The 57671-nt window shown below is 44.0% G+C and carries 42 protein-coding genes (2 of these 42 cut by a window edge); 16 read left to right on the forward strand and 26 right to left on the reverse strand.

The features are described 5' to 3' along the window. The 7 genes from zapD to JKP82_RS13305 form a co-directional block, all read right to left on the reverse strand. Nucleotides 1–564: the 5' portion of a cell division protein ZapD gene (gene zapD, locus JKP82_RS13275; RefSeq protein WP_159532747.1), read on the reverse strand. 189 nt of this gene lie to the left of the window's left edge; 564 of the gene's 753 nt are visible here — the first part of the coding sequence; its start codon is at nt 562–564; the stop codon falls past the left edge of the window. A 128-nt stretch (nt 565–692) separates the two neighbouring features. Further along, complete coding sequence (gene coaE, locus JKP82_RS13280) at nt 693–1364, reverse strand: dephospho-CoA kinase (protein WP_159532745.1); 672 nt, start codon at nt 1362–1364, stop codon at nt 693–695. After that, on the reverse strand, nt 1364–2269 hold the full coding sequence (locus JKP82_RS13285) for a prepilin peptidase (protein WP_218397372.1): 906 nt from the start codon (nt 2267–2269) through the stop codon (nt 1364–1366). The genes coaE and JKP82_RS13285 overlap by 1 nt, the downstream gene beginning before the upstream one ends. A gap of 109 nt (nt 2270–2378) precedes the next feature. Then, nucleotides 2379–3587 carry a type II secretion system F family protein gene (locus tag JKP82_RS13290; RefSeq protein WP_218397374.1) on the reverse strand — a complete coding sequence of 403 codons (1209 nt, stop codon included), beginning with the start codon at nt 3585–3587 and terminating at the stop codon, nt 2379–2381. Between the two features lie 66 nt (nt 3588–3653). After that, on the reverse strand, nt 3654–4070 hold the full coding sequence (locus tag JKP82_RS13295) for a pilin (RefSeq protein ID WP_201299312.1): 417 nt from the start codon (nt 4068–4070) through the stop codon (nt 3654–3656). A gap of 373 nt (nt 4071–4443) precedes the next feature. Beyond that, on the reverse strand, nt 4444–5298 hold the full coding sequence (nadC, locus tag JKP82_RS13300) for a carboxylating nicotinate-nucleotide diphosphorylase (protein ID WP_159532737.1): 855 nt from the start codon (nt 5296–5298) through the stop codon (nt 4444–4446). A gap of 18 nt (nt 5299–5316) precedes the next feature. After that, nucleotides 5317–5847 (reverse strand): retropepsin-like aspartic protease family protein, encoded by a 531-nt coding sequence (locus JKP82_RS13305; protein WP_126873769.1) that lies wholly within the window; start codon nt 5845–5847, stop codon nt 5317–5319. Nucleotides 5848–6455: 608 nt separating this feature from the next. Here JKP82_RS13305 and ampD point away from each other — a divergent pair. From ampD to JKP82_RS20890, 7 genes are all read left to right on the forward strand, one after another. Next, the gene (ampD, locus tag JKP82_RS13310) at nt 6456–7016 is read left to right on the forward strand and encodes a 1,6-anhydro-N-acetylmuramyl-L-alanine amidase AmpD (RefSeq protein WP_159532735.1); all 561 of its coding nucleotides are present in this window, start codon (nt 6456–6458) and stop codon (nt 7014–7016) included. 69 nt (nt 7017–7085) lie between these two features. Next, complete coding sequence (gene ampE / locus JKP82_RS13315) at nt 7086–7955, forward strand: beta-lactamase regulator AmpE (protein ID WP_218397376.1); 870 nt, start codon at nt 7086–7088, stop codon at nt 7953–7955. Nucleotides 7956–8274: 319 nt separating this feature from the next. Further along, nucleotides 8275–9021: a GntR family transcriptional regulator gene (locus JKP82_RS13320; RefSeq protein ID WP_159532731.1), complete on the forward strand. Its 747-nt coding sequence runs from the start codon at nt 8275–8277 to the stop codon at nt 9019–9021. 202 nt (nt 9022–9223) lie between these two features. Further along, nucleotides 9224–11899 (forward strand): pyruvate dehydrogenase (acetyl-transferring), homodimeric type, encoded by a 2676-nt coding sequence (gene aceE, locus JKP82_RS13325; RefSeq protein WP_159532729.1) that lies wholly within the window; start codon nt 9224–9226, stop codon nt 11897–11899. A 26-nt stretch (nt 11900–11925) separates the two neighbouring features. Further along, on the forward strand, nt 11926–13929 hold the full coding sequence (aceF, locus tag JKP82_RS13330) for a pyruvate dehydrogenase complex dihydrolipoyllysine-residue acetyltransferase (RefSeq protein WP_159532727.1): 2004 nt from the start codon (nt 11926–11928) through the stop codon (nt 13927–13929). Between the two features lie 128 nt (nt 13930–14057). After that, complete coding sequence (lpdA, locus tag JKP82_RS13335) at nt 14058–15479, forward strand: dihydrolipoyl dehydrogenase (protein WP_159532726.1); 1422 nt, start codon at nt 14058–14060, stop codon at nt 15477–15479. Between the two features lie 181 nt (nt 15480–15660). Beyond that, nucleotides 15661–16104 (forward strand): hypothetical protein, encoded by a 444-nt coding sequence (locus JKP82_RS20890; RefSeq protein ID WP_232370674.1) that lies wholly within the window; start codon nt 15661–15663, stop codon nt 16102–16104. Nucleotides 16105–16151: 47 nt separating this feature from the next. Here JKP82_RS20890 and JKP82_RS13345 read toward each other — a convergent pair whose 3' ends face one another. The 3 genes from JKP82_RS13345 to JKP82_RS13355 all read right to left on the reverse strand — a co-directional run bounded on the left by JKP82_RS13345 (nt 16152) and on the right by JKP82_RS13355 (nt 20316). Next, on the reverse strand, nt 16152–17816 hold the full coding sequence (locus tag JKP82_RS13345) for a glycoside hydrolase family 28 protein (protein ID WP_159532724.1): 1665 nt from the start codon (nt 17814–17816) through the stop codon (nt 16152–16154). Between the two features lie 62 nt (nt 17817–17878). Beyond that, nucleotides 17879–19105: a sugar MFS transporter gene (locus JKP82_RS13350; protein ID WP_052364424.1), complete on the reverse strand. Its 1227-nt coding sequence runs from the start codon at nt 19103–19105 to the stop codon at nt 17879–17881. A gap of 2 nt (nt 19106–19107) precedes the next feature. Beyond that, nucleotides 19108–20316 (reverse strand): AGE family epimerase/isomerase, encoded by a 1209-nt coding sequence (locus tag JKP82_RS13355; RefSeq protein ID WP_159532722.1) that lies wholly within the window; start codon nt 20314–20316, stop codon nt 19108–19110. A gap of 442 nt (nt 20317–20758) precedes the next feature. On the opposite strand from JKP82_RS13355, the gene JKP82_RS13360 reads away from it, so the two are divergent. Then, nucleotides 20759–23044 (forward strand): GH92 family glycosyl hydrolase, encoded by a 2286-nt coding sequence (locus tag JKP82_RS13360; protein ID WP_258544395.1) that lies wholly within the window; start codon nt 20759–20761, stop codon nt 23042–23044. Between the two features lie 51 nt (nt 23045–23095). On the opposite strand, the gene JKP82_RS13365 is transcribed toward JKP82_RS13360, so the two are convergent. The 6 genes from JKP82_RS13365 to JKP82_RS13390 all read right to left on the reverse strand — a co-directional run bounded on the left by JKP82_RS13365 (nt 23096) and on the right by JKP82_RS13390 (nt 31797). Continuing rightward, nucleotides 23096–24547: a CehA/McbA family metallohydrolase domain-containing protein gene (locus tag JKP82_RS13365; RefSeq protein WP_159532718.1), complete on the reverse strand. Its 1452-nt coding sequence runs from the start codon at nt 24545–24547 to the stop codon at nt 23096–23098. A 107-nt stretch (nt 24548–24654) separates the two neighbouring features. Beyond that, entirely contained in the window at nt 24655–27360 is a 2706-nt protein-coding gene (locus tag JKP82_RS13370; protein ID WP_159532716.1) for a TonB-dependent receptor, read from the reverse strand. Nucleotides 27361–27731: 371 nt separating this feature from the next. Beyond that, the gene (locus JKP82_RS13375; RefSeq protein WP_159532714.1) at nt 27732–28820 is read right to left on the reverse strand and encodes an ABC transporter ATP-binding protein; all 1089 of its coding nucleotides are present in this window, start codon (nt 28818–28820) and stop codon (nt 27732–27734) included. A gap of 13 nt (nt 28821–28833) precedes the next feature. Further along, nucleotides 28834–29742, reverse strand: coding sequence for a carbohydrate ABC transporter permease (locus tag JKP82_RS13380; protein ID WP_197035934.1), 909 nt, complete (start codon nt 29740–29742; stop codon nt 28834–28836). A 22-nt stretch (nt 29743–29764) separates the two neighbouring features. After that, nucleotides 29765–30643 (reverse strand): carbohydrate ABC transporter permease, encoded by an 879-nt coding sequence (locus JKP82_RS13385; RefSeq protein ID WP_201299277.1) that lies wholly within the window; start codon nt 30641–30643, stop codon nt 29765–29767. A gap of 8 nt (nt 30644–30651) precedes the next feature. Further along, nucleotides 30652–31797 carry an ABC transporter substrate-binding protein gene (locus tag JKP82_RS13390; protein WP_218397380.1) on the reverse strand — a complete coding sequence of 382 codons (1146 nt, stop codon included), beginning with the start codon at nt 31795–31797 and terminating at the stop codon, nt 30652–30654. Nucleotides 31798–32248: 451 nt separating this feature from the next. On the opposite strand from JKP82_RS13390, the gene JKP82_RS13395 reads away from it, so the two are divergent. Beyond that, nucleotides 32249–33241 carry a Gfo/Idh/MocA family protein gene (locus tag JKP82_RS13395; protein WP_218397382.1) on the forward strand — a complete coding sequence of 331 codons (993 nt, stop codon included), beginning with the start codon at nt 32249–32251 and terminating at the stop codon, nt 33239–33241. A 22-nt stretch (nt 33242–33263) separates the two neighbouring features. On the opposite strand, the gene JKP82_RS13400 is transcribed toward JKP82_RS13395, so the two are convergent. Genes JKP82_RS13400 through uxaC form a run of 3 tightly spaced genes read right to left on the reverse strand, consistent with a single transcriptional unit; the run spans nt 33264 to nt 36999 of the window. Beyond that, nucleotides 33264–34070, reverse strand: a complete 807-nt coding sequence (locus tag JKP82_RS13400) for a ThuA domain-containing protein (protein WP_201299276.1) — start codon at nt 34068–34070, stop codon at nt 33264–33266. Then, on the reverse strand, nt 34067–35578 hold the full coding sequence (locus JKP82_RS13405) for a mannitol dehydrogenase family protein (RefSeq protein ID WP_218397384.1): 1512 nt from the start codon (nt 35576–35578) through the stop codon (nt 34067–34069). The genes JKP82_RS13400 and JKP82_RS13405 overlap by 4 nt, the downstream gene beginning before the upstream one ends. 8 nt (nt 35579–35586) lie before the next feature. Continuing rightward, a complete protein-coding gene (gene uxaC / locus JKP82_RS13410) occupies nt 35587–36999 on the reverse strand; it encodes a glucuronate isomerase (protein WP_218397386.1) in 1413 nt (470 codons plus the stop codon). Nucleotides 37000–37465: 466 nt separating this feature from the next. Between uxaC and JKP82_RS13415 the strand changes: the two genes are divergently transcribed. Then, complete coding sequence (locus JKP82_RS13415; protein ID WP_159532706.1) at nt 37466–38503, forward strand: LacI family DNA-binding transcriptional regulator; 1038 nt, start codon at nt 37466–37468, stop codon at nt 38501–38503. On the opposite strand, the gene iolB is transcribed toward JKP82_RS13415, so the two are convergent. Both iolB and JKP82_RS13425 read right to left on the reverse strand, forming a co-directional pair. Next, nucleotides 38493–39296, reverse strand: a complete 804-nt coding sequence (gene iolB / locus JKP82_RS13420) for a 5-deoxy-glucuronate isomerase (RefSeq protein WP_218397388.1) — start codon at nt 39294–39296, stop codon at nt 38493–38495. The genes JKP82_RS13415 and iolB overlap by 11 nt on opposite strands. 11 nt (nt 39297–39307) lie before the next feature. Beyond that, entirely contained in the window at nt 39308–40129 is an 822-nt protein-coding gene (locus JKP82_RS13425) for a MurR/RpiR family transcriptional regulator (RefSeq protein ID WP_159532702.1), read from the reverse strand. Nucleotides 40130–40277: 148 nt separating this feature from the next. Between JKP82_RS13425 and JKP82_RS13430 the strand changes: the two genes are divergently transcribed. Genes JKP82_RS13430 through JKP82_RS13440 form a run of 3 tightly spaced genes read left to right on the forward strand, consistent with a single transcriptional unit; the run spans nt 40278 to nt 45562 of the window. Beyond that, nucleotides 40278–42188: a bifunctional 5-dehydro-2-deoxygluconokinase/5-dehydro-2-deoxyphosphogluconate aldolase gene (locus JKP82_RS13430; protein WP_159532700.1), complete on the forward strand. Its 1911-nt coding sequence runs from the start codon at nt 40278–40280 to the stop codon at nt 42186–42188. Then, nucleotides 42189–44027 (forward strand): 3D-(3,5/4)-trihydroxycyclohexane-1,2-dione acylhydrolase (decyclizing), encoded by a 1839-nt coding sequence (gene iolD / locus JKP82_RS13435; protein WP_159532698.1) that lies wholly within the window; start codon nt 42189–42191, stop codon nt 44025–44027. Between the two features lie 32 nt (nt 44028–44059). After that, on the forward strand, nt 44060–45562 hold the full coding sequence (locus tag JKP82_RS13440) for a CoA-acylating methylmalonate-semialdehyde dehydrogenase (protein WP_159532696.1): 1503 nt from the start codon (nt 44060–44062) through the stop codon (nt 45560–45562). 88 nt (nt 45563–45650) lie between these two features. Here JKP82_RS13440 and JKP82_RS13445 read toward each other — a convergent pair whose 3' ends face one another. The 3 genes from JKP82_RS13445 to JKP82_RS13455 form a co-directional block, all read right to left on the reverse strand. After that, a complete protein-coding gene (locus tag JKP82_RS13445) occupies nt 45651–46289 on the reverse strand; it encodes an HAD-IA family hydrolase (protein ID WP_218397390.1) in 639 nt (212 codons plus the stop codon). After that, nucleotides 46290–48632 carry a GH92 family glycosyl hydrolase gene (locus JKP82_RS13450; protein ID WP_218397392.1) on the reverse strand — a complete coding sequence of 781 codons (2343 nt, stop codon included), beginning with the start codon at nt 48630–48632 and terminating at the stop codon, nt 46290–46292. A 79-nt stretch (nt 48633–48711) separates the two neighbouring features. Beyond that, on the reverse strand, nt 48712–49440 hold the full coding sequence (locus JKP82_RS13455; RefSeq protein WP_218397394.1) for a FadR/GntR family transcriptional regulator: 729 nt from the start codon (nt 49438–49440) through the stop codon (nt 48712–48714). 109 nt (nt 49441–49549) lie between these two features. Between JKP82_RS13455 and manD the strand changes: the two genes are divergently transcribed. After that, nucleotides 49550–50758 (forward strand): D-mannonate dehydratase ManD, encoded by a 1209-nt coding sequence (gene manD, locus JKP82_RS13460; RefSeq protein ID WP_159532688.1) that lies wholly within the window; start codon nt 49550–49552, stop codon nt 50756–50758. A 46-nt stretch (nt 50759–50804) separates the two neighbouring features. Here the strand turns inward: manD and JKP82_RS13465 are convergent, their stop codons facing one another. Continuing rightward, nucleotides 50805–51884 carry a LysR family transcriptional regulator gene (locus JKP82_RS13465; RefSeq protein WP_258544396.1) on the reverse strand — a complete coding sequence of 360 codons (1080 nt, stop codon included), beginning with the start codon at nt 51882–51884 and terminating at the stop codon, nt 50805–50807. A gap of 326 nt (nt 51885–52210) precedes the next feature. On the opposite strand from JKP82_RS13465, the gene JKP82_RS13470 reads away from it, so the two are divergent. After that, on the forward strand, nt 52211–53452 hold the full coding sequence (locus JKP82_RS13470) for an efflux RND transporter periplasmic adaptor subunit (RefSeq protein ID WP_218397396.1): 1242 nt from the start codon (nt 52211–52213) through the stop codon (nt 53450–53452). Beyond that, the gene (locus JKP82_RS13475) at nt 53452–56574 is read left to right on the forward strand and encodes an efflux RND transporter permease subunit (protein ID WP_218397399.1); all 3123 of its coding nucleotides are present in this window, start codon (nt 53452–53454) and stop codon (nt 56572–56574) included. Before JKP82_RS13470 ends, JKP82_RS13475 begins: the two co-directional genes overlap by 1 nt. A 232-nt stretch (nt 56575–56806) precedes the next feature. Here JKP82_RS13475 and JKP82_RS13480 read toward each other — a convergent pair whose 3' ends face one another. Continuing rightward, nucleotides 56807–57671: the 3' portion of a DMT family transporter gene (locus JKP82_RS13480; protein ID WP_218397401.1), read on the reverse strand. Its footprint extends 5 nt past the window's final position; the window shows 865 of its 870 coding nt (coding positions 6–870); its start codon lies beyond the right edge, outside the window; the stop codon is at nt 56807–56809.

The following is a 57671-nucleotide window of genomic DNA, read 5'->3' on the forward strand; positions in this document are numbered from 1 at the left end:
CCCGTTATCTGCGGTAACCGATTTAAATTGTCCGCGTTCACGAATAAAAGACAGGCTTACCGCAATGGTGTCGTCTAGCAAACTTAAGGTGTCGAGCCATTGGCCGATTTCTTGTTGGCGAACCTCGGCGGGTTGCTGTAGCCAAAAGTGAAGGTTGGGTAGGTCAAAGCTACATGAGCCACCTGGAATAGCGAACCGTTGTCTAATCGCACTTAGCAGCTTATCTTCTTTAAGTGCGCTGCCAAAGCGACGGTCGGTTTTAAGCTTTTGCTTTAGGTTTACAATGGTTTTGAGTGCTTGATCTAGTGCGGCACTGTCTATCTTGGGGTGTTGCGACCAGTAAACGAGGTTTTTTTCGTGGGCATCTAAATCTTTGCTCATGTCTGAGCGTAGATCTAGTCTCTCAATTAAGTCGAGTAACTCAAATAACTGCTCAAAGAAAACCATTTGCAGTGGCACACTGTCAGATTTCGCGGTGCTTTTTAACTGCCCAAGAAGCTGCTCTACGCGCAGATAGTTACGCACTTTTTCCTTTAGGGGAAATTCGAATACAGCTTCGCTCATGGATATCCTTAAAACACATAGACTTAACCCTAAAGCCTAATGCATGAACTGCCCTAAGCCAAGCCTACTTTCATAATCAATTAAGTATTTGACGGGTTTTAAGGAAAAAAGTTGCAGGAAAACCGTATTTACGAAGTTTTTTCGCTATTTGCATTATATTTACGGGTGTATTTACCGTGCAACGCGAGCACCTGCTCGTTGAGGAACTCAAAGGTTTTACTATTATCGATAACATCATCAGCAGCGGCTAATCGCTCTTTTCTCGTCGCTTGCGAAGCCATAATACTTTCAATAATTTTCTTGGTACTGCCATCACGCTGCATGGCTCGTTCAAGCTGCATTGATTCGGGGCAATCTACCACAACGATTAGGTCGCATAATTCACTAAGGTTGCCCTCGACCAATAAGGGTACTGATAAAATACAATAGTGGCTCGTCGAGTCAGCTATCTGTTGCAGCATAGTTTTGCGAATAAGCGGATGTAACAATTGATTGAGCCATTGCTTTTCTTCGCTATTATTAAAAACACGTTCTCGTAACGCTGCTCTGTTTAGGGTGCCATCTTCTAACAAAATATTGCGTCCGAAGTGCTCGGTTATTCTAGCCAACCCTTCACTGCCAGGAGTAACGACTTCCCGGGCCACTTCATCGGCGTCGATAATATCAATACCTAACGCCGAAAATTTATTCGTGGCGGCAGACTTTCCGCTTCCAATTCCGCCAGTAAGGCCAATCACGATTTTATCGCTTTTATTCGATGGCCCCTTTGTGTGTGCTTGTGCTGTTTTCGTTGCTGCCATTACTGCAGTGCCCATTTTAAATAGTGGGTAATAATCGTGTCTTTATAAAATAAGGTTATCCAACCTGCAACGGCCAAATAAGGCCCGAAGGGGATAGCCAATGATTTTCCTTTGTTTTGGAACATCATAATGGCAATCCCAGCGATTGCGCCGACTATTGAAGACAATAAAATAATGATGGGTAAACCTTGCCAGCCAGTGAAGGCGCCAAGGGCTGCTAATATTTTGAAGTCGCCATATCCCATACCTTCTTTGCCTGTGACTATTTTAAACAACCAAAATACAGACCATAAACTTAAATATCCGGCGGCTGCACCAATAATGGCGTCAACAGGCCCAACAAATACCGATTGAGTACTAAGCACCAAGCCTAGCCAAAGCAAGGGCAGGGTGAGTTGGTCCGGAAGTAGCATTTTATCTAAATCGATAAAAATTAGGGCAATAAGGATATAAGTAAATATCACCGCCCATATTGCTTGAGGGGTGGGGCCAAAATAGTAGGCGGCGAAGGTACAAGTAAGCGCTGTAAATAACTCTACTAATGGGTAGCGAATAGAAATAGGGGTTTTACAGTTAGCGCATTTACCGCGAAGAAATAGATAACTAATGATGGGAATATTTTCCCATGCTCGAATTTTGTGTCCACAACTAGGGCAGGTACTATCTGGCTTGGCTAAATTAAACGTTTCAGGAAGAGTTTGCTCGCTAGCAACTTGAGTATCTTCATTTTCGCTGTCTGTTTCACTAAAGTAACTGGCGTATTCTTGCTTCCAACTGTTTTCCATCATAATGGGCATGCGATGAATAACCACATTTAAAAAACTTCCTACCATTAAGCTAACTAGAAAAACAAATAGGTAGAATATCCACGGGTACAATTGGCTGGTAAGCAATATCGCTTCCATAAAATAGCGTTCTCTTTTTTATTTGGGTTAATAATGCAAAAAAGGCCTGCGGGAGGCAAGCCTAATTCTATGTAAAGCACGAACAAATATGTTTTGTGTGGCGTAAAGGTTATACCACATTACCCATTTCAAATATGGGAAGGTACATGGCGATGATAAGACCGCCAATCACCACACCTAGCACAGCCATAATCATTGGCTCTAATAAGCTGGTTAAGCCATCGACCATATCATCCACTTCAGCTTCATATATGGTGGCAATTTTACTGAGCATGGCATCAACCGAGCCAGACTCTTCACCAATGGCGACCATTTGCGTCACCATATCGGGAAATACATTGGTGGTTCGCATTGATGTATGCATGGGCATTCCGCCAGCCACTTCTTTTCGTATATATAAGATAGCGTCTCTAAATACCGCATTGCCCGAGGCGCCAGCAGCCGATTCAAGAGCGCCGATTAAAGGTACACCTGCAGCAAAGGTGGTTGCGAGGGTGCGAGTGAATCGCGCGATACTGGCTTTTTTGAGTATTTCCCCAATGATGGGAATTTTGAGAACCGCTTTATCAACCCTATCGCGAAATTTTTGACTTTTCTTATGGGCACGCATAAACAAGTAGCCAGCTATACCAATGCCAATGCCTATGAATATCCCGTAACTTTGCACAAAATTTGAGATAGCGAGTACGAAAAGTGTAAATGCAGGAAGCTCCGCCCCAAAACTACTAAAAATTTCTTCGAATTGTGGTACCACGAAAACCAGCAAGATAGTGGTTACAATGAATGCCACCACGACAACCGCAATTGGGTAGAACATCGCTTTCTTAATTTTTGATTTAAGTGCTTCCGCTTTTTCTTTATAAGTAGCGATTCGGTCGTAAATTGTTTCAAGCGCACCAGATTGCTCTCCGGTGTAAACCAAGTCGCAATATAAATCGTCAAAATATTCAGGATATTTACGCAGTGAATTTGATAACGGGTTTCCTGAGCGGACTTCGTTAGTGATATCGCCGAGCAATTTACGCATTGATGCTTTGGCATGACCTTGAGATATCATGTCTAAAGATTGGATAAGGGTAACACCTGCGGCCAACATAGTGGCAATTTGGCGAGAAAATACTGAAATGTCTGCAGCGGTGATTTTTTGGCCGCCACGACTAAATAGGGATTTCTGCTGTTTTTTTACTTTTCTGACTGAAACGCCTTGTTTACGAAGTTGCATTTTGGCTTCTTTAAGGTTGGCAGCCGATATCTCACCTTTGCGGCTGTTACCTCGCCCATCTTTACCTTGCCATTCGTAAACTATTGCGGCTTTCACAAATATTCTTCCTTTAATAAAAAAGGGAAGTGCAATTGCACTTCCCTTAAATTATACGATAACTCGTTAACAGACTCCTTCAGCTACACATGTTCCTGTCTTAGCCCATTGAATCGGAGCTGTAACGCCATTAGGAGTCAGAATGTAAGTGTAACTGCCTACTTCAGATGTTCCAGTTGCCGTGATAACGCCATCTTTGATAGTTACGGAGGCAACGCGTCCAGTTGCAGTCGTAAGATCTTTAGGAAGGCCGTTAGTTCCGGCATCAGCATCGGCTAATCCGTTCGCAGAAAACTCGCCCGTTTGAGCAGAAACTTCAAAAGCTGTTTTAAATGCAGTAGTAGCCATTACTACTTCTGTAAACTTAGATTTTTGAGTATAAGTTTGATAAGCAGGTAAAGCGATTGCCGCCAAAATACCGATAATGGCAACAACGATCATTAATTCGATTAGGGTGAAACCCTTTTGGTTTTTAGTATTCATGTTCATCATGGTTTTCTCCGGGACGTGTATAGCACGTTAAGTTTAAATGTAATTCAAATTGACGTTTATACCTGAGTCGTCCTTCAACGTCCCTGGTACTTGAATCTAAGTATATAAATTAATAGGTCAGTGACAAGTATGCAGAAAAATACCTATGTCTGACTTTTTCAGTATGACACGTTCAAAAAGGGCTTTTCAGACCTATGTTGTTGAAATTTGGTGTAAATTTACAACTTTCGTACGTATAGATAACTATACTGCTTAGAACGAAACCGATGAAACGTGCCTACTAAGGTCGTAGAGTGACTTTATACCTAAGCACGTCATGTGAACTGTTACATGTAATGTTAACGCAAGCTATCAGCAATCTTTATTACGTTAAATTCACTCTTAGCGACAAATCAATTGCCTTCACATTCTTGGTTAAGGCACCTGATGATATATAGTCTACACCCAGTGTTGCTAGCGACGATAACCGTTCATCGGTAATGTTACCTGACACTTCCAGTTTACATTGCCCTTGGGTTAGCGCTACTGCCTTTTGGATCTGTTCGTTGGTAAAGTTATCCAACATAACAATGTCAGCCTCTGCAAGAAGTGCTTGTTGCAATTCATCTAAGCTTTCTACTTCTACTTCAACAGGCTTACCAGGTTTCATTTCTTTAGCACGGCTGATTGCTTTCGCTATAGAGCCGCAGGAAAAAATGTGGTTTTCTTTAATTAAAAACGCATCAAACAAACCAATACGATGATTTTGTCCGCCGCCACAATGCACAGCGTACTTCTGTGCCATACGAAGACCTGGCAAGGTTTTGCGAGTATCAAGAATTTTGGTGTTGCTTCCTGCTAGCAACTTAGCGTAGCTTGCCGTCACTGTTGCCGTCGCTGAAAGGGTTTGCAGAAAATTAAGCGCTACACGCTCGGCAGTAAGAATGGCACGAGCCGACCCTGTTAAGGTAAGCAGGGTAGTGTTTGCCTCAACCATATCGCCATCGTTTACATTCCATACTAATTCTAGGTGCTCATCAACTAACGCAAACGCTTGCTCAACCCAAGTGACCCCGCAAATTACACAATGCTCACGGGTAATAATAGTGGCAGTCGCGTTTTCGCTTTCATCTATTAAGTTCGCAGTAATGTCGTTATGCGCGTTTAGCTCGCCACCTAAATCTTCAATAAGTGCGAGAGAAACTTGTTCGCGGATGGCGTTAATGTCGGGTGAAATCATGAGGTTCGCTGTTTAGAGTTATAGGGTACGCAATATTAACCAATCTCCGCGCTGAGTAAACTCTAATTGCCGTAAAACACTCATTCCTAGCAAGATATGCTCACTTTGCATACCGGGGTTTAGGTTTGCGCTAACATTGTTTAACACAATGTCACCAATTCGAAGGGTATCAATACGTGATTCAGCAACGGTAACCGTTCCATTCGCCGTATTGGCTAAGCCTTTTCGTCCAGCTTGTAGTTGAAGTCGCTGGGCTAAATGCGCAGGAATAGACACATCGGTAGCGCCTGTATCCACCAGAAACACCACTTCTTCGCCATTAATAAAGCCAGAAGTCACATAATGCCCTGCACGGTTTTGTTTCAAGCGCACTTCGGTTTGTGACCCAATACGCTGTGATTGGGGTTCGCTATTAGGGTTAACTTGCTTATCGAGCAAGCCAGAAAAGACATAGACCAGCAGGCCAAACCCACAAATCCACGCCAGCACTACCATATACTTTGCCGCAGAATTCTCACCTACAGAATCATCTTCACTCATATAAAACATCTCACTTCTTTTTATACGTTCTATTTATACCGCCTTTCTACGTATATATAAATGTATCGGCCTAACTAAAGGAGTTCGTACCCAGTGAAACTTTATGCAGTAAGGGGTAGCACTTTTTTCTTTTTCAAGAAACGCTAGCGATTATTAAGTGTAAGGTGAGTTTGAGAGTAAAGCCGTCTGGGCAATTTATCTTGAAACATTATTAACGCTCAACTCTAGTGGCCACTCGTCAAAGCAGTAAGGCAGCATCCATTTAAAACCTTATGCAGCAAGGAGCTGCATTCTTCTCTTTTTTCAATATGTAACTTGCCTATTTAAGTGCAAGGTGAATTTGAGAGTAAAGCCATCTGCGCAATTTTTCTTGAAACATTATTAACGTTCAAATCAAGTGGTCATTCGTCAAAGCAGTAAGGCAGCATCCATTTAAAACCTTATGCAGCAGGGAGCTGCATAGAGCCCCCATGGATGGGTTTACGGCGTGTTTTAAATGGATGCTGACTTACTGCTATACCTCTTGAAGCTGAATCCTACGCTTGCGAGCTTGTGCCCTTGGGCAGCTGGTGTCACACTGTTATTAATGAAAACAAGGTAACGAATTTTGAAAATTTATGGTGTTATACGAGCCCGCGACGCAAATTGATTGCCCCCATTATGATGAACGGCCCGACGAAAATGATGTGAGCGTGTTGGTCATTCATAATATATCGTTGCCACCGTCACAGTTTGGTACCTCAGGTATCCGTGAATTGTTTACCGGTACGTTAAATCCCGACGAGCACCCGTTTTATAAAGAAATAGCAGGGATTAGGGTGTCTGCCCATTGCGTTATTTACCGTACCGGCGAGATAGAGCAGTTTGTGCCCTTTAATAAGCGGGCATGGCATGCAGGGTTATCGACGTTTCAAGGGCGTTCTCGTTGCAACGACTTCACCATTGGTATCGAATTAGAAGGCACCGACACACTGCCTTATACCGATGCCCAATATGAACAACTTACGAAATTGAGTGGGTTTATATTGCAACAGTATCCGCGAATAACGTTAGGACGAATTATAGGCCATAATGATATTTCTCCAGGGCGAAAGACCGACCCAGGTGTTACGTTCGATTGGCCACGCTACAGACAGTCACTCGATTTAACTAACATCACTAGCAAGACCAGAAGATAAAAAGGTAAGCAAGCGGTTAAACGCCGGTTAATTACCCACAATTCAGCATTTTTATGGTAGGGAATAAACATGATACTAATGAGTTTACTGCTGGTATTAAGTCTTGAAAGGCTCATTACTAAAACACCGGTATGGCACATCGAGCGTTATGCAGCCGCCTATCAAAATTGGCTAAACGAACGCAAATGGCTAGAGGAAGACACGCCATCCGTTGCCTTTTACCTCTATATGTTGCTGCCTGCGCTTGCTATCGGGTTAATAGAATATTGGCTGTTTGGTGCTTTCCTTACTTTCATTGAACAAAGTGTGGTTTTGTTTTTATGTATTGGTTGTCCGGTGTTACGCGCCACTTATAAATGCTTTTTGAATGCCGCAGACCGAGGCGATTTACAGGCTTGCAGTATGTACACCGACCAATTAGGGCATTGCGGTAGCAAGCGTGCCAGCGACGGAACGGCCATGGCTGAAGGAAAAAGCTTCGGCCAACACCTTACTTGGCTGAACTACCAGCACTACGCTGCGGTGATGTTGTGGTTCATTGCATTTGGTGCACCAGGCGCCGTGTTTTACTGTTTAAGCAGAAGTGCCACTGAGCGCTTCTGCGCTTCTCAACACCCGTTGTCCATGGCGGCGGGCAAGTTAATGTTCGCACTTGACTTCATACCAGTACGCGTCACCGCTTTTGGCATGCTCATGATGGGGCACTTTTCACGTGCACTTCCTGAATGGCTTAAAGACGTTCTTTCTTTGAATATCTCTGCCTATGACTTACTGACACGAGTATCGTCAAAAGCCGAAATGTTAACGGCTGAAGAATATAAAGCTCAGACAGAAAATGCAGCTGTAGAGCCTAAAGTGCTGGTCAAGTTAGCAAAACGTAATGTTATTTTTCTGCTTGTTATCACGTCTGCGCTAACCGTTATTGGCACCCTTGCTTAACTATTTCAGTTAACAAACGTATTACCATTCTATCCTGGTCTATAAATTTTTCATTTATAGATCAGGCATTTCACGTCTTATATGCTGGTTGCTTCACCTCATCAGACCAGTGCGAGTTTGCTAAATTTTTGCAACAAATTCAACAATAAAGCTTAACAACAAGCAACTCCTTGCAAGTTTGCTATGCTTGAGAGTATTTACCTCACTTTCGATCTATCTTAAACTATATAGGTAAAATGGTATTACCAATTGTGGCTGTAGACCTTACTTGTTTACAAAATAGTCGCATACTCAAGTAGATGAAGGAAGACAGTCACGCATGCGTCAGCAGCGAAAAAAACTTGCCGATGTTATCACCGAGCAGCTTGAATCCATGATTTTGGATGGGAGCTTATTGGCAGGTCAGAAATTGCCACCAGAGCGTGAACTTGCGATTCAGTTTGAGGTATCGCGGCCTTCCTTACGAGAAGCCATAGGTAATCTTCAAGCGCGTGGATTGGTTGAGCGCAAGCAGGGGGGCGGCACGTTTGTAAACCGCAACCTTAACTCAGCCATGAAAGACCCACTGATGGCACTTGTCAGTAAACGGCCTGAGACTCAGTTCGATTTACTCGAGTTCCGTCATGCCCTAGAAGGAATGGCAGCATATTACGCAGCGCTTCGTGGGCAACCCGAAGATTATGAAGCGCTGAAAAATGCGCTTAATGAACTACCCACGCCAGCACCCGAAGAAAGTAAGCGGGACCAAGCTGAAGCGCTGGGGAAGTTCTACATCATTATGGCAAGAGCATCGCATAACATGGTGCTTTTACATGTGATGAGCACCATGCAGAGTATGCTGGTGGAAAACATTGAACGTAACTTTGATATGTTAGCGACTCACCCCGATGCAGTGGCCGATATTGCTCGTCAAAGACGAGAAATTGTTGAAGCTATCGCCGCTCGGGATCCAGAAGCGGCACGTCAGGCGTGTAATACGCACCTAGCGTTCATTGAAAAGACATTATTAACCATTAATCAGCGTGACACTCGTGTACAGCGCGCGTTACGTCGATTAGAAATTTAACATGCCTTCTTGTATACCCAGATTTATTAGGCGTGATTACATAAGCAGAAGCGTAAAGAGAATTTTAGCGACTGCGATATGCAAAAAGCACAGGTGAGCCATTAAGGTTCACAGCGAGTACAACGTAATTTGGTCATTCTTCTTTCGATAATTAGGTCGAAGGAAGAATTCTCTATATATAAAGCAAAAATAGGATGGCACCATGACTGATATGATGCACCAAGATGTGGATCCTCAAGAAACTAAAGAGTGGATTGATGCTCTTGAATCTGTTTTGGAAGAGGAAGGTGTAGAACGCGCCCATTATCTACTCGAGAAACTTATTGATAAGGCTCGTCGTAGCGGAGCGCACTTACCGTACGACGCCACCACAGCGTACATCAATACAATTCCTTCAGCGCAAGAGCCAAAAATGCCTGGCGACCTAACGATTGAAGCACGCATTCGTGCCGCCATTCGTTGGAATGCATTGATGATTGTATTACGTGCTTCTAAGAAAGACTTAGAGCTTGGTGGTCACATTGGTAGTTTTGCGTCATCTGCCATGCTATATGATGTTGGTTTTAACCACTTCTTTAAAGCGCCGACAGAAAACGCTGGTGGCGACTTTATCTTTGCACAAGGTCATATCTCTCCAGGAATTTATGCCCGTTCTTTCATTGAAGGTAACCTTTCTGAAGAACAGCTAAATAACTTCCGTCAAGAATGCGCTGGTGAAGGTCTATCTTCATACCCGCACCCTCATTTGATGAAAGATTACTGGCAGTTCCCAACAGTATCGATGGGCTTAGGTCCACTTCAAGCCATTTATACTGCACGTTTCCTTAAGTACCTCACTAACCGTGGTATTAAAGACTGTTCTGAACAGCGCGTATACTGCTACATGGGAGACGGCGAGTGTGATGAGCCAGAATCATTGGGTGCTATTGGTCTTGCTTCACGTGAAGGCCTAGATAACCTAACTTTCGTTATCAACTGTAACCTACAGCGCCTAGACGGCCCAGTTCGTGGTAACGGCAAAATTATCCAAGAACTTGAAGGCACATTCCGCGGCGCAGGCTGGGAAGTGGTTAAAGTTATTTGGGGCAGTTACTGGGATGAGCTTCTTGCCCGTGATAAATCAGGCAAACTTATTCAGTTAATGGGCGAAACCGTAGACGGTGAGTACCAGAACTGTAAAGCGAAGGGTGGTAAATACACTCGCGAAAACTTCTTCAACAAGTACCCAGAAACGGCTGCACTTGTCGCGAATATGTCTGATGATGACATCTGGCGCTTGAACCGTGGTGGACACGATCCAGTAAAAGTCTTTGCGGCTTATCAAAAAGCGAAAGAAACCAAAGGTCGTCCAACGGTGATTCTTGCTAAAACCGTTAAAGGCTTTGGGTTAGGTGCTTCAGGTGAAGCCTTGAACATTGCGCATAACGTGAAGAAGATGGACGTAGATTCACTTAAAGTATTCCGCGATCGTTTCAACATTCCAATCGCTGATGAGAAGATTGAAGAACTTCCTTACTTCAAGTTCCCTGAAGACAGTGAAGAAATGAAGTACTTGCGCGAGCGTCGTGAGTCTTTAGGCGGTTACTTACCTTCTCGTAGAGAACAAGCTGACGAGCAACTTGAAGTACCTGAGCTAAAAGCATTTGATGCAATTTTAAAAGGCTCTGGCGATCGTTCAGTTTCGTCTACTATGACTTTCGTGCGAGTACTTAACGCATTATTGAAAGACAAGAAGATTGGTAAGCGTATTGTGCCAATTATTCCTGATGAAGCACGTACATTCGGTATGGAAGGGCTGTTCCGCCAAGTGGGCATTTATGCTAACGAAGGCCAAAAGTACGTTCCACAAGATGCTGACCAAGTGGCTTACTATCGTGAAGATAAAAAAGGCCAGGTATTGCAGGAAGGTATTAACGAATTAGGTGCAATGGCATCGTGGGTAGCGGCAGGTACGTCTTACTCAACCTGTAACGCCACTACTATTCCGTTCTACATTTACTACTCAATGTTTGGTTTCCAACGTGTTGGCGACTTGGCGTGGGCAGCTGGCGATAGCCAAGCAAGAGGTTTCTTGTTAGGTGCTACCGCAGGTAGAACCACATTGAACGGTGAAGGTCTACAGCACCAAGATGGACATTCACATGTTCAAGCGAACCTTATCCCGAACTGTGTAACTTACGATCCAACTTACGGATACGAAGTGGCTGTTATTGTACAAGACGGTTTACGCCGTATGTATGGCAACAACGAAAACGTATTCTATTACCTAACATTGATGAACGAGAACTACCAACACCCAGCTATGCCTGAAGGTGATGACGTCGCTGATCAAATCATTAAAGGTATTTATAAGCTTGAACGAGTTGAAAACAAGAAGACCAAGACCAATGTACAGTTAATGGGCTCGGGTACTATCTTGAATGAAGTACGCAAAGCGGCACAAATTCTTTGTGACGATTACAACGTTTCTTCAGACGTTTACTCGGTAACCTCGTTCAACGAATTGGCTCGTGAAGGTCAAGAAGTGGCGCGCTGGAACATGTTGAATCCAGAATCAGATCAGAAAACAGCTTACATTGGTCAAGTTATTACGAAAGATGCAGGTCCTGCTATTTCTGCAACTGATTACGTTAAGAACTACTCTGATCAGGTTCGCGCATTTATCGATACAGATTATCGCTGCCTAGGTACTGATGGTTTTGGTAGAAGTGACAGCCGTGAAAACTTGCGTACTCACTTTGAAGTGAACGCTGCATACATTGTAGTGGCTTCATTGTACGAGTTAGCGCAGCGCGGTGATTTCGATAAGAAAGATGTTGCTGAAGCGATAAAACGTTTTGATATTAACGTTGAAAAACTAAACCCACTTTACGCGTAGTCACAGGCAGATAAGGTATTTTACATATGTCAGATATTCAAAAGATTATCGTACCGGATGTAGGCGGTGACGAAGTTGAAGTTATCGAGCTATGTGTTGCCGTAGGCGACACCATTGATGCAGATGAAGGCGTTGTTACTGTAGAAAGTGACAAAGCCTCTATGGACATTCCTGCACCATTTGAAGGTGAAATCGTTAGCTTATCTGTTGCCGTTGGCGACAAGATTAAAGAAGGCGATGTTATCGGCGAAATGAAAAAAGCAGGTGGCGAAGAAGCCTCTTCTGAAGAGAAAGAAGAGCCAGCTGAAGCACCAAAAGAAGAAAGCAAATCAGAAGCAGCGCCAGCAGCATCAGGTGGCGGTGAAGTGATAGAAGTTGCGGTTCCTGATATTGGTGACGACGGTGAAGTAGATGTTATTGATGTACTGGTTTCTGTAGGCGATACCATTGAGAAAGAAGATGGGCTTATTACGCTAGAAACCGATAAAGCGACTATGGATGTGCCTTCTACTCACGCAGGTACGGTGAAAGAAGTATTCATCAGTACTGGCGACAAAGTAAAAGAAGGTACGCTAGTTATTAAACTAGAAACCGCTGGAAGTGGTGAAGCAGCTAGCAGCGATGCGCCTGCTCAGTCAAGTTCTGAAAAAGCGGCACCTGCGGCTGAATCATCTTCTGACGACGCGGCTTCATCTGCCCCGTCTTCAGCATCTGCTGGCGGCGTAGTAGAGGTTGAAGTACCTGATATTGGTGAAGACGGCGAAGTAGACGTTATCGATGTATTAGTTTCTGTGGGCGACACCATTGAGAAAGAAGATGGTCTTATTACCCTTGAAACTGATAAAGCGACAATGGATGTGCCTTCTACCCATGCAGGTACAGTAAAAGAAGTCTTCATTAAAGCCGGTGACAAAGTTAAGCAAGGTACGCTAGTTATTAAGCTGGAAACTGCCGGAAGTGACGGTTCAGCTAGTAGCGAAGCACCTGCACCGAAGAAAGCGGAATCTGCGCCTGAGAAGCCGAAAGCGGCTGAAAAACCAGCTGCGCAAAATAAGCCTCCTGTACCAGCACAAGAAGCTTCAGCGCCTAAAGGCAACGGTAAAGCTCATGCTTCTCCTTCTGTACGTCGTGTAGCAAGAGAGTTTGGTGTAGACCTTACCCTTGTTAATGGAACAGGCCCTAAGAGCCGTATTCTAAAAGAAGACGTTCAGGCTTACGTGAAAGCTGAACTTGCTAAGCCTAAAGGCAGTACTGCAAGTGCAGCTGCACCAGCAGGCGATAACGTACTTCAAATTGTGCCGGTTAAACCTGTTGATCACAGCAAGTTTGGTGAAGTTGAAGAAGTTAAGCTGTCGCGTATTCAAAAGATTTCTGGTCCGTTCTTACACCGTAACTGGGCGACTATCCCTCATGTAACACAGTTTGATGAGGCTGATATCACCGACGTAGAAGCGTTCCGTAAAGAACAAAACGCGTATCATGCGAAAATTAAGTCTGGCTTGAAGATCACGCCACTTGTTTTCATCATGAAAGCAGTCGCGAAAGCACTAGAGAAATACGAAGTATTTAACTCTTCGCTTTCTGATGATGGTGAAAGCTTGATTATCAAGAAATTCATCAACATTGGTATTGCGGTAGAAACGCCAGGTGGCTTGGTAGTGCCGGTAATCAAAGACGTGAACAAGAAAGGTATTGAGCAGTTGTCTCAAGAGCTTATTGAAACGTCGAAGAAAGCACGCGACGGCAAGCTGAAGTCTTCAGATATGCAAGGCGGTACGTTCACCATTTCAAGTTTAGGCGGAATTGGCGGAACAGCGTTCACACCAATTGTGAATGCCCCTGAAGTTGCTATCCTTGGTGTTTCTAAGTCTGATATGAAACCGAAGTGGAATGGTAGCGAGTTTGAACCTCGTCTAATGGTTCCATTAAGCTTATCTTACGACCACCGTGTTATCGATGGCGCAGTAGGTGCAAGGTTCTCTACTGAAGTGGCTGCAAACTTAACTGATTTGCGCAGAATTATACTTTAAATAAAAAAACGAGAATGTTTGTTATATCATGAACATTCTCGGTGATTTTATAAGCCCTTGGGGCAGTATTTAGGTTATGCTATTACACACAAGGTGATAGATAACAAAAAATAGGATTGAGGTTCACAATGAGCGAAATTAAAACGCAATTAGTGGTACTGGGCGGCGGCCCTGGCGGTTACTCTGCAGCATTCCGTGCTGCCGACTTAGGCATAGAAACCGTTATTGTTGATTCACGCGAAGTGCTAGGCGGCGTATGTCTTAACGTTGGTTGTATTCCTTCAAAAGCATTACTTCACGTAGCGAAAGTAATGAAAGAAGCGAAGCACTTGGCAAGCCATGGTGTGACTTTTGGCGAACCTAAAATCGATTTAGACAAAATTCGCGAATATAAAGACAGCGTTGTAAAACAGCTGACTAACGGTCTTGGCGGCATGTCTAAAATGCGTAAAACCAAGCACGTAAAAGGTTACGGTAAATTTACCGGTGCTAATACCCTTGAAGTGAAAAATGGTGACGACGTTACTACTATTACTTTTGAAAAAGCAATTATTGCTGCGGGTTCTGAGCCTGTAAGCCTTCCGTTTATTCCAGAAGACGATCGTATTATCGACTCAACTGGCGCTTTGGAAATGAAAGATATTCCAGAGAAAATGCTAGTACTTGGTGGCGGTATTATTGGTCTAGAAATGGGTACAGTATACGAAGCACTAGGTTCAAAAATTGATGTTGTTGAATTCTTAGACCAGCTTATTCCAGCCGCTGATAAAGACATCATGAAAGTCTTCATGAAAGATTATAAAGAAAAATTCAACATCATGCTTGAAACCAAAGTGACTGCGGTTGAAGCAAAAGATGACGGCTTATACGTAACGTTTGAAGGCAAAAATGCACCTTCAGAGCAAGTACGCTACGACAAAGTATTAGTGGCTGTTGGACGTCGTCCAAACGGTAAAATGGTTGGCGCAGACACTGCTGGTGTTAACGTTGACGACCGTGGCTTTATCAACGTTGATAAGCAAATGCGTACTAACGTTGAACATATCTTCGCTATCGGTGACTTAGTTGGCCAACCTATGCTTGCGCATAAAGCGGTTCACGAAGGTCATGTTGCAGCTGAAGTTATTGCTGGGCAAAAACACTACTTTGACCCCCGTGGTATTCCTTCAGTAGCGTATACTGAGCCAGAAGTTGCCTGGGTTGGTGTTACCGAGAAAGAAGCGAAAGAGCAAGGTTTAAGCTACGAAACAGCGGTATTCCCATGGGCTGCTTCTGGTCGTGCCATTGCGTCTGACGCAACAAACGGTATGACTAAAATGATTTTTGAAAAAGACACTGGTCGTGTACTAGGTGGGGCAATGGTAGGTACTAATGCGGGCGAAATGCTTGGCGAAATTGGTCTTGCTGTTGAAATGGGGGCAGATGCAGAAGATGTTGCATTAACAATTCATGCTCACCCAACACTTAACGAGTCTATCGGCTTAGCGTCTGAAATCTTTGAAGGTAGTATTACCGATTTGCCAAATGCAAAGGCAAAGAAAAAGAAGTAAGTTATCCATAGTTTATGGATAACATTAAAACCCGCCAATTGGCGGGTTTTTTGTTTTTGGTCATAATTGAAAACGATTGTAATTACTTAATTCTTTTTTTAGGTATTCTTAGGTGGCGTAACTCAGAACTATTGCCTATTCTTAAAAGAGGAAGTTAGAAGTTAGTTTTAAACGAGATAACATGGTTCCAAGTAACTCTCGCATTACCACAAAGAACACTTCACACGTAGAAACCAAACACGCCGAGTATGATATTGAGCTTATAGGTAGCGTGCTTCGCGTCGACGGGCGGGGCGTGGTAAATGAAGCGATTTTGAAACAATATCACGACGATGTTAAAGAGATTGTGTTGAGCCTTAGAGGGCAAAAATGGGGCTTTTTAGGATTTGTTCAAGGTACGGGTATTTTAACCCCAGCGGCAGAAGCTACCCTAATAGACTCAATTAAACTTCGCAAAATCTATGGTATGTCAGCTTGTGCTTTAGTGGTGACAAACGCTGATATTCCAGCGCTGGTTCGCAGCCAGTTTGAACGGGTTTATATAGCTGCGGAAATCGATTACTTCTTTTGTGCTGATGAAAAAGAGGGGTTACAGTGGTTAGCCTCAAAGGGAGCTAAGCGGTAGGAACTGCTCAACCAAATGGTCAAGCAGTTAGGCGTTAATTTTAGGCGCTAGTCTTTTGATTGATGCCATGCAGAACGCGAAATAGGTGCTAGCTTCTGGTTGTTGTTTGGCGCGGCCAAGGCATCGACGTTAACATTTTTAGTATTGTGCAATACTAAGTGCGTATCGTTAACAGCGTGTAACGTTACGTCTGAAAGAATAATGCCGTTTACATCATCAAATACCAAAGCAGGTCTAAAATCGTGCTCTCGTGCGGTTAATGAAACATCGTTAAGCGTAATGCCCTTCACATGCCTGACAAAAAATCCCCAGCTTGGTAGTTCTCCAAACATGGTGTATTCCGGATAGGCATCGCGTTCTTGGGGAACCAAAAATAATTGATCGTATGGCCGATATGCCAAGCCCTTGTTAGCTCTTCCCGGATAGCTAATAGAAATGTGCTCAAGCGTAACATTTTCCACCAATGCATCGGGAAGGCCTGTTATTGAGGCTGGGATAGGGTTGAAGAACGTGTTTAGACCAGGACCACGCAAGTCATAATTAATATCTGCGCGCCCAAAGCTAATATGCGCATTTACATTAGTGATGCTGATATTTTTAATGCTACCAAGAGGTGTGTTTGTAGGTACATCCCGGTTACGTTGTCCTAAGCGAATGAAAATAGCACAACCTACGTTCTGGGCATTAATATTATTAATTGTGACGTTTTCCAGTTTTGCTCCGTCCACCGTTTCCAATGCAATTGCACTTCGGTACGTATCGAATACAGTAATATTTTCTATTTCTACATTGGTAAAACCGTTCTGGCTTTCGGTACCGAACTTAATCCCGTTGGAACTGGATCGTAGCACGCATTTGCCAATATATATGTTGTCATTATGTATATCGCCTTTGGTCGTAGATTTTAGGCAAATAGCATCATCGGCAGCGTTTACAAAGCAGCCAGTAATACGAACATTTTCACAATCGTTTATATCAATGCCGTCATTGTTCCAAAATGCATCGCTTTGTACCACGATATTGTCGATATGCAGGTTTTGGCAAGCTGCATAATGTTGAACCCAAAATGCGCCATTCTCAATAGTGATGTCGTAAACTTTGACAGTATTGCAGTGATGAACCGCTAGCACGCTGGGGCGATGGCGAGAACGGTTTCTTCTTTCATTAAAATCGCTTTCAATACGCTCTTTAGCATGATGCAAGCGGTTTATATTGAGCCCTAGTTGACGCCCCTGGCCATTAATAGTGCCCTTTCCAAAAATCGCAATATTGTGACAGTCATTAGCTTCTATTAACGCGTGAACTTTGCCGTTCGCATCTTCGTAGTCACGTATATTCGTACTGCCAAGCAATATGGCATTTTCGTCAATTTCTAGGTTAACATTGCTCGCTAGGTGAAGGGTGCCGCTTAAATATACTCCAGCAGGAAGCCAAACTGTGCCTATATCGCCACTTTCGCTGATAGCGTCGATAGTAGATTGAATAGCCTTAGTGTCGAGTGATTTGCCATTGCCCGTAGCGCCGTATTTTTTTACGCTTATTCGCTTGCCTATACTCGGTGAAACCCGGTTGCTCGGTTGTCGCGAAGTGCTAAATTGTTCGTAGTAACGTTCAAGCATTTTCGCCTGCAGAGTTCCTGAGAATAACGAAGCAGCAATCACACCCGATAGGGTGGTTTTCATAAAATGTCGTCGAGATGCAGGGGTAACCATGGTTAGAATCCTCTTTCGGCGTTTTTGACTAAGATTTAAAGAGTAATGTGGATTGACCTAAGCTAATTAATTTTGCTTCCTTTTACTGCATACCAAGCAATATATAGGTAGCTAATAGCCGGAATTAAAAAGCTCATCTGTAACCCCATGGCATCTGCTGCAAAACCTTGCAACAAAGGCAAAATTGCACCGCCGACAATACCTTGGCATAAATAACCAGAACCTCGCCCGGTATATTCTCCTAGGCCCCGAATTGCCAATGTGAAAATGGTGGGAAACATAATTGAATTGAAAAAGCCCACTGCTAATATAGACCACATAGCAAGACTTCCTTCCATATTTACCGCGATAACTATCATGCTAATAGCAAGTACAGCGTTAATGGCCAAGAGGGTTGTCGCTTTGATGAAGTTGAGGATGGCTGCTCCTATGAACCGTCCTACCATGGCGGCGCCCCAATAATACGAGACCATCTTACCTGCGGTGACTTCATTCATGTTGTCGATACCGAGCTGCATAAATAGGTTTACCAAATAACTGCCGATGGACACCTCTGCACCTACGTAAAGGAAAATCGCCAATACACCTAAATACAGATGTTTGTGCGCAAACAACGAGAAAGGGGGGGATGCCTGATCTTTTTCAACATGTTCACTAATGTTTGGGAGCTTCATTTTTAGAAACAATAACGCAACTATCACTAACGCCCCTGCAATAATAAGGTAGGGTGTTTGTACTGATTTTGCCGAACCTGCCTCACTGGTTGCAGCCAAAATAAGCAATGCACCAAACATGGGGCCTGCAGTATGTCCAACTGAATTAATAGCTTGCGCTAAGTTGAGTCGACTCGCTGCTGTGCTTTCTGGGCCGAGAACAGCAACATAAGGGTTAGCAGAAACCTGTAGCATGGTTACCCCTGATGCCAGAACAAATAAGGCAAATAGAAAGAGTGGGTACATGGATATCTCGGCAGCGGGATAAAATAGAACACATCCGCTAGCAATAGTTAATAAGCCCACCACTATGCCTTTTTTATAACCAATTTTTTCGAGGAAGCGGCCTGCAAATGGAGACACAATGAAATAAGCGCCAAAGAAGCAAAATTGAACTAATCCAGCCTGAAAATACGTTAACGAAAATGCATTTTTTAAGTAAGGTAGCAAAATATCATTTAGTGCAGTAATAAAGCCCCATATGAAAAAGAGTGATGTCATTACCATTAATGCAAATCGGGCATTAAAGGCCGCGGGGGAGGGTTGGCGTTCAGTACCAGAAGTCGAAATATGCATATTTATAGCCCTTCTGTAGTAGGTGGCATATGAGCGAGTACGTCGAAACAGGCACCCAATGTATGATAATCGCACTTGGCGCCAGCACTACTTTTTTCGTTTGAATAGGCGCTATTTTCACGGGTGAGAACCCTAAACCACGCACCATACTTATGGTCGACCATGTTCGTCCAACTGTATTGCCATAGTTGTTGGTACGCACTTAAAAATTCGTGGTTATCGGTTTCACTAAATAAGATAGCGGCAGCCGCAAAGCTTTCTGCTTGCACCCAAAAATATTTATCATCGTCACACCATTTACCGTCAGAATCGAACCCGTAGACTAGTCCTCCATATTGGTGGTCCCAAGATAAAGAGAAAGCTCGCTCAAATAGGGTTTTGGCACGTTTAAGTAGTTCCGGCTCTTCTATATGTTGGTGTAAGGCTAGCAGCAACTTACTCCACTCAGTTTGGTGGCCTGGTTGAAATCCCCAAGGTCGATAAAGGTTTTTGGGGTCGTGTTTATTGTATTCCCAATCTATATCGAAGTGTGTTGTGTAATGTTCCCATATCAGCCCATCAGACAGCGCAGCTTGGCGCTGCGTAATGTTCTGAGCAATTAGATAAGCCCGATTGAGATACTTTTCGTCATTAGTCGCTTCATAAGCCGAAATCATGGCTTCACAGATATGCATATTCGCGTTTTGTCCGCGATAGTCACTTAATAGGTCATCGACACTGAGCTCATCGGCGTATAAACCATAATCTTGTTGCCAAAAGCGACGTTCAAGTAATTGGAAAACAGCATCAATGTTTGACGTCACTTCTTTAAGACCCGCTTTTTGAATAGCGGCATAAGCTAACAAAACAAATGCGTATCCATAAGCTTGTTGGGTCATGTCTTCGGCTTGTTGATTGCGAATGGTCCACGCATACGACTGTGTCTCTTCATGCCAATGCGCTTGCTCTAAAAAATGTAATCCGTGCAGTGCAATGTCGGCATAATTGGGTTTATTAAAGACTTGGCTCGCCCTTGCAAAATTGACAATAATTCGTGTACTACTAACCAGCTGTTTGTATGTAGGGTCGAATATTTCTCCATCATCAAAATAATTTTGAAAATATCCTCCTTGAGGGTCAATCACCCGAGGCGTGTAAAAATCCAGTATTTTTTCACTGTGGTTGAGTAAGAACGCGCGCGAGTAAAAATTGTCTATGTGTTGAGGGGTCATATTATTACCTATAAACCGTGTCTAAAATAACAGCACAACAGGATGATGTTGGCGTTATTGCTAAAGCATGGCTGAAAATAGTTGTTAGTGCTATTTTATTGGTCAAGCCGATTTGTGAAAGGTAACATTTGCTCGTACAGAAACGCAATGTTTACTTTCATATAACATTCTTTTCACCAGTATAAGTCTATTTATTATGGCTTTATCGTTGAGTGGTAAACATTTTCGGGTTTACAAAAGCTATAGGAATTCAGGTTTTATTGGTTTGTCCAATTAAAGTACCTAGTCGAGCGTTAACAAATTTACTGAGGCCAACGTGTCGACTGTTTACTACTATATGCGAGGTTTGACACCGGTGTCAAAGGCGTGGTAAAAAATACTAGTTAAAATTTCGTTAATAGCGGCTAGTTCCACAATTAGTTTGCGCTTAAAGGTCACATTAATGCTCAATTTGCTGAAATCTACTTTATTTCTTTCAATATTGCTTTGTTGTTCGATGAGTTTCGCTAAGAACAACTACCATGAATATATCGACCCCTTCATTGGTTCAGAAGGTTTGGGGAACGTGTTCGTTGGCCCCAGTAACCCATTTGGCATGGTGAAGCCAGGGCCAGATATTGGCACTCACAGTAATAGTGGTTACGACCCAGATTTAACCAAACCCCTCGTTGGCTTTAGTCAAATACACGTCAGCGGTACAGGTGGCGGACCTAAGTACGGTAATATTTCTATTATGCCGTATTCAGGAGATTTCGAGTCGGTTGCGCAAACGAGTTTGCGTGCCAATGAGCATACCAGCGTAGGTTACTATGCGACTGATTTGGTTAAGTGGGGAATAAAAGCAGAGCTAGCCACCGCCGATAGAGCCGCATTTCATCAATATACGTTTCGTGATAATCGCAACAATGCGATTAAAATAGACGGTGGATTTTTTCTAGGTGAAAAAGCCGTTCCTGATGCAAGGGAAGCACAGCAATTTGTTGGTTCTCAGGTAGAAGTCATTTCGCCAACTGAAATTCGAGGCTATAGTCGAATTCGCGGCGGTTGGAATAATGGTAATGCATACACGGTGTATTATCATGCCCAGCTTAATCAACCCTGTGATAGTTTTAGCACGTTCAAGGGTGACACCCTTTATCCGTCTATAAAGAGTCAATATGACTCGGGTGATAAAACGGGCGTAGTTTGCCAGTTTAGCGACCATAAAAGTAAAACAGTTAAGCTGAAAATAGGCATTTCATTTATTAGCGAAGCCAAGGCAGCTGAGAACCTTCGAGATCAAATACCGCATTGGAACTTTAATCTGGTACGAGAGCAAAGTGAACAAAAGTGGGAACGGTTAATTGCGCAAATCGAATTAGATAAATCAGCAAGCCGAGAACAGCGCGTCATGTTCTATACAGGGTTATATCATACGATGTTGATGCCGGTAGATCGTTCCGGTGAAAACCCGCTTTGGACGGCAAGACCTTACTATGACGACTTCTACGCCATTTGGGATACCTTTCGTACATCTTCACCTCTCATCACCTTAATTGCTCCAGAGCGCCAAGCTGACATTATCAATGGCATGTTAAATATCTATCGCTACGATGGTTATCTACCTGAAGGGCGCAGCGGTAATACAAATGGTCGCACTCAAGGCGGTTCAAATGCTGATGTGGTCATTGCAGATGCTTACGCTAAAAATTTAAGCGGCGTTAATTACCACCAAGCCCTTAAAGCGATGATAAAAAATGCCACAGTTTCTCCTGGTGGAAATAGCGAGAAAGAAGGGCGAGGGGGCTTAGAGGATTACAACCATTTAGGTTATGTATCCACCGATTACGTGCGCGCGGGAAATCGCACCCTAGAATACGCATACAACGACTTTGCGTTAGCCACCGTTGCAAAAGGTTTGCATCGCATGGGGGAATATTACCGGTTTATTGATCAATCAAATAATTGGCAAAACTTATGGCGTGATACCGAGCACGACGGCGCTCGTGGTTTCATTATGCCCAAAGATGCTGATGGAAAGTGGGTAGATGAAGTTCCTTGTACTATCAAAGATGGTATAGCGCAGAACATTGAGTACACGCCGCTTGCGCAAGACTGGCCAAATTGTGTGTGCTGGTGGTGTGGTTTTTTCTACGAAGCTAGTTCATGGGAATACTCATTCTATGTACCTCATGATATTGCACAAGTGATAGAGAAGAGTGGCGGTAGCGATGCATTTGAAGCTCGCTTAAACACATTCTTTGAACACAACTATTACAATGTAGCCAATGAACCTTCGTTTTTAACACCAACGCTTTATCATTGGTTAGGGAAGCCACATTTAAGCTCTGACAGAATTAATAAAATCATCCAAGAACATTACACCAGCGCGCGAGACGGTTTGCCGGGTAACGACGACTCGGGCGCCATGTCATCTTGGCTGGCCTTTCACATGATTGGCCTATTTCCCAATGCGGGACAGCCATATTATTTGATTAACACGCCACAAGTGAAGTCGGCTACCTTGCATATTGAAGGGGGGAACACCTTTAAAGTGGTCGCCGATAAGCTTAGTAAAAAGAATCGGTACATTGTTTCTGCCAGCTTGAACGGCAAACCATTTAATAACACTTGGATAGCGCATGAAGATGTAATAAAAGGAGGAGAGCTGAAATTAAAAATGGCATCTAAGCCATCTGACTGGGGAAAGGGTAAGTTACCCCCTTCGTTGTCGACCATGCAAAAATAATAAGTGGCTCTGCCAACATACGATAGTGAGTATGTTGGCAGGCCGATAGGGCTAATTTAAAGTAATAAATACAGGGTTACTGTAAAACCATAAGTCAGACCAAGGATCTTCACCTGGCGGGTCTATTTCAGGTTCAAGTTCATCTGCATTGTTGGTGCCTCTAACACGAATGTAATGCCCTTGTTGAATATCGTTAAGTGACATTTCGATAACCCCATATTGTCCATCTACCCTCCACTTATCGGGTGTAAAACGATGAACCACTGGCGCTACATCAGGTTCATCGCCACTCGTTACGTTTCCAATAATCACATCCACACGTTCGACCTTTGGGTTCTGACGGCCAAAATTGTGATTGTCAGGGTCATGAAATCGTATTCTCACTGTGGCATCGCCACCCGACGCAATGGCGATTGTCTCACCTATATTGGCAGTCATATTGGCGTTACTTTTCACTTCAACAGACAATGAATCTATTAGATCGCCAGTGGTAACAAATATTTTACCGTCGCGCAGTGCTTGCATAATATCGGCGTATTGTTTGTTAGCAAAAACATAGGTTTTTGAATATTCACCCGGCCAAAAGTCTGTTCGCCCTTCTGTGTAATGCATATGGCTATCGGATGCTGCGGTTATCCACCAACGCCTACCTTCACTGAGCATACGATCCCATACACCACCTACAATAGCGGTCATCTGATCGAAGCCACCCATAGTAGGGAAATGATCGTAGCCGCCACGTTTTCCAGATTTCTTTATTGAGCCATCAGGGTTCAGCGCGTTGGCCTGGTGTCCTGGCGCACCCTCCATCCCTATCACTACATCAGGTGCGGCATCTTGCCAACCTTTTAGTTTCTCGGGGGTGACCTTTTTGAAGCTAGCAAGCTTGTCTGCTAAACGAGCAGGGTGGTTTACAATTAAAAGCGGTTTATCTTTCTCGGCTTGCATGGACTTTAGCGCTTTTAACATAAAGGCATTGGTGTCTCTGGGGACGGAATTGGGTTCAACCTCACGTCGATTAAAGTTTTTTTCTATACGAAAAAGTTGTTCAGCTTCATTCGCAGTATGTGGAATGATTAAACTACAGTGGCGTGCTCCTGGTGTGTCAAATTCCATTCCGTAAAACTGCAGTACTTCTGGTGTGGCCTTGCGCGATGCAACAAGCTCTGGATAGGCTTGATGTAAATTTACCTTACTATGAGCAGGGCCACCATGATCTGTGGTAACCATCCAACTAAGATTGTGATGTTTTGCCATTTGCGCGTAAATGGCGGTGGCGTACTGTGCATCTCCTCGTAAAATAGGCGTAGGTGGGGTGGTACTCCAATCCCATCTAGCACTATATTTACCATGGATATGGTGATCACCTGCTAGCCACTCTGGTGTTGTTGCCTGCTGTGTGGAGCTCGGCGGGATATTACTTTGGGGCTGGTCAACAGTACTTTTGCATGACGCTAAAAGCGGGAAAGATAAAATCACTGAGTACAATGCTGGGTAGCGCATTACAGGCTCCTAAAATTATGACCAAATTAAAAACGTCAACGTTACAATATATGTAGTAATAAAAAAGGCGCCAGAAAATTCAGGCGCCTTTGACAATAAGTAACGGATTAAAACTTATAAGTTACACCTGCCATATAGGTTCTTCCGCTCGTCGTGGTGTTGTATTGACGATCACTGGAGTCACTATACTGAACTTCTTGTTGATTGGTTAAGTTAATACCTTCAATGTTCAGCTTAAGTGCTTCACTGAGCTGATAGAAAGCCGAGAAATCGACATAAGTGGTTTCATGGAATCCACGTTCGTCTTCGTCGCCAAGGCCAGACTCAACGCTACTAATGTAACGGTCACGGTAGGCTGCAGCAATGCGAGCGCCCCATGTATCTGTTTCATAATAGACAGTTAGGTTGTAGCTACTTTTTGATAGCCCTTGGAATGCCTTAACTTGATCTTCCCCGCTACCTTGTACATTGCGGTACTTACTTGTGCCATCTGCCCAAGTGTAGTTAGCAATCATCCCCATATTGTGGAAAGGTTCGGGCAAGAAATCGAAATCACGTTGGAAAGATAACTCAAAACCTTTAATAGTGGATGCGTCGGCATTCTGCGGTGTGGTTACATTAAATTGAGTGTCCGAAGTGCCTCCGTTTGGCAACAAAGATTCAGGCAACGACAATTCTGCAAGGGTTTTGGTTTCAGCTGCTGTTTCCGTGACTATAAAATCTTCAATATCTTTGAAGAATACCGCAGCAGAAAGGTAACCAACGCCTTCAAAATAAGATTCAATAGAGGTATCAATGTTGACTGATGAATACGGTTCTAAATCAGGGTTACCTATTGATACTGAACCAATGTCACCTTCTGCCAAGGTAGCTTGCGAAACACTTGCTGAGACCGAAAGCGCGCCTAAAGAGGGACGAGTTAGATTTTTACTTGCACTAAAGCGCAGCAGTACATCTTCGCTTACCTCATACACCACATTCAGGGTAGGCAGTACGCCTGAGTAGTCGCGAACCATGGTAATGTCTTCACCATTAGAAACACCGCTAGAAGTCAGTTCTGTGTTGTAGTAGCGCAAGCCTATACTTCCTCTAAAGGTCGAATCACCCAGTATGCTATCCCAGCTATATAAGCCGTAGAGTGCTTGGGTTTCTTCTTGCACTTCGAAGGCATAGGTCTCTACAACAGTATCGTCTCCTAACGAGAGATCAGATAAGCCGTAAAACGCTTTAACTGCATCCATGTCTAGTTGTAACCAACTTTGATCTGGGTGATCAGAATAGACTTCAGTGATATCAGAAGAAATGGTATTTACGCCAGTATTAAGTGGAGTATCTTTGCTTTGCACATAGCCTGAATCACGTCTGCGTTCACCGGAGTTAGTGAATTTTTTATAGTTTGCGCCAAAACTGATTGTGCCAGAATCACCAACTAAGTACCTAAAATCAACTTTGGCATTATCGTAGTCGGTATTCATGTAGTCTTCTTGGAAGTACAAGTCTTTAACTAACCAACCGTCAGTCGATGTAGGATCGAAATCATAGGTATTTACGCCATAAAAACGGTCTTGGGTGAAATCTGTGGTGATGCCGCTTCCTTCGCGCATAAGGTTAGCTTTATTAACCTTAGGTTGATTGTATTCAGAGGAACTTGTGCCTATTTGTGCTTCTACCGATAATGCATCTGAAATGACCCAATCTGCATTGAACGTAACCTGAGTAAAGATTGACTCATTATAATCTTCACGCGACTCTGTTCGTACAGTGGTATCAGAATAACGGGCGAATACCACTTCTTTATCACCGTTATTATCAATATATTCAAGCTCTTCCACGCGACCTAATGCGGTACTACTTGAGCCGCCAGTAGATATATGGTGCTCATCTAAGGTATTGTTCAGTTCGCCTCGCATGAAGTCTAGGCTTAAGTCTACGTCATCTGATGGACGGTACTGCAAAGAGGCAGTAATACCTAAGCGTTCTTGTTCGTTATTCCAGACAGAGTAGCGGTTACCTCTAGAAAACCATAAATCGCCGCTTTCAAGCAATGCAGCAGTGCCTGAGTCGATGCTATCACTATAGTCTGAAGTGCTTTTTTTACGCCATCTATAAGTGTTGTAGCCGTGCTCGCTAGACTTCCTTGTGCTATAAGCAACAGAGGCCAGTGCGCCAAACTTATCCCACGTATTAGACACCATGCCTACAAAGCGATTGTCAAAATTGTCAGTGTTAGTATTTGTGCCACCTTGTACACCAACCACCCCTTTAGGGCCGCTGAAGTCAAAAGGCTTGGCCGTTTTCAAATTAACAGTACCACCGATACCGCCTTCTTCGATTTCGGCAGAATACGATTTCTTAACATCAATTTGGTTAAATAATTCAGATGCGAAAATGTTAAAGTCAAAAGCCCTTGAGCGGGTAACGGCGCCCCGGCTGTCCATAGGAGATGAAGACGAACCTAAGGCTTCCATACCGTTAACTTCAACCCGCGTGAATTGAGGGCCCATTCCGCGAAGTGATATTTGTCGTCCTTCTCCACCTTCACGGGTAATTGCTATCCCGGGAACACGCTGTAATGAATCAGCTAGGTTTAAGTCGGGAAAATCAGCGATGTCTTCTGCAACAATTGAATCTTGTGCAACTAATGATTCGCGTTTTAAGTCCTTGGCTTTTATTACTGCGCCACGAAATCCTTTTACTTCAATTATTTCTAGCGTGTCATCAGCCGATTCTTGGGCGATGACAGGTATAGCATATGTTGTGGATAGGGCAGTAATTACACCCAAAGCTATTGCGGTTTTTACTTTTTTATTCATGGTTGTCCCCTGATTAACAATTAACTAACATGAATTTATAGGATTAATGACACCGGTGTCAACAAATAATCAAAATTTTCACCATTTTTTATTCTATTGTTAACTTTTGTGTTTTTTTTAAGCCATTTTTTCTTTGTTGTCTGAAATTTCGGCTCTTTGTGTGTATTTATTCGTCTTTGTGGCTTATTTTTCGTTAATTTTTTGTACGGGTTAGCTACTTTTTTAGGGTTGATGATACCGGGGGCAGGCCATTAAAAGTAGGGGTGGGGCGGTTTGAAAAGTCTGGGTAATTGAGCGTTATGTTAACTCTTCACATGAAGTGGCCTTAGCGTCGCACTAAGGCCTGATATTGTGTTACTAGGTAGAACCATTTACGCTGAGTTTTGTACAACATTTAAAACGTCTAGCTTGGGGTGTATTCGCTCGCCGTTCTCGTCAAACAAAAAGCATACATCGGGATTTATTATCAATCCAACCCTTTGACCTTCTGCAACGTCGGTATTTCCTTCTAGCCTCACAACCACTTGTTGTGCGTTATTTGCTTCAACATGGATGAATGTTTCTACGCCTAAACGTTCCACTAGAATAACGTTCCATTCGTTCCCCTGATGATCAATATTGACATGCTCTGGTCGAATACCTAAATTCACCAGAGTGGCATTGTGATAAGTTTGGGTTAAGGAGACATCTTGATTACACTCTCCCAAGAAGCGATTATCTTTTATTGCCCCCGGTAGCAAGTTCATCTTGGGAATGCCGATAAATTGTGCCACAAATTGATTGTCAGGCTGCTGGTACAGAGCCATAGGTTTACCGACTTGGGCTACTTTTCCTTGATTCAACACAATGATTTTTTGTGCCATAGTCATGGCTTCTACTTGGTCATGTGTAACGTAAATCACCGTTGATCCGAATTCCCTATGTAATCGCATAAGTTCAGCGCGCATTTGAACTCTAAGCTTGGCATCTAGGTTAGATAACGGTTCATCAAACAATATGAGTTGCGGGCGTTTTACAATTGCACGGCCGATGGCAACCCTTTGTCGTTGACCACCAGAGAGTTCAGCCGGTTTGCGTTTAAGTAGCGCAGTAAGTTCTAGCATTTCTGCCGCTTCTTTCACGCGTTGTTTAATTTCCTGCTTGTCCACTTTTTGAAGACTAAGGGCAAACCCAATATTTTCTGCTACCGTCATGTGTGGGTATAGGGCATAAGATTGAAATACCATGGCGATACCGCGTTTATCAGGTGATACATGGTTAACAACCTGTCCCCCAATTTTTAATTCTCCGCTAGAGATATCTTCAAGGCCAGCAATCATCCGCAGTAGGGTAGACTTGCCACACCCGCTGGGGCCTACAATGACCGCGAATTCACCTTTCTCAATGTGAATATCCACACCTTTTACAATTTCAGTATTTTCAAATTGCTTTTTTATATTGATCAATTCAATTTGTGACATGTTGGTAACCTTTCTATCCTTTTACACCGCCAGAAAAAGTTTGTGTTAGAAACTTTCTGGCAAACGAAAATGCAATAACAGCGGGGAGTGTGTAAATAACCGCAAGGGCGGTAAGAAAGCCATAATCAATGGCATCAACCCGCAGAAAGGCTCTAAACATACCCAGTGGTAACGTTTGCAGTTCTGGAGAAGACGTAAACATTAATGGCATCAGAAAATCTCCCCATGCATTAATAAATGCAAATAAGCCAGCGGCGGCGAATCCTGGGAGTGCAAGTGGGATAAGTACATGACGTACCGTCTGAATTTGGCTGGCACCATCAAGTGCAGCGGCTTCTTCGTAATCTTTAGGGATAGCGTCAAAAAATGTTTTCATTATCCAAATAGCCAGTGGCAGCTGCATGGCTGTATGGATGAGTATCAGTCCTAGATAGCCATCAACAAAAGAAAAAATTCGACTCAATACTAACTGGTGTTCAACGTTATCGGTAATCGAGATAATAACGCTGTTTACCATGTCATTTAACGCTAGCATAACCTTGTAAACAGGAACGATGAGCGCCGGAGGTGGCACTATTCGAACGAGAATAATGGCGTATAGCAAAGGGCGTTTCCACCAGGCTTTTGTTCGAGATAACGCATAGCCACCAAAGCCGGCGAATATTAAGGTAAGTAGCGTGGCCAACCCAACAATCAGCACCGAGTTAACAATCCAGCGCAGGCCACTTTCATTAGCAAACAGGTTCCAAAAATGGGCGACGGTAACGTCCTTAGGGATCGCGAGAAATTGCGTTGCATTCGGGTCGAAAGCGGCAAGTAACACCCAAAAGAAAGGAATTAAACAGAAAAACGAAATCATGATAAGTGTCATGTAGGCTTTTCGATTTGAAGCACTCTCTGGCAGGCTGTGTGTGTGAGTCATAATAGTCACTCCAGTTTTCATACTATACTTCTACCTTCAATGCGCGCACGTAGACTGCACCTAGAATCATAGATACCACCAAACTCACCACGGCTACCGCTGCGCCATAGCCTAGTTGAAAAGAAGTGAATGACTGATTGTAAATATAGATACCCAATATTTCGGTGCTATTTGCAGGTCCCCCTCGGCTGAGGGTGTAGACAAGCCCGAATATTGCAAAAGTGGTTACCGTAGAGATAAACATGTAGAGAAATATGGTCGGCATCATAAGCGGTAACGTAATACGGGTGAAAATTTGTCTGTCTGAGGCGCCATCCACTTTGGCCGCTTCGTAAATATCTTTAGGAATAGATGCCAAACCTGAGGTTAACAAGATCATCGAAAAGGCTATACCTCGCCATGTGTTCACGATAATAATTGAAAACAAAGGAAAGCTATAAAGCCACTGCTGCGGCTCAATGCCAAAAGAAGTTACGATACGGTTTAACGTGCCATATTCACCACTGGCAAACATAGATATCCATAAAAAGCCTACGACCATTTCTGGCACCGCATTAGGTAGGCATATGATGGCATTAAAAATAGATTTGTATTTTACAGGGCGCTGAAGACAGATGGCCGACGCAAAGCCCAATACAAATTGCCCAATAACCGCAGAACCTATTACAAAGATAAGTGTAACTTTGAGCGAGTTCCAAAATAGTGGGTCGCTAAATAAGCGGCTGAAATTTCGAAGCCCCACAAACGATGACTCTTTTGCTGCAAAGCCAAGAAGTGCATCATTGGTTAAGCTTAACGAAAACGCGTAAAAAGCAGGAAAAACAATAAATGCACCCATTAGGAGTAGCGCGGGAGCCATCATAATGCGATAGCCCAATTGCCTTTTTGATTCGAAACTCATTGCCATACCTAATCCTCACTTACCGCGTTGTCACCCAACACACTTGCCACGTACGCTTTCAATAATTGTTGCGCTCCTTTTGCATCTTCTCGACCAATTAAAACTGCTTCTGTTGACCTTGCTACCCCAGCCATTACTGCATTCGCTCCAACGGTGGAGCGCAAAGCGCGGGCCTCTGGTAGTTGAGCATGTGCTTCCATTAAAGCACCTAGCTGATGAAAATCTGCGTGATCTCGTGCATCCATGCGGGCGGGAACATTACCTAAGTTTCTCGCGTAGGTGAGCGCTACATCAACCGACCCTAGCGCAAGCGCTAGCTCTGTTGCCATGTCGAGCTGGCGGCTTTTTGCATTAACGGCCCAAGCATAAACCATAGATGCCAGCACGAAAGGTGGCGAGCCATCGGCTGTGGGTATTTTCCAATTGCCTACTGCCTGTTCCACGTTCTTAATAGGATTACGACTACTGGCTCCCCAATCGAAAACCCGGCACCAAGTACCACAGGTTGTGATCATAAGCTCCCCTTTGGGAAACATTTCGTACTTGGGAATAACCCAAGGTTCTGGGTTGAGCAGCGGAGTCACGGGAAGCAGTGCTTCTTGTACCAGCGTTTGATAGAAACTAAAGGCCTCAAGGACAGCGTTGTCGTTAAGTTGGTATTGCCCCTGTTGGTTTATCAAGCGGTAATCTGAAAAGCCAGCCAACAGGTAGCGTAGCCCTTCGGTATAGGAACCCATTCCCCACGTTAAACCTGCTGGAAACAATAGAGGGAATTGACCGGTTACCTGTTTAATCGTACGCGCGCGGTGAAGTAATTCTTGCCAGCTTTTCGGTTGGGTAGTGTCTATACCGGCTGCCTCAAGTAAATCATGACGATAATAAAGTTGTTCAATCGCTACAATGGAAGGCACGGCATAGGTGCGATTGTCGAAACTCCCTTTTGCCAGCGAACTGACCAGCTTGGGTAATTGTGAATAGCCATCCCAGTTGTGCATCGCCGTCGTTAAATCGGCTAAATATCCAGCTGCGGCTAAATCGTCTAGTTGCACATCGCGGGGGATAGAAAAAATGTCTGGGGCGTTTCCTGCTCGTAGCTCAGTAACGAGTTTGGTGAAATAATCTTGTGCTGGAGCTGGATATTCTACAATTTTCAAGTTGATTTCTAGGCGCGCTTCAAGTCCCTCTTTTAACTGATAGAGCGCGTTTAGCCTGGCTGATCTATGTTCGGCAATTACGAGAGTTGGTTTGGTGGGATGACTTTTTTGTGAAGCTTGAACTATTGCGCAATCGCACATAAAACAACTAAAAACAATAATAGCGACACGATGTGCAAAACTACTTTTCATCGCGCGTAACCCCTGAATTGAGAATAAAGAGTGCTAATTTAATTACATTGTTCGTCAAAATCATAACAATATTATTTGCCTGCATTACATATAATTTACATTTTTAATATCACGAATATTGACACCGGTGTCAAGATAAAATTTAATATAACAAAGTTTGTTAAATTTAACCGAAAGCCAACACGTTAAATCCGGTAAGGTTATAACGCATTAGCCAATAACGGCTAGCTTGGTGATGAGAAATTCAAGGAGATAATAGATGGCGCTTAAGTTAGCGGTAATTGGTTGTGGTAAAAAAGCCTCTCAGTACATTGAAACGTGGATTTCACGTTCTGATGTGTCAATAGATGCAGTAATGGATCCAAACGAAGATGCCATGACGTTGGTCAAAAGTATCGCCGATCAGCAAGGCCAACCTCAGCCTGCGTGCTTCTCAAGTTGGGAGACCTTGTTACAAAGTCAGAGTGACAATCTAGATGCTGTTTATATTTGCACTCCCCATGCTAGTCATGCTGAACAAGCTGAGATGGCGCTTACACTTGGTCTGGATGTGTTATTGGAAAAACCAATGGTAACCAGCGTAGATGAAGCGAATCGACTCATCGCGGCACAAGAGTCTTCAGGTAAAGCCTTAGTGGTTGCTTATCAAGGCGGGCTTTCGCCTCTAGTACAACAGCTAAAACAAGATATTTTGGCTAATACATATGGAGAGTTGGTGAGTATTACAGCGTCTATATGGGAAAACTGGGCCACCACATACGCTGGCCATTGGAAGCAAATTCCTGCTGTTTCAGGAGGGGGCTTTATGTTTGACACTGGCGCGCATATGATGAATACCGTCTCAATGTTAGCCAATAGCCCGCTAACCAACGTAACGGCAAGTATGCGCAATCTTGATTATCCGGTAGACATTGTTACCACGGTAAGCGGTGAACTTGAAAATGGGACTTTGTTCAATTTGCATGCCTGCGGTAACAGCATTCGTTGTACTTCACGCATTGAATGTTACTTTACCGAATACGTGGTGAGAGTTTGCGCATGGGGACGCTGGATGGAAATAGAGGACAGTGATGGCAAAGTGGTTAGAAAGGAGCAGGAATCTGCGAATAACCTAATGAACGTTTTCCAGCAAACCATAACGGGTGAAATTGATAACCCTTCAGATGTGCGCCAAGGTTTAGCAATGGCAAAGCTGTGGGATGCAATCAAGCTTTCTGCATCCCAGCAAGGTGCAATGGTTACTGTTGATTAATCTAATAAGGTATAAGCCAGCGTTAGCGCTGGCTATTTTTCTTTTCGGTTTTTTCGGCAATCATTAATTTACGTGGCTTCTTGAAGTAAGTTTGCTTCGGGGCTCCTGTTTCTAACGGAACTGGGCGCCCCCAATTTTGCATTGTCCAGCCACTTTCGTGGGGTTGCTGTGCCCAAGCGACCGCATTGGCTAAAATCTGAATAATGGTTGGATTTCGGTAAATGGGGAACGTTTCATGGCCTGGCGAGAAAAAGAATATACGCCCTCTTCCACGTTGAAATGTGCAGCCACTTCTTAGTATCTCACCCCCTTGATACCATGAGGTGAAAACCAATTCATCGGGCTCAGGAATATCAAAAGGCTCACCGTACATTTCCGATTGCGGTAGCTCCACTTGAGGTGGAATATTAAAGGCGATTGGGTGAGAGGGCTTCAAACACCAAACCCGTTCACGTTCTCCGCCATCGGCTTCTCGCCAACTCAAGTTACAACTTGTTCCCATTAAGCGTTTGAATATCTTGCTGTGGTGACCACTGTGCAAAACAATTAACCCCATTCCGGCGAGCACACGGGCTTGTAGTTTATCAATAATGGCGTCATCGAGCTCATCGTGATACCGGTGGCCCCACCAAATGGCCACGTCAGTTTTTTCGATCAGCTCATCAGGCCAACCTTGATGAGGATCATCTAACGTGGACAACGTTAAATTAAAACCAAAGGGTTTAAGCGCGTCAACAATACAGCCACCAATGGTTTCTGGGTATACTTCTTGAACGTCTTCATCTTCTTTTTCATGCCGACATTCGTTCCAAACGGTAACATTAATCATGATAGCGCTCCTAACGGTTTGATACTGTAATCTTGTACTTCCAGTAGCAGGCTTTGTAGTGCGGTTTGCACGCCATTCGCCAAAATATAACTTAACCAATACGTGACGCGCTGACTGAAAATATCGGATTGCGATAGGCTTGCTGGGAACACGCTACTGACATCAAGATATTGGCGAATTAATTCATCAATATGATCCCAATGTTGTTGGCGAATAATTAGCAGCGTGTCGGCTAAAGGATCTTGTACTTCAATGGTGTCGCCTTTTTGATCAAATGCCATGGTATAGCGCAGCCAACTTGCTATCGCAAAGCTCAAGCCTTCAATTGACTCCTGGCTTGCAATCCTATCAATAACGGTATTAAGAAGGCGTTGAGGCAGTTTTTGTGAGCCATCCATCGCGATTTGATACGTACTGTGATGTAGCACGGGGTTGCGAAATCTTTCCAAGAGATCATTGATGTACTGCGTTAAATCTAAGCCGGGTGGGGCGGATAATGTAGGCATGATCTCATTGTGCATCACATGCTTTAAGTACTTTGTTAAATACTCATCGGCCATGACTTCATGCACGTACTGATAACCGCTAAGGAAGCCAATGTATGCTAAAGCAGAATGAGCACCGTTAAGTAATCTCAACTTAGCGTTTTCAAAAGGTTCCACATCTTCAACAAGGGTAACACCAACGTCTTCCCACGCTGGTCGACCGGCCACAAAGTTATCTTCAATCACCCATTGGCTAAACCGTTCTGATTTCACTAGGCCCAAATCCTGGATACCGTCTTGCTGAAAGTCTTCAATATCCTGGGGGGTAGTAGCAGGCACAATTCTATCTACCATGCTATTTGGAAACGAAACATGAAGCTTTATCCATGCCACTAAATTGGGATCCAGTTGTTCAGCAAATTCGCAAATTAAACCTTTTAACGTTGTCCCATTTTGCGGTAAGTTATCGCAGCACAACACTGTGAGCCCTTGTCCATGAGAAGTGAATCTTTTCTGCAAGCTTGATGCAATAAAGCCTATTGCCGATTTAGGCTTATCTAGGTTTTCTAAATCATGCACAATACTTGGATTGCTGAAGTCTAGTTTATTGGTCGCGGGGTCGTGGCAATATCCTTTCTCTGTTACGGTTAACGAGACAATTTTAGTGTCAGGCTTCGTCATTAAAGTAAGTACAGCTTCAGGGTTTTCTGGGGCGACAAGTAGTTGCTTTACAGCTTGTATAAGCGTTGCAGATTTTCCGTTTTTGTCCGACTCAATAACGTGATAAAGCCCATCTTGTGGGGCAAGTTGTTCGCGGACACTGGCGCTACGCAAAGATACCCCCGCGATATACCATGGAGCGCTCTTGTTCGTTAGGTTAACATTGTCGGTATACCAGGCTTGGTGCGCGCGATGGAAGGCACCAATACCTAAATGCACAATACTAATCGGGGCATTTTTACTACGATAGTTATCTATATCTAGCGTGGTGAGTAGTGCGTCGTTAAGTCTGTTCGTAGCCATTGTTTCCCTCACAGTTTGTATGCTTCCTTCGCTAGGTTGTAGGCTAAATCTTTGGCCAATGTCACGGCTTCTGATTCATCTAACATGTGTCGTGCAACCAATTCAGCTAAATAGGTGCAGTCCATGCGTCGCGCAACATCATGTCTTGCTGGAATAGACAAAAACGCACGGGTGTCGTCGTTAAAGCCTACCGTGTTATAAAACCCCGCCGTTTCGGTTACTGAGCGCCTAAAGCGCATCATACCTTCTGGACTATCATGGAACCACCATGCCGGGCCCAGCTTTAAACTTGGGTAGTGGCCAGCTAATGGTGCTAACTCACGGCTGTACACTGTTTCATCAAGAGTAAACAGAATGATACTCAGATCAGTGTTGTTACCGAATTTGCTAAGAAGTGGTTTTAACGCATTTACATACTCTGTGTTGGCTGGAATGTCCGCGCCTTTATCTCTCCCATAGTGTGCAAAGAGTTGCTGGTTATGATTTCGATGAGAGCCAGGATGTATCTGCATAACGAGTCCGTCATCCAATGACATCTCTGCCATTTTCACTAACATGTGGGCGCGGAAAAGCTCGGCATCGTCAGCGGTTGGGGTGTCTTGTACTTTTTGAAATAGTACGCTTGCTTGTTCATCGCTTAGATTGGCTGTTGCAGCAGTTGGGTGACCATGATCCGTTGATGTAGCGCCCATCTCCTTGAAAAATAGACGGCGTTGGCGAAGTGCATCCAAATACTGTGAATACTCTTGACAATCTAAATTAGTTAATTCGCTGAGCTGAACTAATTTGGCATTGAATTTTTCATGCTCAGGATCTACCACTGCATCGGGTCTAAAAGCGGTAATAACCTTGCCTGACCAATCACTGTTTTTTATTTTCTGGTGGTGTTTAAGGTTATCAGTCGCACATTCTGTTGTGGCAATGACTTCAATATTATAACGATCGAATAAGCTTCTTGGCTTGAAAGCTTCGGTTTGAAGGGCATCGTTAATGACCTGATAGTAGTGCGAAGCTGTGCTACTGTTTAGTTTTTCGGTAATATTGAAAGTATTCACAAATACATAGTCTAACCATATCCGTGAAGGCGTGCCTTGAAATAGGTGATAGTGATCGGCGAAAATCTGCCAAGCTTTTTCGGGGTCGGCGTTGGCATGGCTGCCATCTTTTCTAGGAATGCCCAAATGGTCTAAATCCACCCCCTGGCTATACAGCATTCTAAACACATAATGGTCGGGGTGAATGAGTAATTCAGTAGGGTTTGAAAAGTTTTTGTTCTCAGCAAACCAAGCAGGATCAGTGTGTCCATGAGGGCTAACTATTGGCAATTTTTCAACGTGTTGGTATAGATTTCTTGCGATATCTCGCTCAATCTTATTCGATGAAAAGAGGCGGTCAGGGTGCATAGTTAACGTGCTGGCCATAGAGTCTCCAAAACTTTTATTTATTGGTTCATTGGCTTTCACTTTGAAAAAGTAGGAAAGTCAGTAAACAGTAAATTTAACGATAAGTGTGTGTTATAAAGATATTTGACACCGGTGTCAAATATAGTGCAATAATAAGGCGGTGCCAGTAGGTTCTGCTTTGCGTCTTACAAACGCTGTGTTATTCCAATATGGTGTGGCCAGTTAGATAGGTACGTAAAACACGGTTGGCGCAAAGGTAAAGTGAACTGTCATCGGTGTTTCGTGAGGGGACAATGAAATATAGTCGAGGTGCACACTTTAGCCTTGTGTAAAATTGAAGGTAAGGTAACAATGCTTATCAGCGCTACTTTCATTTTCGTTTAATCGTAAGAGTAAATAGCTCTCAATCGAAACGTCATTGTCGTTAATGTTTAGGCTTTAGCGATATAGCTCGAAATTAAAATAGGAATATAACTTAAAACTTATGCGTTCGGTTACTATAAAGGATGTAGCTCTACATGCTGGAGTTTCAAAAAAAACGGTGTCTCGCGTTATTAATAAAGAAGCGAACGTTAAAGATGAAATGCGTCAAAAAGTGCAGGAGGCTATTGACCATCTCGGCTTCAAACGTAATCCATTAGGAATGGCCTTAGCTAAGAACCGTTCGTTTTTTATCGCGTTGCTAGCAGATAACCCCAGTCCTGGCTACATAATGAACTTACAGAAGGGAATTATGAAAGGCTGTAGAGAAGAGCAAATGGGGGTGTTTTTATATGACTGCAGCTATCGCTCTCCCACACTGGTTGAAGAGATAGAATCATTTATTGATAATACCTTGGCAGATGGTCTTATTCTAGCTCCTCCCTTGAGCGATAAACCTGAATTATTGGATATGTTAGATCGCAAAAATATCAGTTACGTTCAAATAGGAGCTAAAGACAAAACGCGAGGGGATTTTGTTGATATGGACGCTGTAAAAGCGGCCTACGATATGACAAGTTACCTGTTGCACTTAAAGCATCGCGATATAGGCTTTATTTTAGGCCATCCAGACCAGTACACCAGCCAGCGTTGTGAGCAAGGCTATAGAATGGCGTTCGCAGACGCAAACTTAAAAGTGGATGAGTCACTTATTGTCCAGGGCTACTACACGTATCAGTCAGGGGTAGATGCCGCTTCCGTGTTACTCAACAGAAACACTCCACCATCGGCAATATTTGCATCGAATGACGAGATGGCCGTTGGTGTATTGTATACAGCGCAAAGTCGCGGGATTAGCGTACCTAAGCAGCTTTCAATAGCCAGTATCGATGATACGCCCATCGTAACAAAAGTATGGCCTAATATTACTACTATGCGCCACCCACTAACCAGCATTGGGTATCGCGCAGCTACGTTTTTAATTGGCCGTTTAAAGCACAAGCATGCTGGCGCTAATAGTAGTGTGAATATCAGCGACAGCAATGAGACCTTTCATTGTGACCTTGTTATTCGAGAATCAACCACTTTGTTTACTGGTTAACAATCCAAGCGTGATCGGGATCATTATGAAAGATCCATTCTCTTTTTGGGCCCGCCATTACGTTTAGATAATACAGCTCGTATCCATGCGGAGTTCCGACTGGGTGATACCCTTTAGGAACGGTAACTACGCTGTTATGCTCTACACTAATGGTTTCATCAATGCTTCTATCGTCGGTATAAACCCGTTGAAAAGCAAAGCCTTGTTTAGGGTTAAGCTTGTGATAATACGTTTCTTCTAATGCACTCTCTTGTGGTATTGCGTCGGTGTCATGTTTATGAGGTGGATAGCTTGACCAATGACCACTGGGGGTGATGACTTCAGTGATCAGTAAACGTTCTGCATCTACATTGTCCATCATTATATTGCGAATGTGACGTAAATTAGTGCCACTTCCCCTTGTCATCGTGACACAATCTTGAGGCGTAATAAGCTTTACAGGGTAAAGGCCCTTTGCGGGGGCACGGCAAAGGGCTACCTCTAATGAGGTTAGCGCATTTATCGTCAATTCCTGTTTTGGTGGAGCATAAACGGCGTAAGGGGCTATACCATCAAATGCTGAAGCTCTATGGCCGATATTACTAAACAATTGCTCTTGTGTCGTAACGTCTGCGACTCCAGAGATAATCACTGCACAAAGCTCAGTATTTTGGGTGTTGACCACCAGGGTATCATCAGCTTCAAGCATCACCACCTCAAAACCAACAAACTGCCAGTTCGCCGATTCTGGGGTTATATTAATAATACGTTTGTCTGCGCCTGCTTCTTTAGGGCGTATATGTAAATGAGACATGCCAATTCCTATCAGGTTTGAGATGGGTGGTGAATAAGACCAAGCATTAATGCTTGAATAATATTAAAGCTGCTATTAAGCGAACGAAATGAGTGGATCTCCGCTTCTTTAACTTTTATGCATACATCAGCAAGTTCTACCATAGGGCTCAATACACTATCGGTTAAGGCAATTATTTTTACGCCTTTTGATTTGGCTTGAGTGACCGTTTCGATTGTTTCAGGGGCATAAGGTGCGAAACTAATAGCAAATAACGCGTCGTCTTTTGTCATTAATCCACATTGGGCTCTGTCCATTTGCCCCACACTGTCGAGAAGGTGTGCTCGATAACCTAAATTTCCAAGTACATAGCTGAAGTAACTCGCAATGGGGAACGCACGTCTTACCCCTTGTACATGAATAATACTTGCCTTTTGTAGTTCTACTATGGCTAAGTTTAAGGCTTCAGGGTCAATCTTATCTAACGCACTTTTTTGTGCAGCCTCGTTTGCCGCTGTAATTTTTTTAAGCCAACTCAGCCCACACTGGTCATCATGGGTTTCTGGCGCATCTAATACCGATTGCACTCGAGATTCATAGGTAGGAGTGGAAGAAATGAGCTTATGTTTGAAGACCTGCTGCATGTCGCTAAAACCTTCGAAATCGAACGCATGGGCGAATCGTACTAGCGTAGAACCATGTACCCCCGCAGCTTCTGCGATACTGGCCGCAGTCCCAAAGGCAATACTATTAGGATTATCTAAGATAAACCGAGCAACTTGCTGAAGCCGATTGCTCAACGAAGCAAATTCCTGTTCGATTCGGTGTTCTAACGTTAACTGATCTTCTGCCATTGGTTTGATGGTGTCATCATAATTTCATACTAGGTGTTCTAAATTTAGCATGTAAGGAATAAATATTCCAGTGTTGATAAATTGGAATATTTGTTCTATTTTGTTTTTAGAAAGTTAATTATCCAATCAATTGAGAGTACCTGTATCAATGCAAGATGCTAAAACATTAGATCTGATCTGCCTAGGTAGAGCGTCTGTGGATCTGTACGGACAGCAAATCGGTAACCGCCTTCAAGATATCTCTACGTTTGCAAAATCTCTGGGTGGTTCTTCGTGCAATATTTGCTTTGGTGCAGCCCGCTTAGGATTGAAATCTTCTATGCTTACCCGTGTAGGCGATGAGCAGTTTGGGCAATTCATTCGTGAAGAATTAGACCGAGTTGGCGTAGACACAAGCCACGTTGTTACCGATAAACAGCGTCTCACAGCGTTGGCCATTTTATCAATAAAAAGTAAGGAAGAATTTCCGTTACTATTTTATCGTGCTGATTGCGCCGATATGGCAGTAGATATCAGTGATTTTGATGAGCAGTATATTGCATCAGCAAAGGCTTTATTGATTACCGGAACACATTTTTCAACTCCCCATGTTGATGCTGTTGCTCGTAAAGCAATTGAATATGCACGAAAAAACAATACTAAAGTTATTTTGGATGTTGACTACCGACCGGTACTTTGGGGGTTAACCCGCCCAGGTGAAGGCGACAATCGATTTGTCTCCAATAGCAGCGTTTCTGAGCATTTACAGTCTATTATTCCACTGTGCGATTTAATTGTTGGTACGGAAGAAGAAATACATATTGCTGGTGGTGTGACAGATACATTAGCAGCACTTCAAAACGTGAGGCAACTTACTGACGCCACCATCGTGCTAAAGCGCGGTGAGAAAGGATGTTCTATTTTCGATGACGCCATTCCCCCCCACATTGATGATGCTTTTTTTGCACCAGGGGTGAGGGTTGATGTCCTTAATGTGCTTGGTGCGGGCGACGCTTTCATGTCTGGTTTCTTGAGAGGATGGTTGCGTGAAGAAGGGTTTAAAAAAGCATGTGCCTACGGCAACGCCGCTGGCGCACTTGTGGTATCTCGCCATGGTTGTGCCCCCGCCATTCCTTCGGCTGACGAGCTTGACTATTACATTGCCAATCAACATTCCATTGAGCGCCCCGATATTCATCCAGAGCTTAACTATTTACATAGGGTTACCACGCGTCAAACTTCGCAGTGGCAAGACTTATGTATTTTAGCATTCGACCATCGTAAACAATTTGTCGAAATGGCAAATGAAGCGGGTGCCGATTTGTCAAAAATAAAAACCCTAAAAGCGCTTATTTTACAGGCGTTAGAGCAGACTGGCGTACAAGGTAATAATCAAGTGGGGGTTTTGATAGACGATACCTTCGGTCAAGATGCATTGAACGCTGTTACCGGAAAACGCTGGTGGGTCGGGCGTCCAGTGGAAGTGCCGGGTTCCCGTCCTATCGAGCTAGAAGGCGGGCGTTCTATAGGCTCTCGCTTGGTCAGTTGGCCACAGGAGCATATCGTTAAATGTTTAGTGTTTATGCATCCAGATGACGACGCTGCCATGTGGGAAGCACAATCTAAGCAGATTGAAGAGCTTTATGCCGCGTGTTGTCAAAGTGGTCATGAACTGCTACTAGAAATAATTCCGCCTAGTGATATTCCCGCTGACGATACGTCTGTCGTAAGGGCAATGGAAATGATTTACGACCTCAATGTAAGGCCCGATTGGTGGAAGCTGCCTCCCCCTTCGCCTGCCGCATGGAAGCGCATTAGTGACCTGGTGAATAAGCGTTCGCCACATTGTAGAGGCATCATTCTTTTAGGTTTAGATGCGCCAATTGATGCACTTATAGAAGGGTTTTCTAATAGTGCTAAATATCCGCTATGTAAAGGCTTTGCAGTAGGCCGCTCTATATTTTCCGCACCCAGCAAAGACTGGTTGGCGGGAAAAATCGATGACGAGGTGCTGATGAAGGTGGTAGCTGAAAACTATCTTACTTTAGTCTCAGCATGGAACACGCGTAAGGACATTTAGATGAAGACCATTAGATACACTGCTGCGCAAGCAATGTTGGCATTTCTTACACAGCAGTACATTGTAATTGATCACGAAGAGTTCCCTATATTTGCCGGAGCCTTTGCTATTTTTGGTCATGGGAACGTGGCTGGCCTAGGTGAAGCACTACACGACAACAAAGCGACTTTTCCAACATACCGAGCGCATAACGAACAAGGCATGGCGCATGCCGCAATTGCGTATGCAAAAGCTAATAACCGTCGAAGAATGATGATGTGTACGTCATCAATTGGGCCCGGCGCAACCAATATGGTGACCGCCGCTGGGCTTGCTCACGCAAATCGTTTACCGGTGTTATTTGTGCCGGGCGACAACTTTGCGAACCGTAAACCTGATCCTGTTTTACAACAAATTGAGCACTTCAGTGACCCGAATATTTCAGTGAATGATTGTTTTAAACCGGTAAGTCGCTATTTCGATCGTATTAATCGACCCGAACAGCTTATTAATAGTTTACCGGTGGCCATGCAAACACTGCTCGACCCGGTGAATTGTGGGCCCGTTACTTTGGCATTTCCGCAAGATGTTCAGGCAGAGGCATTCGATTACCCAGTCTCATTGTTCACTAAAAGAGTGCATAGAATTCGTCAGCCTTTGGCTGAGCTTTTTGAAGTTGAACAAGCCGTGTCTGCGATAAAGAAATCGCAAAAGCCGTTAATTATTGCCGGTGGTGGAGTGCTGTATTCTGGCGCAGCAGCAGCCCTATCAGAATTTGCTGAAACTCATCAGATTCCGGTTGCAGAAACCCAAGCGGGTAAAGGCTGCCTATCTTGGCAACATCCTTGTGCATTGGGTGGGGTAGGTGTGACAGGAAGTGAAGCTGCAAATAAAATTGCCGCTGAAGCAGATTTAATTATTGCGATAGGCACTCGGCTACAAGATTTCACCACGTCATCTCGAACCCTTTGGAACCGCGACAATACAGTCTTACTTCAATTAAACATAGGCGCTTTCGATGCCAATAAACACGATGCGGTGTCTTTGGTAGGTGATGCGACGCAAACGTTAACACAGCTGCATAGCGCGCTAGCGCAATGGTCGGCGCCAACAACATGGTTGGAAAAAGCCCAAGTACTCAATATAAAGTGGCAGCAGCATTATGAAGATGTGACTTCAGACACCCAAGGTTTACCATCCGATGCGCAAGTATTAGGGGCGGTAAAGCGCGGTTCAAATGCTGGCGATACGATTGTGTGTGCAGCAGGTGGATTACCCGGCGAACTTCACAAACTATGGCGAGCAGAAGGACCCGGTAGTTATCACGTAGAGTATGGTTTTTCTTGCATGGGGTATGAAATAGCGGGCGGTTTAGGCGTTAAATTAGCCAAGCCAAACAATGACGTCATAGTGGTGGTTGGTGATGGCTCATACATGATGCTTAATGCCGAATTAGCAACATCTGTGATGCTTAAGCAAAAGATTATCGTCATTTTGTTAGACAACCGAGGTTTTGGTTGTATCCACCGATTGCAGCAAGGAACGGGTAATGCACCGTTCAACAATTTATTGGACGACTGTGAAGGTGCGCCTGAGTTGATGCAAATTGATTTCGCTCAACATGCTCGTTCAATGGGCGCGAATGCCGAACATGTTCACTCATTAGGTGAATTAGAAGCAGCGTTAACCAAAGCTAAGAGTAATACCACCAGCACGTTAATCGCGATTAATACAGACCCACATATCAGCACCGACAATGGCAGTTGGTGGGATGTCGCAATACCCCAAACGTCTAAAAGAAAAGCTGTTGCTGATGCGCATGAAAACTATACACAGCAGCAAGTTAAACAACCGTACTAATTCTTCAGGATCTAGGTTTAAAAGGTAGAGATATGCAAACGTTAGGTAATTATATAAATGGTGAGCGGGTCGACAGCACAAGTGATCGCGATAATTCAGTTTACGATCCGGCCACAGGTGAGGTAATCAGAAAAGTAAGCCTATCTACAGTTGAAGAAACCCAAGCGGCCATTACTGCCGCTAAGCAGGCGTTTGTGACATGGAGTGAAGTAACTCCGCTAAACAGAGCCCGAGTTATGTTCAAGTTTAAGGCGTTGTTAGAAACGCACAAAGATGAACTTGCTACCTTAATTACCAAAGAGCACGGCAAAGTGTTCTCTGATGCTCAAGGTGAGTTAACGCGGGGTATCGAGGTGGTGGAATTTGCCTGCGGCATTCCACATTTACTCAAAGGTGAGCAGTCGATGAATGTGGGGCGAGGCGTAGACAGTTTTAGTCTAATGCAGCCTGTAGGTGTTTGTGCCGGCATTTCCCCTTTTAATTTTCCTGCGATGGTACCACTTTGGATGTTTCCTGTAGCGATTGCCTGCGGAAATACATTTGTCATGAAGCCGTCAGAAAAAGACCCCAGTACTATATTAAGAATTGCCGAATTACTTACCGAGGCCGGTTTACCCGATGGCGTATTCAATGTCGTCAACGGTGACAAAACATCGGTCGACGTACTAATTACAGATGAAGATGTTGATGCTATTAGCTTTGTCGGCTCAACCCCCATTGCTGAATATGTTTACAATGTGGGAAATCAGCACGGTAAGCGAGTACAAGCATTAGGTGGCGCAAAAAATCACTTGGTTGTAATGCCCGATGCCGATCTTGACTTGGTTAGCGGTGCACTGATGGGCGCGGCGTATGGTTCAGCCGGCGAGCGCTGTATGGCAATTTCAGTTGCTGTGTGTGTGGGTGACGAAGCCGCAGATGCATTAATTGCACAATTGCAGCAAGAAATAGCGCAAATGCGAGTAGGCCCAGGTTTAGGTGAAGGTGACGAACCTCATATGGGGCCGCTAATCAGCCGGGAACACGCCGCTAAGGTGCAAGAGTATATCTCAGATGGTGTGGAAGAAGGGGCCACACTAGTTGCTGATGGCCGAAACTATCGCGTGTCTGGATGTGAAAAAGGCTATTTTGTGGGGCCGACACTGTTTGATAACGTGACCCCTAAAATGCGTATTTATAATGAAGAAATATTTGGGCCAGTACTCAGCGTTGTTCGAGTGAGTAGTTTTGAAGAAGCGCTAGCACTGGTTAACCGTCATGAATATGGTAATGGCACCTCTATTTTCACTGCAAATGGAGAAGCAGCCCACGCTTACTGTCACAAAGTGCAGGTGGGTATGGTAGGCGTTAATGTACCTATACCAGTGCCAATGGCGTTCCATAGCTTTGGTGGTTGGAAAAGATCTATTTTTGGCCCACTAAATATGCACGGGCCAGATGGCGTTCGTTTTTACACTAAAATGAAAACGGTGACGGCACGTTGGCCCAAAGGTCAGCAAAACATCAATCACTTTACGATGCCTACTATGAAGTAAAACCCGGGCATTTATCATTTATTAAAAGCCAGTCAGTTTCTCCTGACTGGTTTTTTTGCTTAACAGTGTGAATGATAGGAAGTGAATACTAACTTACGTTAGCAATCATTTTAGGCAATTGTTTCATGTCGTTAAAGCTGGTCACGTGGGGTAATGAAAGCGTTTCATTGTAGCGATTATAAAACAGGGTAGTAATCCCAGCGCGGCTACCCGCCTCTGCGCCCACTTTACTGTCTTCAATAACCACACATTGATTAGGCGATACCTTCATCATAGCGGCCACATCAAGGTATATCTGAGGATTGGGTTTGTAGTAGCCTATGTCGTAGGCACTAAAAATGTTGTCGTTAAAGTAACCGCGAAGTTGGCAAACATTTAGGGCATGCTCAATTTTCTGCCGTGGGCCATTAGATACTACGGCTTTTCGATGAGGGAGGTGGTCAAGTGCGTAAACGACACCTTCAATAGGTGTTAAGTGCTTATCGAACAAAGACGCAACACGCTTACGATAAGACGAGATAAAATCGTCAGGCAATTCTACAGAATACTGCCGTGAAATAGATGCCATTATTTCAGACAGTTTCATACCGCGATAGTGTTTTACCAAGTCATCTGCATCTAGTGTTACGTCGAGTTCAAGAAACGCGTGGGCAATACCTAAATTACAAAGATACTCACTGTCTACCAACGTACCGTCATTATCGAATAACAGGCAAGATTTCGACATTTAGTGAAGCTGCTTATTGGGTCGGTCAGACATATCTAGAACAAGTGTTCCACCGTTAACTATTTCACTATGGAGCAGATAGGTGCGAGTCAATGGCTTGCCGTTCAGTGTTATGACGCTGACATATACATTGTCTGCACTGTTGTTACGTGTTCGAATAGTAAAGGTTTTTCCGGTGTAATAGTGGTCATCCAACGTTATGGTAATAGTGTCAAAAAGAGGGCTACCAATATAATAAATAGGATCCTTTTCTACCCCCCCGGTAAGCTGGAAAAGTCCAATTTTCATCAGTACGGCCAAACTTCCCATTAGTCCTTGGTCTTCGTCACCACTGTAACCACGCTGTGGTGACAAATCAGAGTAGACTTTATTGACGACTTTTCGCGACCAATATTGGGTCTTCCAAGGTGCGCCAGCAGCGCTAAAAATGAATGCGGTTTGCATACTTGGTTGATTACCATAGTTAATAGGAATTCTTCTATACTCGTCTTTCGCTTCATCTGCATGTGCGTTACCTGCAGTAAATCCTTGCTTTTCAGCCTCGTTAAAGGCGTTGTCGAGCCTTTCAATCAGCGTTGTTTTTCCGCCCATTAAGGACGCGAGGCCATCAATGTCATGCGCCACATTCCACGTACCTTGTGCTGGGTTAGATTCAACGAATCCATTTTCATATTGAAATGGATCGAAAGGGGTTTGCCACGAACCATCTGGATTTCTTGGTCTCATATAACCGCTACTTGCATCGAATACGTGACGGTAATTTTTTGAGCGCTTAGCGTACATTTCATAGTCGTCGTTATAGCCTAGTGCACCGGCTAATTGTGCTAGAGCATGATCCTGAAAAGCGTATTCCAGCGTCATTCCTGGGCCACGTTTGTGATTACCATACATACTTTCGCCTGTAGGAAGTGGGAATGGAACATAGCCATCATTCTCATAAAAGCGCATGCCGCCGCCAGTATTGGTGTAATGCTCGTAACCCGCTTTTGCCATCATGCCAGCAGTGCTGTGGTTCTTCTTGAGTCCTTCATAGGCAAGTTCAACATCAAAGTCTTGAATGCCTTTCATATAATTTGACACGATAAAAGGGGTGGAAGACGCGCCTGTCATCACATAGGTGTAATTTCCGCCTGATGGACCACGTGCAATCATACCGCCGTCTTTGTAATAGTTGAGTAAGCTATTTGTCATTTCTGAAGCAATTTTTGGATAGGCAAGTGGCCACAACGTTGATATTGTCCATTGAGCTCCCCAGAAAGAGTCTGAATTGTAGTGATTAAACAAGGGCTCTCCACTGTCTAAAAGCGGTATCTGTTTCACTCTGGGGGTACTAGAAGTTTGATCCATATACTGACCATTGGCATCAGAAATGATGCGTCGCCCCTGTAATGCGTGCCAAAGATCAGTGTAGAATCTGCGCTGCTGCTGGCGGGTTCCACCAGACACCGAAATTTTACTCAGCTGTTGATTCCAAATTGCAAAAGCGTCTTCTTTCACTTTATCGAATTCCCAGTGTGGGAGTTCAATATCAATGTTCGATTTTGCATTTTCTTCTGACACGTAGGATATCCCTACTTTCATTAGCAGCGGTTGTTTTGACGGTGATATATTGACCAGTAGGCCTGCGTCTATGCCATTAATAAAATCTACTTTTTCAAAATGGTGCTCGCCGCGCCAACTATCCATATCCTCAATAGGACGGCTGAATTCAACGTGAAAAAAGACTTTGGTTGGACGGGATCGACGGTAAGTGGGTAAATTCGTTATATAGCCATTAATAGACGTCTGTGAAACCTTATGCGCTTCAGCATGGCCAAGATGACTAGGGCCCAGTTGCCCACCTAAATTAAACAAAACCTGCTGGTTTTCGCTGTTAGCGAATTGATAACTGTGAAATCCCACCCGTGTTGTGGCCGTTAATTTTACATCGATGTTATAGCGGGATAACTGTAGCTGATGAAACCCAGGTTTTACAATTTCATCATTGTGATTAAACGCAGAATAGTAGTCCGATTTTAATTGTGTAATGGGGAGCTTGGTTGATACGGGCATAACTGACAAGCCTGCAAGCTGCCACGCGTGAACATGGCTAAAACCTTTTACTTCGCTGGAATTGTAGCGATAACCGCTTCCCCATGCGCCGCCCGTTTCTGTATCAGGGTTTAAGTTAACCATACCAAAAGGTAACGATGCAGAGTCAAAGAAAAACCAGCGACTGTTTGCCGTATCGGCAAAAGGATAAACCAAATCGACGGGTTGCTGGTTGGCGAAAGACGGTGTTTGCCAACATAACGACAATGTAACGGCCAATAAAGCCACCATACATTTAAAATCTTTTTTCATGACAATGCTCTGCGTTATCGAAATCTGGACGCACAGAAATATCAACATTGCAGACCAATGTCAAATTGGACTGTCCAAACTAAGCATCTCCAATCATAATTATAAACATGTCTTCTACGTGTTTGAGATGGCTTTCCATTGCTTGCCTTGCTCCATCTCCGTCGCGCCTACATAAATTTTCGTATATAGCCTGATGGGCTTCAATGTTGGGGTTGGCGCCATGTCTTCGCATTTTTTCAGCAAAGAGACGACTAATTTCAGATGAATCTCGCAAGGTCCACAGCCAATCAACCATAGTGTAAATAGCACTGTTTCGTGTTGCGTGCGCAATTAACCGGTGAAACCTACCATCAAACTGTTCTGCCCCGGTTAAATCTTGCTTACCAACTAACACCGACATTTGTTCGATATAAGCTTGAAGCTTACGTAGTTCTTCGTTGCTGATACGTGAAGCCGCCATTTCGCACGCTTGCCCTTCGAGTAGCCGTCTCGCTTCCATAATTTCTAAAGGGCCAGGGGCATCTTCGGTAATTAGGGCGGGGCTTAGGGTTGATTTCTTTAATACGTAAATGCCAGAACTAGGGCGTATTGCAACAATGCCTGACACTTCTAGTGCAATTAATGCCTCGCGTACGGTTTGTCTGCTCACATCATAGCGGCTGGCTAATTCACGCTCTGCTGGCAAGCGTTCGCCAGGTTTTATTGTTCCATCACTAATAAGTTGAGCGAGTTTGTCCGCAATTTGCAAATACAGACGTTTAGCACCTGTATTGTCAACGGATGAAAATTGATCTTGTAAATTGGTCAAGCCGATTATACTCTAGAGTTAATAGTCCAGACCAATTTAAAGGTTTACCTTAGTAACTTCAAGTTACTCTCCCCTAGATTGGTGCACGTTAATGCTTAAAGGTACTCGTATGAAAATAATTGAAGCAAAAGTGATTGTTACTTGCCCCAGTCGTAACTTTGTGACGTTAAAAATTGTTACCGATGAAGGGATTTATGGAATTGGTGATGCTACGTTAAATGGTCGTGAACTCGCGGTTGTTAGTTACCTTGAAGATCATTTAATACCTTGTTTGTTAGGTAAAGATGCTAGCCGTATAGAGGATATTTGGCAGTACTTCTATAGAGGAGCGTACTGGCGCAGAGGGCCTGTTGGAATGACAGCCATCGCGGCAATTGACGTCGCACTATGGGACATTAAAGCGAAAGCGGCTAATATGCCATTGTATCAATTACTCGGCGGCCGCAGCCGTGATGGGGTAATGGTCTATGGCCATGCAAATGGCAACACCATTGAAGAAACCGTCGAGGAAGTGGGCAGGTATATTGATATGGGTTATAAAGCCATTCGTGCGCAAACAGGTGTTCCTGGCCTTAGTAGCACGTATGGTGTTTCCAAAGATAAACTGTTTTATGAACCCGCTGACGCTAATTTACCGTCGGAAAATATTTGGTCTACCAGTAAGTACCTAAACAGCGTCCCTAAATTATTTGAGACATTGCGTGATACTTATGGATACGATCACCATTTGTTACACGATGCCCATCACCGTTGCACACCGCTAGAGGCGGCTCAATTAGGTAAGTCTCTAGAACCTTACAAGTTGTTTTGGCTAGAAGACGCCGTTCCCGCTGAACTGCAAGAAGGGTTTAGGTTATTCCGACAACATACCACTACCCCAATTGCCGTTGGGGAGGTATTCTCCTCAATTCATGACTGCCAACAGCTTATTAGTGAACAATTAATCGATTACATTCGCACTACAATTGTACACGCTGGCGGAATTTCACACTTGCGCAGAATTGCGCATTTAGCCGAGCTTTACCATATTCGCACTGGATTCCATGGTGCTACCGACTTAAGTCCAATTACCATGGGAGCTGCGGTACATTTTGATACCTGGGTTCCTAATTTTGGTATTCAAGAATACATGCGTCATACCGAAGAAACCGACGCTGTATTCCCCCATGACTATCGTTTCGAAGAGGGGTTTATGAAGGTGGGTGAAAAGCCCGGACATGGTGTAGATATTGATGAGTCGCTCGCGGCTAAGTATCCCTACAAGCCGGCTTACTTACCTGTGAACCGACTTGAAGATGGCACTATGTATAATTGGTAGAAACCCTATACTGCACTAATAATAACGTTGAAATCAGCAGCTGAACCTATGCTTTTACCTTGCTGATTTCATCGTTTACCGCACAATCAGCTTCCAACACCTCCGTTTGCGGAACACCAGTTGACGTCATATCGTTATTTTCTCTATTACGTTGTGTCAAGATGCGCTTTACGGTTTCGGCGCAATAGGCTTTACGGCAGCATTGAGATAGCAGCATTTCATGGCGTTCTACACGCTCACGAATGAACTTCACCACTAACTTACGCAACCACTGTAAGCCTGCATCTAAGTCTTGGCGTTTGTGCCACATAACAGACATTGGCAGGCCTTTAATTTCAACAGGGGTTTCAAACACCGCGAGCTCACCAGAGAAGATTTCCTTCTCGACAACCAGTGACGGTGCAACACATATTAAGTTGCTTTCTTTTAGCAGCGGCGTAGCGTTGTAGAACTGATTGACCGACATGGCAATTCGGCGTTTTAACCCCATGTTAGCCAATACCTGATCGGTAGGGCCGGTGACATCACCCGTTACCGACACTAACAGGTGATCTGCAGCAATAAAGTTTTCTAGCGTGAGCTGTGCTTTCGCTAGCGGGTGATCGGGACGCATCACCACTACCCAACTAGGATCTAACACGTGCTCGGAACGTATCACCGCATCAGGTTGATGGTATTTAGAAAAGGTTAGTTCGGCCTCAGCGTCTTTCAATACCTTATCAGTGCCTAAATCGTAACTGGGGATCGCATGAATATTAATACCTGGCGCTTCATTTTCAATTACCTTACGTAGCGGCCCCCACACCATAGCAACAATGCTGTCGGTGGCCGATATACGAAAGGTACGTTTCGCCGTTGCAGGGTCAAATTCCGCAGGACTTACGGCAACTTCAAGCTGTCCTAATGGGCCTTGAATTTGGCTCCACAGGTTTGTGGCAAAAGAGGTGGGTTGAATACCACGACCATCCTTTACGAATAACTCGTCTTTCCATGCGGTACGCATGCGAGAAAGGGCGTTTGAAACTGCTGGCTGGGTCATCGACAACCTATCAGCAGCACGGGTAATCGCGCCTTCTGTCATGATGGCATCAAATATCATCAATAAATTTAAATCATGTGGACGCATCAGTCTCTCCCGTTATTCGTAAATTAGTTCTGTACCTGGGTTCTGGTTCAAGGCCGAGGTAAGGAAATACTCCGTAAACACGCGGTGAACCCATCACTTTTTATCGCTTCAGTTTATCTCTATACGGCGCGTCTAGCTATTATCACAACACTTTTTTGCTTCATGTCGTGGTGCCAACTTTCATGTAACACCTTGGGCGAAATAGCTTAAATTTCATACTTTTTAATATATATCATTTTATGATGTGTTGCATACGAAAATATAATTATTCTTATTGTATTGCGATGTGCATAATGCAGGCCTTCAAACTTTAAGAGACACTTGCAATGACGACTTTAACTCGATTTTTGGCAATATTAAGCCTAACAGCACTTGTCGCCGCATGTGGCAGCGACGACACGGATCCTGGCCAGCAAATGCATGCTAATGCAGGCATTCCTGTAGATGTTGCGCCAGTGGTCTCGCAGCGTTTAACTGAGTGGGACAGTTTTACTGGCCGTTTAGAAGCGCCGCAAACGGTATCGCTTCGCCCCCGCGTTTCAGGCTACATTGAATTTGTTGCTTTTGAAGAAGGCGAATATGTAGAGCAGGGCGAAACCTTATTCCTTATTGATAACCGCGCTTTTAAAGCAGAAGTTGAGCGTTTAACCGCGCAACTTGAAGAAGCAAAAAGCCGCTATGACTTATCTGTGCAAAGCTATGACAGAGTCGTAAAGCTTCGTAAAACCCAAGCGGTTTCGCAAGAAGTGCTAGACGAACGTTTAGCGGGTAAGAATCAAGCTTTTGCTAGCATAAACCAAACGAAAGCGGCGTTAGACGTTGCCCGTTTGAACCGTGGTTTTGCTCGAGTTGAAGCGCCGATTTCTGGCCGTGTGTCTCGCGCGAATATCACCGAAGGTAACTATGTAACGGCAGGGCAGTCAGAGCTTACTAGCATCGTATCTACCCATCAGCTTTACGCATACTTCGATATTGATGAGCAAACTTACCTAAATTACATTAGCAGTGATGATAAAACCGACGCTACGGTAAACGACCAGGCGGTTGCGATGCGTCTTGCTAATGAGCAAGATTATGGCCACTGGGGGCAAATCGATTTCGTCGATAATCAAGTGAATGGCAGTACCGGCACCCTTCGTGTTCGTGCTGTATTCAATAACGAAAATGGTCGTTTAATGCCGGGTTTATTTACCCATTTAAAACTAGCGGGTGATACCAACGAGCAAGGCATTCTCATTAAAGAAAAAGCGATAGGTACCGACCTTAACAACAAATTTGTGTTGGTGGTAAACAGCGAAAATAAGGTGAAATACCGCGCGGTTACCTTGGGTGACAAAGTGGGTAGTATGCGCATTATTCAAAATGGCTTAGTAGCTGGCGACACCATTGTAGTCGATGGCCTTCAGCGTGTGCGTCCAGGTGCTGTTGTTGCGCCAAACCAGGTTGATATGGGTGATAAAGAAGCTCTTGCAAGCCTACAAAATTGGCAGGCACGAGTAGATAACGTAACAAATTTGGCTAGCGCTGATACCCTTACTGGTAGCGCAGCGGGTACTGGAATTAATTAATGAACTTTTCGCAATTTTTCATTCGCCGCCCTATTTTTGCAGGTGTACTAAGCCTGCTCATTTTCATTGGCGGGGCCATTGCTGTTTGGCAGCTTCCTATTACAGAATACCCTGAAGTTGTGCCGCCTACGGTAGTGGTAACGGCTAACTATCCAGGTGCTAACCCCAAGGTTATAGCTGAAACCGTTGCTACCCCCTTAGAGCAGGAAATTAACGGCGTAGAAGATATGATTTACATGTCTTCGCAGGCTACATCTGATGGGCGTATGACCCTTACCATCACGTTTGCCATTGGTACCGACCCTGATGATGCCACTACACTGGTTCAAAACCGGGTTAATCGCGCCACACCGCGATTGCCACAGGAAGTACAGCGCTTAGGCATTGTTACCGAAAAATCGTCACCCAATTTAACCATGGTGGTGCATTTAACGTCGCCTGATAAACGTTACGACATGCTCTATTTGTCTAACTATGCTGACCAATTCGTAAAAGATGAACTCGCTCGTGTTGAAGGGGTAGGGCAAGTTCGTTTATTTGGTGCTGGTGAATACAGCATGCGTGTATGGCTAGATCCAAACAAGTTAGCCTCACTGCAAATGAACCCAGGCGATGTGGTGGCGGCAATTTCCGAACAAAACCAACAAGCTGCGGCAGGAAGTCTAGGTGCACAGCCTACGGGCACCAGCGAGTTTCAACTGCTTATCAATGTACGCGGTCGCCTAGAAGATGAAAGTGAGTTTGAAAACATCATCATTAAAGCCGGGGATAATGGTGAAATTACCCGTTTAAAAGATGTAGCACGAATTGAGTTAGGTGCCGATTACTACACCTTGCGTTCACTGTTAAACAACAATCCTGCGGCTGCATTACCTATATTTCAGGCACCAGGTTCTAATGCCATTCAAATTTCTGATGACGTGCGTGCGCGCATGGCTCAGCTAGAAAAAATGTTTCCAGAAGGGTTGGAATACGACATCGTTTACGACCCCACGGTATTCGTGCGCGGCTCAATTGAAGCGGTGGTGAATACGTTATTTGAAGCTGTGTTATTGGTTGTTTTGGTTGTTGTACTGTTTTTACAAACGTGGCGCGCTTCCATTATTCCTTTAGTGGCCGTTCCCATTTCGTTGGTAGGTACCTTTGCGTTTATGCAATTGATGGGCTTTTCATTAAATGCGCTGTCGTTGTTTGGCTTGGTACTCGCTATCGGGATTGTGGTTGATGATGCCATTGTGGTGGTGGAAAACGTAGAGCGAAATATTGCAGACGGTAAAGCTCCATTCGACGCTACAGTACAAGCCATGAAAGAAGTAACAGGCCCTATTATTGCCACTACCTTGGTATTGGCTGCGGTATTTATCCCTACTGCCTTTATGAGTGGCTTAACCGGTCAATTTTATAAGCAGTTTGCGTTAACTATTACCATTTCTACCTTTATTTCGGCCATTAATTCACTAACCCTAAGCCCAGCGCTGTCGGCATTATTATTAAAGCCTCATGGGCAATCGAAAGATTGGTTAAGCCGTGGTATGGATAAATTATTTGGCCGTTTTGTATTTACGCCATTTAATAAAATGTTCGATCGCGGTGCCAAAAAATACACAGGCGCTGTAGGTGGGCTTATTCGCAAAAGCGGTGTGGTAGTGGTGCTTTATGCCGGTTTATTAGGCCTAACCTACTTCCAGTTTGCTAACACGCCAACCGGTTATGTACCGCCGCAAGATAAGCAGTACCTTATTGCATTTGCTCAGCTTCCCAATGCCTCGTCGCTAGATAGAACCGAGGAAGTGGTACGTGAAATGTCACGAATTGCGATGGAGCACCCTGGGGTTTCTGATGCAGTAGCGTTTCCAGGTTTGAATATTAATGGCTTCACCAATAGCCCAAGTTCCGGTGTGCTGTTTACGCCGTTAAAGCCTTTTAGTGAGCGCCAAAGTCCAGAGTTATCCGCCGGTGCTATTGCGATGCAATTAAACCAGCAATTTGGTTCTATTAAAGGGGCGTATGTGGCTATATTCCCGCCACCACCGGTAATGGGGCTTGGCACCATTGGTGGGTTTAGGCTGCAAGTGCAAGACAGAGGAAACTTAGGTTTTGCTGAACTTGAAAAAGTAACGCAAGAGGTGATTGGCAAAGCGTGGGCGCACCCTGCACTAACCGGTAGTTTCACTAGCTTTACGGTTAATGTACCTCAGTTAAATGTGGATGTAGACCGCGAGAAAGCCGTTAGCCAAGGGGTAAATATTGGCACCTTATTTGACACCATGCAGGCGTATTTAGGCTCGGTGTACGTGAACGACTTCAACTTGTTCGGTAGAACCTATCAGGTGAATGTTCAGGCCGATGCCCAGTACCGCCAAGACGTTGAAAACATCACTCAGTTTAAAGTGCGAAACGATAAAGGCGATATGATCCCGCTAGGTTCGTTCCTTAATATTGAACATAGTGCAGGGCCAGACAGAGTGATGCATTACAACGGTTATGTTACTGCTGAAGTCAATGGTTCTCCGGCTCCGGGCTACAGTTCAGATCAGGCAAAAGCGGCTATCGAGCAAATTCTTGATGAAACCCTGCCGTTAGGTATGACCTACGAATGGACCGAGCTAACGTATCAGCAAATATTGGCAGGTAACGCGTCAGCCTTTATCTTCCCGCTGGTAGTACTGTTGGTGTTTTTAGTTTTGGCTGCGCAGTATGAAAGCTTGCGCTTACCACTGGCTATTATATTAATTGTTCCTATGACCTTGCTAAGTGCGTTAATTGGCGTGGTGATATACGGCGGCGACAACAACATATTTACCCAAATTGGCTTAATAGTGTTAGTGGGGCTTGCTACTAAAAACGCCATTCTTATTGTGGAATTTGCTAAAGAGCTACAAGACAACGGCATGGATGCACTATCAGCCATTAAAGAGGCCAGTAAGTTGCGTCTTCGCCCCATACTGATGACGTCTATTGCATTCATTATGGGCGTGTTACCTATGGTGCTTTCTACCGGCGCGGGCTCTGAAATGCGTCAAGCTATGGGAGTAGCGGTTTTCTCCGGCATGATTGGCGTGACTGTTTTTGGTTTAATCCTAACGCCTGTTTTTTACTACTTGTTGAAACGTAAAGGTTAACGCTCCCGTTTACCCAAGCGTTGCCTCCTCCTCGTACTTTGGAGGCACTTCAGGCCACTTATTTAAGTGGCCTTTTTTTGTGGTAGGCCTTTCGGAACGACTAATATATCAGTCTGTTGAAGGCAATAAGCGAGTTTTCATGGCTGTAATAATAATTTTTAGTTATTTATTGAATATACCTTACTGCACTTCACTAAAAATACTGTGACGTAAGGTACTGATAGAAAAAGGTTTAGCTTAATCTAAGTACCATAAGGCCGACGAATGCAGCAGTTAACCCTAGCACTTCTTGGCGGCTAAATGTTTCTTTCAAAACAACACGAGAATAAAGGAGAATAAGTAAGATATTCATTCCTGAAATCGCAGAAACTAGCCCAGTATTACCAATAGAAAAAGCGGATATTATTGCCACCATACCGCTTACGTTTGCCACCCCAACTATCAGTCCGCAAGAGAACGTTTTTATTTCCGACCAATTAGTGGTAACTGAATACTGAGTAGCTAGAGATTTCTTACGCTTTGCCAACCACGTCACGGCAAAAAGGAAACTTCCGAATCCAAACATAGAGGTTAAAGTAGCAAAAACATCAGCCTCTAAGAGTGTGGATTGTTTCCCCATTAAATCAGTAAACGTAAAGAACAATGCAGCAAGTAGTCCCCATTGTGCTCCTTTCAAGTTATCTGCAGAGATATCCGACGAATATCTAATAATACAAAGACCACAAAAAATAATAAAAAATCCAAGTAATTGAATAGCTGTTAACGTCTCTTTCCATATTAAAAATGCAAAAATTAGTACAAATAAAGGAGTCAATCCTGACAGAACGCTGATGAGTGATGCTTTTCCTACTGAAAATCCCTTGTGTAAAAGCGCATTCGCAGCAAAAGATCCAAAGCCTAGGCCCAGACCAACAGCCACATCAGCCCAACCATACCAACGTTGATTTAACAACAGTACACCGACCAGACTAATCATAAATCCAATAAAAAACACACCAAATAACAGTAGATCCCGATTCAAGTTTTTCTGCGATGTCCATTGATACAAGATCCCACGTAAACCAAAAAAACATGTTGCGAGCAATGCAAAAATAATC

Source organism: Alteromonas lipotrueae, from assembly GCF_019249215.1.
Classification (GTDB): domain Bacteria; phylum Pseudomonadota; class Gammaproteobacteria; order Enterobacterales; family Alteromonadaceae; genus Alteromonas; species Alteromonas lipotrueae.

What these genes read in the sequence shown, in the direction of transcription:
- coaE (WP_159532745.1), bottom strand. Translation starts at nt 1,364, where the DNA reads ATGGCAGCAACGAAAACAGCACAAGCACACACAAAGGGGCCATCGAAT.
- JKP82_RS13285 (WP_218397372.1), bottom strand. Translation starts at nt 2,269, where the DNA reads ATGGAAGCGATATTGCTTACCAGCCAATTGTACCCGTGGATATTCTAC.
- JKP82_RS13295 (WP_201299312.1), bottom strand. Translation starts at nt 4,070, where the DNA reads ATGAATACTAAAAACCAAAAGGGTTTCACCCTAATCGAATTAATGATC.
- nadC (WP_159532737.1), bottom strand. Translation starts at nt 5,298, where the DNA reads ATGATTTCACCCGACATTAACGCCATCCGCGAACAAGTTTCTCTCGCA.
- JKP82_RS13305 (WP_126873769.1), bottom strand. Translation starts at nt 5,847, where the DNA reads ATGTTTTATATGAGTGAAGATGATTCTGTAGGTGAGAATTCTGCGGCA.
- ampD (WP_159532735.1), top strand. Translation starts at nt 6,456, where the DNA reads ATGGTGTTATACGAGCCCGCGACGCAAATTGATTGCCCCCATTATGAT.
- ampE (WP_218397376.1), top strand. Translation starts at nt 7,086, where the DNA reads ATGATACTAATGAGTTTACTGCTGGTATTAAGTCTTGAAAGGCTCATT.
- JKP82_RS13320 (WP_159532731.1), top strand. Translation starts at nt 8,275, where the DNA reads ATGCGTCAGCAGCGAAAAAAACTTGCCGATGTTATCACCGAGCAGCTT.
- aceE (WP_159532729.1), top strand. Translation starts at nt 9,224, where the DNA reads ATGACTGATATGATGCACCAAGATGTGGATCCTCAAGAAACTAAAGAG.
- aceF (WP_159532727.1), top strand. Translation starts at nt 11,926, where the DNA reads ATGTCAGATATTCAAAAGATTATCGTACCGGATGTAGGCGGTGACGAA.
- lpdA (WP_159532726.1), top strand. Translation starts at nt 14,058, where the DNA reads ATGAGCGAAATTAAAACGCAATTAGTGGTACTGGGCGGCGGCCCTGGC.
- JKP82_RS20890 (WP_232370674.1), top strand. Translation starts at nt 15,661, where the DNA reads ATGGTTCCAAGTAACTCTCGCATTACCACAAAGAACACTTCACACGTA.
- JKP82_RS13345 (WP_159532724.1), bottom strand. Translation starts at nt 17,816, where the DNA reads ATGGTTACCCCTGCATCTCGACGACATTTTATGAAAACCACCCTATCG.
- JKP82_RS13350 (WP_052364424.1), bottom strand. Translation starts at nt 19,105, where the DNA reads ATGCATATTTCGACTTCTGGTACTGAACGCCAACCCTCCCCCGCGGCC.
- JKP82_RS13355 (WP_159532722.1), bottom strand. Translation starts at nt 20,316, where the DNA reads ATGACCCCTCAACACATAGACAATTTTTACTCGCGCGCGTTCTTACTC.
- JKP82_RS13360 (WP_258544395.1), top strand. Translation starts at nt 20,759, where the DNA reads ATGCTCAATTTGCTGAAATCTACTTTATTTCTTTCAATATTGCTTTGT.
- JKP82_RS13365 (WP_159532718.1), bottom strand. Translation starts at nt 24,547, where the DNA reads ATGCGCTACCCAGCATTGTACTCAGTGATTTTATCTTTCCCGCTTTTA.
- JKP82_RS13370 (WP_159532716.1), bottom strand. Translation starts at nt 27,360, where the DNA reads ATGAATAAAAAAGTAAAAACCGCAATAGCTTTGGGTGTAATTACTGCC.
- JKP82_RS13375 (WP_159532714.1), bottom strand. Translation starts at nt 28,820, where the DNA reads ATGTCACAAATTGAATTGATCAATATAAAAAAGCAATTTGAAAATACT.
- JKP82_RS13380 (WP_197035934.1), bottom strand. Translation starts at nt 29,742, where the DNA reads ATGACTCACACACACAGCCTGCCAGAGAGTGCTTCAAATCGAAAAGCC.
- JKP82_RS13385 (WP_201299277.1), bottom strand. Translation starts at nt 30,643, where the DNA reads ATGAGTTTCGAATCAAAAAGGCAATTGGGCTATCGCATTATGATGGCT.
- JKP82_RS13395 (WP_218397382.1), top strand. Translation starts at nt 32,249, where the DNA reads ATGGCGCTTAAGTTAGCGGTAATTGGTTGTGGTAAAAAAGCCTCTCAG.
- JKP82_RS13400 (WP_201299276.1), bottom strand. Translation starts at nt 34,070, where the DNA reads ATGATTAATGTTACCGTTTGGAACGAATGTCGGCATGAAAAAGAAGAT.
- JKP82_RS13405 (WP_218397384.1), bottom strand. Translation starts at nt 35,578, where the DNA reads ATGGCTACGAACAGACTTAACGACGCACTACTCACCACGCTAGATATA.
- uxaC (WP_218397386.1), bottom strand. Translation starts at nt 36,999, where the DNA reads ATGGCCAGCACGTTAACTATGCACCCTGACCGCCTCTTTTCATCGAAT.
- JKP82_RS13415 (WP_159532706.1), top strand. Translation starts at nt 37,466, where the DNA reads ATGCGTTCGGTTACTATAAAGGATGTAGCTCTACATGCTGGAGTTTCA.
- iolB (WP_218397388.1), bottom strand. Translation starts at nt 39,296, where the DNA reads ATGTCTCATTTACATATACGCCCTAAAGAAGCAGGCGCAGACAAACGT.
- JKP82_RS13425 (WP_159532702.1), bottom strand. Translation starts at nt 40,129, where the DNA reads ATGGCAGAAGATCAGTTAACGTTAGAACACCGAATCGAACAGGAATTT.
- JKP82_RS13430 (WP_159532700.1), top strand. Translation starts at nt 40,278, where the DNA reads ATGCAAGATGCTAAAACATTAGATCTGATCTGCCTAGGTAGAGCGTCT.
- iolD (WP_159532698.1), top strand. Translation starts at nt 42,189, where the DNA reads ATGAAGACCATTAGATACACTGCTGCGCAAGCAATGTTGGCATTTCTT.
- JKP82_RS13440 (WP_159532696.1), top strand. Translation starts at nt 44,060, where the DNA reads ATGCAAACGTTAGGTAATTATATAAATGGTGAGCGGGTCGACAGCACA.
- JKP82_RS13445 (WP_218397390.1), bottom strand. Translation starts at nt 46,289, where the DNA reads ATGTCGAAATCTTGCCTGTTATTCGATAATGACGGTACGTTGGTAGAC.
- JKP82_RS13450 (WP_218397392.1), bottom strand. Translation starts at nt 48,632, where the DNA reads ATGAAAAAAGATTTTAAATGTATGGTGGCTTTATTGGCCGTTACATTG.
- manD (WP_159532688.1), top strand. Translation starts at nt 49,550, where the DNA reads ATGAAAATAATTGAAGCAAAAGTGATTGTTACTTGCCCCAGTCGTAAC.
- JKP82_RS13465 (WP_258544396.1), bottom strand. Translation starts at nt 51,884, where the DNA reads ATGCGTCCACATGATTTAAATTTATTGATGATATTTGATGCCATCATG.
- JKP82_RS13470 (WP_218397396.1), top strand. Translation starts at nt 52,211, where the DNA reads ATGACGACTTTAACTCGATTTTTGGCAATATTAAGCCTAACAGCACTT.
- JKP82_RS13475 (WP_218397399.1), top strand. Translation starts at nt 53,452, where the DNA reads ATGAACTTTTCGCAATTTTTCATTCGCCGCCCTATTTTTGCAGGTGTA.